Raw genomic sequence first — 54,293 nt, forward strand, 5'->3', positions numbered from 1 at the left:
CAGCGCCGGTGCCGCTTGTACACCGTCTGCCACGGCCCGAAGCGATCCGGCAGGTCACGCCACTGAACTCCCGTCCGGACACGGAACAGGACGCCATCGATCACCTTGCGATGATCGCTCCAGCGGCCACCACGGTTCCCGCCACGAGGCAGGAGCGGCTCCAGCCGCTCCCACTCCGCGTTCGTCAAAGACCCTCGTCCAGCCACTCCCACAGCCTGGACCAGCCCACAAGGCCCTGTCAGCAGATCCGAGAAACAGAACCTAGCCGCCTGCCGTGACCGTCACTTCCTTCGTGAACGGGCCCCACTTCCCGTCCGGGAGCTTCGCCCGTACCTTCACCGCGTACGTCGCCTTACCCTGCTTCTCCAACGGCAGGCTGATCCGCCCCGTGTCCTTCGGCGCCGACTCGCCCAGCACCAGCTTCGAGCCGAACTTCCCGTCCACGTACACCTCGTACTCCGTGATGTCCCCGCCCGCCTGCGGGGCGTTCCACACCAGGTCGAGGTTCCAGGCGCCGGCGTCCTTGCGGGCCGTCGCCTGGAGGTCCGCCGGGACCTCCGCGCCCGTCTTGCCTTCCGGTTCCGGTTCCGTCGTGACGGTGGCGGGCGGGCTGGCCGGGCCGGAGTTGTCGGCGGCGTCGCGGGCCTTGACCGTGAAGGTGTAGTGGGTGCCGGGGCGGAGGGTGGTGACCGAGGCGGTGGTTTCCGTGCCGCCGACGCTGTGGATCCTGGTGCCCTCCTGGTAGATGTCGTAGGACGTGACTTCCTTGTTGTCCTCCGACTCCGTCCAGGTCAGGGTCGCCGAACGGGGGCCGTCCGCACGCGCCTTGAGGCTCGCGGGCCGGGTGGGGGGCTTGCGGTCGTCGGCGTCCGCGGACGGGGTGGTGACCGGGGCGGCCTCGCCGGGGGCGGAGAGTTTGCCGTCGGCGTCCCGGGCGCGTACGGAGAAGGTGTACGAGGACGACGGCTTGAGGCCGGTGATGTCGATCATGTGCTTCGCGGCCGGCACGTTCTGGATCTTCTTGCCGTTGCGGTACACCTCGTACCGCCGGATGTTCTCCGCTTCCGCCGCCCTGTTCCACATGACGTGCACGGACGTCGAGGTGCTGGTGTAGACGGTGACGCCGGTCGGGACGGTGGGGGTGTCCGGCGGTTCGGCCGCGGCATCGCTGTCCGAGCCGCAGGAGGTCGCGGTCAGGGCCACGAGGCAGGCGGCGGTGGTGCTCAGCGCGGCGAGCGTGGGGGTGGGCCTCACTGGACGCCTCTCATCGTGCGAGCAAAGGTCCAGACCTTTTTCGCACACTCACCGCGTACATTTCAAGATGCCGGCAGCGCCCCGCGGTTCAGCCCTTCCCGCCGTCCCGGTCGCCGTCCCGGCCGTCGTCCCGGCCGTCGTCGCGGTCGCCGTCGCCGCCCAGGCGCAGCAGTGCCGTGAGGTGGGCCGCCGCGGTGGACAGGTGGCGGCGGGCCTCGCGGAGCTGGTCCGGCGAGACGCCGTTGTCGCGGGCGGCGTCGCGGACGTCGTCGCGGAACCGGTCGAGCAGGCGCTCCAGTTCGCGGGCCAGCTCGGCGGGGGTGGCGTCCTGCGGGGTGTCCTCCTCGGCCCACTCCGGGGTGTCGGCGGGGTCCGGCTTGATGAACGGTGCCCACGGTGTCGAGACGCCGCCCATGCCGGTGGTCCCGGTGGCGGTGGGCATGCCGCCGGGGGCGGCGGGGCCCGGGGCGGGGGTCGCCGCGTCGGCGATCCGGTCGGCCGGGGTGCCGGGGGGCGCGCCCGTGCCCGTACCGGCGTGCGGGCCCGTCTCCGTACCGGCGCCGGACGGTGCTCCGCGGCCCCCGAAGCCGCCCAGGTTCCCCAGCTCCCGCGTCAGCTCCGCCAGGCCGTCCATCAAGCCGCCCTGCCAGTCGCCCGTACGCACCCTCGACTGCACCTGCTCCTGCACCTGCCGCGCGATCCGCTCCGCCTCGCTGCGCACCCGCTCCTGCGTCTCACGCGCGTGCCTGCGCGCCTGCTCCGCGTCCTGCTTCGCCCGCCGCGTCTCGTCCTTCGCGCGCCTCGCCTGCTCCTTGAACTCCTGCTTCGCCCGCTTGAACTCCTCCTTCGCCTGCCGCCACGACTCCTTCTCGCCCGCCTTCGCGCCGCCCGCCGCGCGGGCCTCCTTCGCGGCCTGGCGCATCTCGCGGCGCAGGTCGCTGGCGGTGCCGCTGACGTCCGCCTGTATCTCGGCGGCCAGCTCGGCGACGGACTCGCGGATCTCCAGCTCCAGTTCGGCCAGCTCCGCCTGGCGGGCGGCCAGCTCCGCGCGGCCGGCGTCGGTGATCGCGTAGACCTTCCGGCCGCCCTCGGAGGTGTGCGTGACCAGGCCCTCGGTCTCCAGCTTGGCGAGCCGGGGGTAGACGGTGCCGGCGGAGGGGGCGTACAGGCCCTGGAAGCGCTCTTCGAGGAGGCGGATCACCTCGTAGCCGTGGCGGGGCGCCTCGTCGAGCAGCTTCAGCAGGTAGAGGCGGAGGCGGCCGTGGGCGAAGACGGGGGGCATGTCACAGCACCTTCTTGTCGGCCGGGCCGGCGGCGTCGGCGGGGCCGGAGTCGTTCGGGCCTGTCGGGTCGTACGGGCCGGGCGGCGCGTCCTCCGGTTCGTCGTCCGCCCCCGTCGGGCGGCGGAGCAGCGCCAGGGAGCCGGAGACGGTGGTCGCCCGCAGTGTGCCCTTGCCCGCCCCCAGGCGGCCGTTGACGGACTTCGCGCCCCACTGGCCGCCGACGTTCAGCGCCGCGAAGGCGTTGGAGACCGCCCCGCTCGCCGTGCTCGCGTGCACCTCGACGTCCGGCTCCTCGGGCAGCCGTATGGCGATCTCGCCGGAGACCGTGTTGACCCGGACGTCCGCGGTGCGGGCGGCGGGGGAGAGGTCGATGACCATGTCGCCGCTGACGGTGTCGGCCTGGACGCTGCCGCCGGCGCCGTCGATGAGGGTGAGGGGGCCGGAGACGGAGTTGTAGCGCAGGTCGCCCTCAAGGGCCTGGGCCTCCAGCTCCCCCGAGACGGTGTCGGCGCGGACCGGGCCGGAGAGCCCGACGAGGGTGGCTCCGCCGCTGACCCCGCGTACGTCCGTACGGCCGGCGATGCCGGAGACGACGGCGTCGGCGCCGACGACGCCGACCTCGACCCGGGCGGCGGCGGGCACGGCGAGGGAGACGACGGCGCGGCGGCGCCAGCCCTTGCGGTCGAGCCACTTGAGGAAGCCGCGCCAGGGCAGGTCCTCGTACGCGACCGTCAGCTCACCGTGCTCCAGGGAGACGCGCAGCGGCGGGCCCTCGATCTCGCTGACCTCGAGGCGCGCCGTGTCGTCAGGGGTTCCCACGACGTGTACGGCTCCGTTGACGATCCGCACCTTGAGCTCCGTGACGGGCTCCTCGAAGGCGAGGGTCTGGGGATCGGCCACCAACTGCACCGACATCGACGGCCTCCTGACTCGGGCTCTGTCGAGCACTCACACCAACGCAACATATCGCGTCTCCGCAAGACACGATATATCGCGGTGCGCGGAAGTCAAGCGCGCCCGCCGCGGACTACCCGTCGTCCTCGTCCTCGAGCCGGGCGAGCCAGGTGGCCAGTCTGCCGGAACTGCCAATAGACGGGACGTGGCAGGCTCAGTATGGTCCAGCAGGTGCCCACCCGCCGCTCTCCCGGCGCCTCCGGCCAAGTTGCGGGGGTCGTTCGCCGGACGGCGCGACCGTCGCTATCGAGGGCCCAGGAGTTGCGGCGCGAGGACAGTGTGTCATCGCCATGTGCCCACAACACCAGCAGGAGATGAACCGGTGTCGGAAAGGCTCGCAGTCTCCGATGGCGAACTCGACCGCTTCATGCGCTCGCTGAAGCGTTCTGTACAAGCCCTTGAAGGCGTGCACAAGGCGCTACGGGATTCCACCGCAAGCGGCTTGGGCACCGCCGCCCTGGACAACGCCTGCGAGGGCTTCCAGTCGGCCCGCCGGTTCGACACTCGGCGGAGCGGTGAACAGGCGCAGCGGCTTGCCGATGTCGTCGGCACCAGCAAGGAGAGCTACGCGCAGGTGGACAAGGCCCTGGAGGACGCCCTCGCCGAGTCCGGTGCCGCCGAGGGCTCGCAGGACGGAGGGAAGGAATGACACCCGCCTTACCTTCGGGATCGCAACAGCCCTCCTTAGGCGGCGGGGTGTACGGCTCGGGCGGTCAGGGCTACCCGAACCTCGGCTTCGACCCCGCCCCGGGATCCAAGGACGCCGTACGCAAGCTTCACGACAAGCTCGTCAAGTGCGCTGATCTCCTGGACGAGACACAGGGCACGGTCACGAAGCTGGCCGTCGGCAGCTACTGGAAGGGTGACGCCGCGATCGCCTTCCGCGATCAGCTTCAGGACGGGCCGCTGCCACGGAATCTCCGCAACGCCGCGCGTTCGTTACGCAAGGCGGCGAGGCAGTTGGATCGATGGGAGGGCGATCTCGACGATTTTCAGCGCCGGGCCAGGCGGCTGGAAGAGAAGGCGCACGACGCGCGGATCGCCTTGCAGCAGGTGCAGCATCGATCGGACAAAGCGGCTGACGACCCGGACCTCGAGAAGAAGGGCGCGCGTGGCCATGATGCTCAACGGGCCCTGGACCGACTCCAGGGCGACGTGCGCGACGCCAACCAAGATCTTCTCGGGATCCTTGAAGAGGCGCGGCGGCTGGCGGTGGAACACGAGGACCAGGCCGAAGTGCGGGCCGGGCTCATCGAAGACGCCCATGAGGACTTCGTCCCCTTCGCCCCCACGGACGAGGACTACCTCGAGAGCCTCGGCTGGATCCACAAGGGTGACGTCACGGCGACCGGGCCCGATGCCGGAGCTGGCGCCACCGGACCCGGTTACGGCAAGGAGGGCATGCTCAAGGCGTATTTCGACCTCTTTCACCTGACGGCGGAGGGGTCGATGACCAAGGGATGGATGAGGCTGGCCGGAATCGCCGATGTCTACGCCGGAGCCAGGGCCACGGCGAGCTTCGGCGTCAGCGACAGCGGAATCGGCGGCAATGCCGAAGCATCCAGAGGTGCAAGGGTATTGCTCGAAGGGCACGCCGGGACCGAGCACTTCGGTATCTACGAGAGGGCGACCGGGTTCGCCGGCGCCGAGGCCGGTATCAACGCCGGCATCGGCACAGAAACAATAGGTGTGGGTGCAAAGGCTTTCGCCGGGGCGAAGGGCGGTGGCGCCCGGGGCGTCGAAATCGGCGGAATCAGCGCTGGTGGGACGGCTGAGGGGTGGGTCGGCCCGGGGGCAGAGGCCAGTGTAGGTTTCACCAAGAATGATGACGGAAAGTTCGAATTCGAGGCCCGTGCAGGTGCGTCCCCGATAATTGGCGGCTCGCTGGGCATCGAGATCACGGTTGATCCAGGAGAGGTGGCCGACACCGCAAAGGGCGCAGCCGGCAAGCTCGGTGAAGGAGTTGGCATGGTCGGCGACGGAGTCGGTTCCGCCAAGGACACGATTACCGGCCTGTTCTGATGAGTGCCCCCGTGGAAGGAGAGCTGGTCTTGCCTGTGATACTGCCGGTGCCGGTCAAGTTTCGACAGCCGGAGGGCTGGCGTCCGGTTCTTCCGGAGCAGGTCAATGCCCCGGGCGTGGCGTTCGTCGCGCTTCATTTTCAGCCAGATGCCGGTTTCACGGCCAACATCACCGTGGACGGGGAGCACCGGCAGGACGCCGGGACGCTGGCCGAGATCGCCGATGAGTCGGTGGAGCGCATGCGTGCGATCGACGAGTCGGTGGTGGTGGCCGGCCGCGACGAGGTCGGGTCCGCCGCCGCGCCCGGCCTGACGCAGGAATTGACCTTCTCGGCAGTCGCCGGTGGTGTGCGCCGTGATTTGGTCCAGTCCCAGGTGTATCTGGCCATGCTGGACATCGACGACCCGCGCAAGCGCGCGGTGATCCGGTGCGCTCTGACCGTCGCCGCGAGACAATACGACACCGTCCTGGGAGACTTCCAGGATTTCGTGCGCACCGTTCGCCCGGACACCGGGGCCAGGGCGGCATCCTAGAGGGGCACACCGCGGGAGACATCGCATCGGCAGCCGGACTTCACAGGGTGGTTTGATGGGCATCTTCGACGGGCTGAGCGGCACGAGGCACCCCGGCGGGGGAGTTCCCCCGCTCTCCGCCGCGGAGGTTTGGGATGCTCTGGTCCGGCTCAACGGGCCGGACGTGCCCTACGTCGTGCGGGATGGCCGCCAGGAGGGTGCGGACCTGGTGGCCGAGTGGCGGATCCTGGATCCGGCGTGGAGGACGTTTTTCGGCCCGACCCAGATAGACCGGACTCTTCAGGTGTACATGCGTTTGGTTCCAGCGCAGCAGGAGGTCCGTGCCCTCGACCGGATGTGGGAGGTCAAGCGGGTCGGAGGCAGGGCCGGACTGGCGCTGGGGGGCACGTACTCCCGCGGGCAGGTGACGGCGGTTACCCGGAGGTGGACGTTCGGGCGAAGGGCCGATGGCAAGCTCGGATTCACCGAGACGTTCCGCTTCGACCCCTTGGAGCTGAAGGCTCCACTGCAGGCCACTGTCCTCAAAGCCGGATGGACCTGGCGCGGGGTCGCCCTCGGCAAGCTGTGACCGGACTCGCCGACCGGTCTCGGCGTGTACGGCTCCGTTGAGGGTCCGGACGCTCAAGGCCGTGATCGGACTACTCGTCGTCCTCGTCGTCGAGGCGGGCGAGCCAGGTGGCCAGCCGCTCCACCGGGATCTCGAACTCCGGGTTCAGGTCGACAAACGTGCGCAACTGCTCGGCAAGCCACTCGAAGGTGACCTCCTCCTCGCCGCGCCGCTTCTCCAGCTCCTCGATGCCGCGGTCGGTGAAGTACATGGTGGGTGCTCCGGAAGGGGGAAAGTGACCGGTTCAGTATTGCTCACCGCGGAAGACGGCCGGCGGACGGCCGTGGGTGCCGTCGCGGGGCGGCGGTCGGCGGACTAATGTCAGTGCATTGGCCACCCAGCGTAGTCGGGGGAATCGGATGAGCAGCAGCCTGCCGCAGCGTGTGACGCTGCCGGACGGCACCGAGGTGTGGGTCCGGGCGACACCGCTCGACGAGCGTGTCGCGGCCGGGGCGCGGGCGGGGGTGCCGGCGCCCGGGGGCGGCCGGGAGGCCGTCCGTCCGGGTGCCGGGGCGGAGGAGTTGGCCGTCCAGCCGGATGTGGACGAGGACCTGGAAGACGTCGCCGACTGGGGCCGGCTGACCTCCCGGCTCGGTGGGCTTACGCCCCTCATCGGCGGGGTGGCCGCTTCTGTACGGGCCGCGACCGCTGCCGCCGCGCCGCACGAGGTGAGCGTGACGTTCGGCGTGGAGATCTCCGCGGGGACGGGGAAGGCGGTCGCGCTGCTGGCCGACGCGAACACGACGGCTCAGTTGTCGGTCACGCTGACCTGGCAGCCCGGTTCGGCGTCGGCCAGCGCGTCCGATACGGCTGCATCTGGTGCATCCGGCGGGTCTTCCACGGCGTCTGCACCGGTATGAGGGTTCCGATCGAGAGCAGCGAGGCCGCGGACTACGCGCGTCACCAGCTCTGCAAGCTGGCCGCCGCGGCGACGGTCGACATCCGGGCGGCGCCCGGGTCGAAGGACGGATCCCTGTGGGGCAGCGGGTTCCTCGTCGCCCCGGAGTGGGTGCTGACCTGCGCGCACGTTTTCGTCCACCCCGACGGCTGGCGGCGCGGTACGGCGCCGGGGGAGCTGATCGGCGTGGTCGTGGGCGGGCGTACGGTGCCGGGGCGGGTGGAGTACAGCATGCCGTCGCCGGACAGCACGGCCGCGCGGATGGGGCGCGATCCGGAGGTGCGGGACGAGACGTTCGCCGAAGCGGTGATGCAGGTAGGGCCGGATCTGGCCCTGGTACGGCTGTTTCCGGCGGGCGCGGATGCGACGGGAGCGGGTGAGGGGCCGCAGGGTGAGGCGCCGTACGGGCACCCGTCCTCGGCTCTGTCCGGCGCCCTGACAGGCGTCTGGTCAGGGGCCCGGATCGGTGCGCAGCCCGGCGCCGAGCGCGGGCGCCCGGCCCGGCCGCCGGCGGGCAGCGAGCCCGTCTGGCTCGGCGACCGCTACGACGACTTCCTCGACCAGGCCGTCCTCCTCAGCGCCCACGGGCGCGCCGGCGCCTCGAACGCCGAAGGCCCCGAGGCGGCGCTGCTGAGCGCCGAGTTCGCCGGGCGCAACGGGCAGCAGATCCTGCTCGGCACCCCCACCCCGATCCGCAAGGGCGCCTCCGGCGGGCCCGTGCTGCACCTCGGCCGCGGCGAGGTCGTCGGCGTCGTCAAGGCCCGCTACCGCGGCGGCACCGGCGGCGGCACCGCCGTCTCCCTCGACGAGTTGCAGGCGCTCTCGCCCGAGCACCTGCTGCCCGGCGCGCAGGGCCTGGGCCCCGAGCCGTACCGCGAGCTGATGCGGCTGCACGACGCCTGGCACTGGCACCGCCACCACGGCATCGACGACGAACGCACCTCCTGGACCGACCTGCAGCGCGCGCTGGTCCCGCCGCGGTTCGGCGCCTGGGGCGCGCTCGACCGGCTGAGCGGGCTGTGGCGGCTCGCCGACCTGCCCGCGCCGCGCGACCCGGAGGTCGTCGAACGGATCGTGCACCAGGTGCTCGACATCCAGGGCCGCCCCCTGGGCGCCCGGCGGCTGCGCGACTGGCGCGACGGCCACGGGCTGCTGCACCGGCATGCCGCGCCGGAGCGCGCGCTGCGCGACATGCTGCTGTACCTGAAGCTCGTGGCCCGCGAGGCCGCCGCGGACCTCGGCGCCGGTGCCGAGGCGGGGGTGGGCGCCGGGGCCCGTAGCGCAGTGGAATCCCTTGAGGCGTGGGTCGCCGAGCGCGCGGGGGAGCTGACGCCGCGCCAGCGGCGGGAGATCCGGGCGGTGCGCCGGGCGCCGGTGAGCGTCCTCGTCACGTTCGACAAGCTGCCGTTCCTCGACCCCGCCGCGCCGACCGTGCCGCGCTACAACTGGACCGTGCGGCGCGGCTACGGCAAGGGGGAGTGGGAGCACGTCGCGCTCGACCAGTCGTACGCAGGCGGGTCGTTCGAGGAGGCGGAGCAGCAGGTGCTGGCGGCGCTGGCGCCGCAGTTGCTCGGGGCCGACGCGGAGGCGCAGACACGGGTGCGGCTGGAGGTGGCGCTGCCGGAGGAGCGGCAGGCGCAGCCCACGTACCGCTGGGAGCTGCCGGCGTCCGGCCGGGCGACCGCGGCCCGCCCGCCGGCGGGCTCGGTGCGGCCGGTGGTGCACCGGGACGTGGCCCGCGCCGGTCCTGAGCCGGAGCCGCTGTGGCGCGACCGGTGGCGGCGGATGAGCCGGGCGCCGCGGCAGCGGCTGGTACGGGCCGCGCCGCCGGACTGGGGGCGCGGGGCGGGCGACGGCGGGGTGCCGGTGTTCTGCCACGCGCTGGGTGACGGCACCGGGCGGGCGGCGGTCGTCGGGCAGTTGCTCGACGAGGGCACGGCGGTGGCGCTGTGGCGCGCGGGGGGCCACGAGGGCGAGGAGTGCGGCGCGGAGTGCGCGGCGTACCACGAGGAGCTGGCGGCGCTGCTCGCGGACGGCGCAGGAACGGTCGTGCGGGACCTGCCGGAGCGGCTGCACGAAGTGCGCCGGGAGGCGCTGGAGTCCGGGCGGGGGTGCGCTGCGGACGTGATCCTGTTCTACGACGACGCCGACGACACGATCGGCGCGGGGGGTTGAGCCGCGGCGGCACGATGCGTGCGCGGGGGCGTGCCGGGGTGAGACGGGCGCCGGTGGTTCCGTCGGTGTGCCCTGCCCGTGGGGGGGCGTGAACGGCGTACGGGTGGTGGTGAATGGGTGAGCCGGCAGGTGAACGGGTGAACGGCGCGCGGGCGTCCGGAGGTGCACGAGACGAACGCCGCGCCCTGGCCGCGCAGTTGGACGAAACCGGCCCGCCACCACGCGGACTGGCCGATTCGGCACCCGATGCCCGCGCACCCGGCTAGCCTCTTATCCCCGTGAGGGTTGCCCTCGTCCGTCGCCGGGCAGACAGTGGGGCAAGCCCGCTGCCCGGTCGGCGACAAGGGGTTACGACGTGAGCGAATGGCTCATCTACCGAGGCACCGGTGCCCCCCACGACGGCATGGAAAGACTGCCGGCACCGCCTCCTTGGCGAGAATTCGACGGCGGCCCGCCGGTGCCGCCGCCGGCCGCGCTGGAGGCCTCCTCCGAGCGCAGACTCGGCCAGCGGCGCCGCGAGGCCAGCCACCACCGGCCCAGCACCCGCGAGTGCGAGATGGTCAACGCCGCGCTCTATCTGCGCCGCCCGCTGCTCGTCACCGGGCAGGCCGGCAGCGGCAAGAGCACCCTGGCGCACTCCGTGGCGTACGAGCTGGGCCTCGGCCGGGTGCTGACCTGGCCGATCGTCAGCCGCAGCACGCTGCGCGACGGCCTGTACGCCTACGACGCCATCGGCCGCCTCCAGGACGCCCAGCTCGAACGCGCCGCGCGGCGGCCCGAAGCCGGGAGCGACGCGGCGGGCGCCGCCGAGGAGCCCGGCGGCGGCATCGGGCGCTACATCCGCCTCGGGCCGCTGGGCACCGCGCTGCTGCCCTCCGCGCGCCCGCGCGTGCTGCTCGTCGACGAGCTGGACAAGAGCGACATCGACCTGCCCAACGACCTCCTCCACGTGCTGGAGGAGGGCGAGTTCACGATCCCCGAGCTGGAGCGGATCGCCGACCGGGCGCCGGTGGTCGAGGTGCTCAGTGACGACGGTACGAAAGTGCCCGTGCGCGGCGGCCGGGTGCGCTGCGGCGCCTTCCCGTTCATCGTGCTGACCAGCAACGGCGAGCGCGAGTTCCCGGCGCCGCTGCGCCGCCGCTGTATCGAGCTGCAACTGCCGGTGCCGGACCGGGCGCGGCTGACGGGGATGGTGCGGTCGCACTTCCCCGAGGGCGACGACGAGCGGTTCGCGGAGCTGATCGACCGCTTCCTGGCCGCCGGGCCAGGCGACGTACGGGCCGTGGATCAACTGCTCAACGCCATCGAGCTGACCCGGCAGGCCGATTGGGACCAGGCGGACGGCTCCGCCCGGCGCGTTACCGAGGAGCTGATGCGGCCCATCAACAGGCCGCGGTGAGCGCCATGGCGGGGCGCGGGGGCGAGGGCGGGCAGGAGAAGGCCGAGGAGCTGGTGGGCCGGCTCCTGGCGGCCGGGCTGCCGCCGGACGCCCGCGGCCTCGCCGACGTCCTGTGGCTCGCGGGGGAGCTGGCGCGCGGCGCCGAGGCGGCGGGCGCGGGTCCGCGGGACGCTGCGCCGGAGCCGGCGACCCGTATGAAATCAGCCACTTTTCCGGACGCTACGGACGCGTCCGACGCCCCCGGTGAGGAGCACACCGAGAGCGCCGACAGCGCCCCGGACGGGTTCGGCGCGGGGGCGCACGCCGCGCCCGAGCGGCGCGTGGGGCTTGCGGCGGGCCCGGGACTGCTCCCGCGTACGCCCCTGCACGACACCGTCGACACCCCCGGGTACCGGGCGGTCGGCCGCGTCGGCGTCCCGGAGCCGGCCGCGCTGCCCGCCCTGGTGCCGCTGCAGCGCGCACTGCGCCCCCTCCGGCGCTACCAGCCGCGCGTCGCGGCCGTGGCCCCCGGCGAGCTGGACGAGGAGGAGACCGCGGAGCTCAGCGCGCGGGCCGACCTGGTCATCCCCGTGCTGCGCACGCCCCGGCGGCGCGCCACGCTCCACCTGCTCATGGACGCCTCGCCCGCCATGGAGGTCTGGGGCCGGCTGCTGGAGGACCTGCGCACGGTCGCCGAGCGCTCCGGCGCGTTCCGCGACGTCACGGTGCACCGCCTGCACCCGCTGCCCGACGGCGGCGTCGGCTGCACCGGCGAGCCGGGGCGGCCGTCGATGCTCCAGGACGCCGGCCAGTTGCACGACCCAGGCGGGCAGCGGCTGACGCTCGTGCTCAGCGACTGCGCGGGCCCGATGTGGCGCGACGGCCGGATGCAGCGGATGCTGCACGGCTGGCTCGGTACCGCCCCCGTCGCCGTCGTCCAGCCGCTGCCGCACCGGCGGTGGCGCGAGATGCCGTTCGCCGCGCTGCCCGGTCTGCTCGTCCGCCACCCCGGCCCGTACCCGACGCTGGACTTCCGCCCCGGCACCCGCGGCGACGTGCCGCCGGCGGGCGCGCGCCCGCTGCCCGTGCTCGCGCCGGAGCCGGCCGCCGTCGGCACCTGGGCCCGGCTGCTGGCCGCCGGCGAAGGGCTGTCGCTGCCCGGCGCCGCCGGCTGGGTGCGCCCAGACCACACCGCCGTCCCGGCCGCGGCGGCCCGCCCCGCCGACGTACGCCCCGACCCGGCCGCCACGCTCGCCGCGTTCGACGCGACCGCCTCGCCGGCGGCCCGGCTGCTGGCCATCCACCTGGCCGCCGTGCCGCTGGTGCTGCCGGTCATCCGGCTGGTGCAGCGCGCGCTGTTCCCCGACACCGGGCCCGCGGAGACCGCCGAGATCCTGCTCAGCGACCTGGTCGTGGCGCGTGAGCCGGCGCGCGGCCAGGGGCGTGAGCCGGCGCGCGAACCCGTCGGCGACGACCCGTGGTTCGACTTCCGCCCGGGCGTGCGCGAGCTGCTGCTGCGCCGGCTCAGCCACGGCGAGGCGGCGCTCGTGCTCAAGCACTGCTCGCTGTACATCGAGCGGACCTTCGGGCAGGGCGCGCGCAACTTCCCGGCGGTCGCGGTCGCGTACCTCTCCGGCGAGGACCGCGAGCCGGAGCTCGGCGGGGTCCGGGTCCCCGACCAGTTCGCGCGCGTCTCCGAGCAGGTGCTGCGCGCCTTCCAGCCCGCCTACCGCCCGGCCGAACCGGGCGGCGCGGAGCTGCTGCGGCAGTACGAGGACACCCGCAGCGTCCGCGACCTGCTGGATGCCGTACGGGCCCTGCGCCGCGCCGTCGTCGAGGAGCGGGACGCCGCGCAGCAGGGGCTGCTGGCGCGGGCGCTGCTGCTGCACTGGCAGCGGCTGCGCGAGCCGGACGCGCTGGCGGAGGCCGAGGAGTGGGCCCGCCGCGCCCTGGCCGCCGAGGGCCCCGGGGCGCCCGCGGGCGGCGGCGTGCCGCCGGCGGGCGTGCCGCCGGCGGGCGTGCCGCCGGCGGGCGAAACACAGCCGCTGCGCGAACGGCTCACGTACGCCGAGGTGATGTGGGAGGTGGCCCGCGAGCGGGTGGCCGACGGCGAGCACGAGCAGGCCGTCGCGGCGCTCCGGGTGTCCGCCGCCCGGCTGCGCGAGTCCCGCGCCCTGGCCACCACGCACGCCACCCGGCGCGAGCGCGGCGGCCTGCTCGCCGAGGTGCTGCGCCGGCTGCACGCCCTGACCGGCGACGGCGCGGCGCTGCACGAGGCCGAGGAGACGATAGACGAGCTGCTGGCCGGCTGGCCGGACGAGGAGCTGGTGCCCGCGCGGCTGTTCCTCGCCCGCGGCCGGGTCACCCTGGGCCGGGCCCACGCGGAGCACACGGTGGACGAGACCCGGGCGTACGGGCTGCGCGCCGCGGCCGACCTGCGTACGGGCGTCGACCTGCTGCGTATGGAGGGCGGTCCGGAGCTGCGGCGGCTGGAGTGCGAGGCGCTGCTCGACCTGGCCGAGGCGAACACCACCGCCGCCGGCGACGACGGCGCGGGCCGCGCGCTGGCCGCGCTCGACCGGGCCGGGCGGCTGGCCGCCGACCTCGGCGACTACCGGCTCCAGGGCGAGAGCCTGCGCCGCAAGGCGCAGGTGCGCGTCGCGGAGTTCACCCGCGGCGGGGCCGGTGAGCTGCTGGCCGAGGCCGACGGGTGGCTGGCGGACGCGCTGCGGCTGCTGCCGCCGGGCGCGGCGCTGTACGGCGAGGTGCTGACCGAGCACGGCGAGCTGCTGCTGCGCCGCGCGCGGCTGGCCGCGGGCGACGCCGCGCTGCGCGGCCGGGCGGTGCCGGTGCTGCGCGAGGTGCTGGCGGAGACGCCGCAGCGCCATCCGGACCTGCCGCGGCGGCAGTTGCTCTTCGGCAGGGCCTTGCGACTGCGCTTCGAGACGTCCGGCACCCGCACCGACCTGTACGAGGCGGAGTGGGTGCTCGAAGGGGCCGCCCGCGAGGACGATGCGCCCGCGCGCGTGCGTGCGCAGGCGTGGCTGGAGCTGGGGGACGTGCAGCTCCTCCTGGACATACGGACCGAGTTCCGGCAGCGGCAGGAGCGGGCGGCGGACTGCTACCGGCGCGCGGCGCTCCTGGCGGAGGAGGCCGGCGACCCGGCGGACGCCGCGCGCGCCCACCACCGGCGGGGGCAGATGCTGGAGCCGACGGCGGGCCGCGCGGTGGCGCTCAGGGCGTACCGGGACGCCTGGGAGCAGTGGAGCCGGGCGGAGCAGACGGACAGCGCGGGGGCGGTGCAGACCCGCGAGCAGATCCGGACCCTGGAAGCCGGCGACTGACCCGGGTCCGTTTTGCTGCACGACTGTTCGGGGAAGGACTCTCACACCCTTCCGGAGGAGTACAGCGTGGAGAACCCCCTGTCGGCGGTGCCGGACGGGAGACCGCCAGCCGTTCCCTCGTCCGCGCGCCTTCCCGACTTCAGCGACGTGGACGTGCACGCGGTTGCGGCCCGCGGCGACCACCCGGTGCTCGCCGGGGTCGTCGCCCACCTGCTGCGCAACTGGCCGTCCGAGGAAGAGGCGGGCGCGTACTTCACGAACGACACCCCCGCCGACTAGCGTCGTATGCACTGCCGCATCCGTGTCGACCACCGCCGCCCGCACCGCCGACGCCAGCGCCGCCGTCGACGAACGTCGATGAACGTCGATGAACGTCGATGAACACAGCCCTAGATGAACAGAAGGGATCGGATCGCGGCAGATTGCGCACAGAAATGGTCAGGTAGGCATCCCGTGGGTTTCGTCCGCGTGACATGTGCGCCATGCATCCAAAGGCGGCGGTCCGTCACCGTCCACAATCGGGGGACCGGGGAGCGGCATGGGCTACGGAAGCACGGGCGCGGACGAGGAAGCTCCGTGGCCGGGGCGGCTGCTGGACGTCGGCAGGCTCCGCGCCTCGGGGGTGCGAGGCGTACCGTTTCGGCAGTTCATTCTCAAGACGCACAGCCGCTGCAACCTGGCCTGTACGTACTGCTACGTGTACCACGGCGCCGACAGCGGCTGGCGCCGCCGCCCGCCGCGCATGCCGGAGGCCACCACCCGCCGCGCCGCCGAGCGCATCGCCGAGCACGTACGCGCCCACGGGCTGCGCCGGATCCGCGTCGAACTGCACGGCGGCGAGCCGCTGCTCGCCGGCGCCGCGTCGCTGGTCAGGCAGACCGCGCAGGTGCGCGCCGCGCTGCCGGCCGACTGCACCGTCGTCACCGGCGTACAGACCAACGGCACGCTGCTCACCGAGTCCGCGCTGGAGACACTCGCCGCCGGCGGCATCCGCGTGGGCCTCAGCGCGGACGGCGGCACGCCCGAGCTGAACACCCGCCGCGTCGACCACGCCGGGCGGCCGTCCTGGCCCGCCCTGTCCCGGGCGGCGCGGCTGCTGCAGCGGTACCCCGACAGCTACGGCGGCATCCTGTGCACCGTGGACGTGACGGCCCCGCCGGCCGCCGTGCTGGACTCGCTGTGCTCCCTCGGGCCGCCCGTGCTCGACTTCCTGCTGCCGCACGCCAACTGGTCCGCCCCGCCCGCCGCCCCGGTGCCGGGCCGCGGCCCCACCCCGTACGGCGACTGGCTCTGCCAGGTCTTCGACCTGTGGTGGGACCTGCCCCGGCCGTCGCCGCGGGTGCGGCTGTTCACCGAGATCCTCGGGCTGCTGCTGGGCCGGCCGAGCGGCACCGAGGCCGTGGGCCTGTCGCCGGTCACGGCCCTGGTGGTGGAGACCGACGGCGCCATCGAGCAGGTCGACTCGCTCAAGTGGGTCTACGAGGGCGCCTCCGGCACCGGCCTCGACGTCTTCCGCAACTCCTTCGACGAGGCGCTGGACCACCCCGGCGTCGCGGCCCGGCAACTCGGCCTGCGGGCGCTGGCCGAGCAGTGCCGGCGCTGCCCGGTGGTCCGGGTGTGCGGCGGCGGCAACTACGCGCACCGCTTCCGGGCCGGCGAGGGGTTCCGCAACCCGTCCGTGTACTGCGCCGATCTGGAACGGCTCATCCGGCACGTGGCCCACCGGCTGGACGCCGCCGTGACCCGGGAGCGAAGAGTGCCTGCGGGACCGCCGTGCGTGAGCTGACGGCCAGCCAGATGGGATACTGTGCGAGAGATACGGCCTGCCCGGACTGCGGAGGGAGACGGTCGCATGGCCGAGCCCATCAGCATCAGTTACGCGGGGTTCAACCGCCCGTGGGCGGCCTGGATCGCCCATCAGCTCGAACTGCTCGGACACCCCACCGCGATGCTGCGCTGGAACCCGGCGCGCGACCGGCCGCTGGTCGACGAGCTGACGGGGTTATTGGAGGCGCCCGACCGCGTCCTGCTCGTCCTCGACGACTGGTACTTCGGTCTGGGCCCCCGCAGCGAGGACGAGTGGAACGACGCGCTGCGCACGGTCATCCCGCAGCACGCGCACCGGTTCGCCGCCGCCACCGTGGCCACCGCGATGCCGGCCGCGGCGGCGGCCCTGGCGCCCGTCGACCTGCGTGACCTGGGCACCGGCGAGGCCCGGCGCCGTATCCTCACCCGGCTGGGCATCAACCCGGACGCCCCGGTGCGCCCGGACCGCGAGCCCGAGCGCGCACCGCGCTTCCCCAACGACCCGCCGGTCGTCTTCAACACCCCCCGCCGCAATTACCGCTTCACCGGCCGCGACGCCATCCTGGAGCGCCTGCACGGCGCCCTGGCCAGCGGCTCCGCCGGCGACGGCCAGGGCGCCCGGATCGCGCTCTCGGGGATCTCCGGCGTCGGCAAGAGCCAGATTGCCATCGAGTACACCCACAGGTTCGGCAGCGACTACGACGTCGTCTGGTTCGTCAACGCCAGCTACCGGATGACGGCCCGCGAGCAGCTCGCCGACCTGTCCGTACGGCTCAACCTCCCGGTCGGCAACAACATCGGCGACCGGGTCCGCCGGGTCCGCGAGGCCCTGCGCACCGGCCGCCCGTACCGCCGCTGGCTGCTGGTCTTCGACAGCGCCGACGAGATGGAGCTGCTCGACGACCTCGTCCCCGAGGGCGACGGGCACGTGCTCATCACCACCCGCACCCGTGACTGGGCCATCAGCGGTGGCGCCGACGAGATCGAGGTCCCGCACTTCACCCGGGCGGAGTCCACCGCCTTCGCGCTCCGCCGCGCGCCCCGGCTGACCGAGGCCGAGGCGGACGGGCTCGCCGAGGCGGTGCAGGACCTGCCGCTGGTGCTGAGCCAGACCGCGGCGTGGCTCGACTCCAGCACGATGGCGCCGGCGGACTACATCGAGCTGCTGCACGAGAAGGAGCCCGGCAAGGTCGGCATCAGCATCGGCTCCGACTATCCGATGGGCTTCCTGACGAGCTGGTCGATAACGCTGAACGGGATGCGCGAGAAGACCCCGGCGGCAGCCGCGATGCTCAACCTTTTCTCGCTCTTCTCCCCGGACAGCATTCCCGTGTCCCGCATCGTCGAGCGCAGCGACGAGCTGCCGCCGCACCTGGCGGAACTGGCGAACGATCCCATCAGCTGGCACTCCGCGCTGCGCCGGCTGTCGGAGTCCACCGCAGTCACGATCGACTACCCGTCGGATCAGTCGTCGGAGACCGAGGTCGAAAAGGTCCAAATGCACCGTCTGTACCATCGCTTTCTGCGGAGCGACCTCCCCGAGGACGAGCGCGAAGTGCTCTCGGCGACCGCATGCCGCATCCTCGCCGCGGCGGACCCCCGCCGCCCCCTGGACACCCGGGAGTGGGGGCGGTACGCCGAGCTGCTGCCGCACCTGGAGCCGGCCGGGGCGATGGAGAGCTCCGACCCGGCCGTGCAGGAGCTGGTGCTGAACTGCATCAACTACCTGATCACGCGCGGCGAGTACCGCACCGCGCTGCGGATGTCCGAGCTGGCCCTGTCCCACTGGACGGTCCGGATGGAGCCCACCCACCGGTCCAGGATCGCGCTGCTGCACCGGCACGCCGAGGCCCTGCGCAGCCTGGGCCGCTTCCGCGAGTCCGAGGCCGCGGGGCGCCAACTGGTCGACGTCCTCGTCCCCGTCCGCGACCCGGAGGACCCGGATCTGCTGGCCGCCCGGAACGGCCTGGGCGGCGCGCTGATGGGCCTCGGCGAGTTCGAGGCGGCCAGGGACCTCTTCGACGACGTCCGCGGCAAGTACGCCGGCCTCCTCGGCGTCGAGCATCCCCACACCATGTCGCCGCTCGGCAACTACGCCAGCACCCTGGGCCTGCTGGGGCAGTACGGCGAGGCGCTGGACATCCACCGCCGCCTGCTGGTCCTGCGCGAGAAGCGGCTGGGCGCCAAGCATTACCACACGATGCTGTCCGGCATCCAGTACGCCTGGATGCTCCGCCTCCTCGGCCGGTACGAGGAGGCGTACTCCGGGCAGAGCCTCAACGCCGAGCTGCACCGGCAGGTCCGGGGCAGGCACAATCCGCAGACGCTGCGCGCCGAGCACAATCTCGCGCTCTGCCTTCGCCGGCTGGGCCGGCTCAACGAGGCCGACACCCTGATGGAGTCGGTCGTCCAGCGCTTCACCCAGGTCCAGGGCCCCCGGCACCCCGAGACCCTGATGGTCGAGGCCGACTACTCCACCTTCCTGCGCGAGCACCGCGACCTGCACCGGGCCCGGGAGCTCGCCGAGTCGGTCAACCGGCGGTACGAGGCGATGCTCGGCGAGCAGCACCCGTACACCGCCGGCACCCTCGGCAACGTCGGGCTCGCCCTGTGGCCCACCGGCGACTGGCAGGAGGCGTCGGAGATCGCGGAGCTGGCGCTCACCCGGATGACCGCCGCCGTCGGTCCCGCACACCCGTGGACGCTGGGCTGCGCGCTGAACGCGGCTGCCACCCGCAACCGGCTGGACGCCCCCGACCACGCCGAGGAGCTGAGCCGGCAGACCGCCGACTCCGTCAAGGAAGTCCTGGGCGCGAAGCACCCCATGGCGCTGTCGGCGATGATGGCGCTCGCGGACGACCTGCGGTCGCTGCGCCGCTCGCAGGAGGCGAAGAAGGTGGAGCGGGAGGCGATGCAGAACCTCAGCGAGACACTGGGCGCCGACCACCCGCACACCCTGGCGTCGCGCCGCCGGGAGCGCCCGTACTGGGACTTCGAGCCGCAGCCCACCTAGACCCGGCTGGAGAAGTCCGCGCACCACGAGAAGGGGCCCCGCGCGCGGGGCCCCTTCTGTGTTTCCGTTCCGTGTTTCTGTTCCGTGTTTCCGTGCGTGGTACGGACCGGGCGGGCCGGCCCGTACCACGCGGGGACTCAGAGGTCGAAGACCTCGGCCGTCAACTGGGCGTGCTCGGCCTGGTGGCGCTTGGCCGAGCCGACCGCCGGGGACGACGACGACGGGCGCGAGACCCGGCGCAGCCGGTCGGCGTTCGGCACCGGCCCGGAGCCGATGATCAGGTCCAGGTGGTCGACCAGGTTGAGCGCGATGAACGGCCACGCCCCCTGGTTGGCCGGCTCCTCCTGGGCCCAGACGAACGTCGAGGCACCGCTGTAGCGCGCCAGCTCCGCCTGGATCTCCGCGCCGGGCAGCGGGTACAGCCGCTCCAGCCGGACGATCGCCGTGTCCTTCGCGCCGCGCTTCTGCCGCTCGGCGTCGAGGTCGTAGTAGACCTTGCCGGAGCAGAAGACGACCTTGCGGACCGCCGCCGGGTCGACGGAGTCGTCGCCGATGACCGGCCGGAAGCCGCCCGAGGTGAACTCCTCCGTCCGCGACGCCGCCGCCTTCATCCGCAGCATGGACTTCGGGGTGAAGACCACCAGCGGCTTGTGGTGCGGGTTGTGGACCTGCCAGCGCAGCAGGTGGAAGTAGTTCGACGGCAGGGTGGGCATCGCGACGGTCATGTTGTTCTGCGCGGAGAGCTGCAGGAACCGCTCGATACGGGCCGAGGAGTGGTCCGGGCCCTGGCCCTCGTAGCCGTGCGGCAGCAGCAGCACGACGCCGGAGGACTGGCCCCACTTCTGCTCGGCGGAGGAGATGAACTCGTCGACGACGGTCTGCGCGCCGTTGACGAAGTCGCCGAACTGCGCCTCCCACAGCACCAGGGAGTCCGGGCGGGCCAGCGAGTAGCCGTACTCGAAGCCCATGGCCGCGTACTCGCTGAGCAGCGAGTCGTAGACGTTGTAGCGGGCCTGGTCCGGGGCGAGGTAGTTCAGCGGGGTGTAGTCCTCGCCGGTCTTCTGGTCGACGAGCACCGCGTGCCGCTGGCCGAACGTGCCGCGGCGGGAGTCCTGGCCGGCGAGCCGGACCGGGGTGCCCTCCATCAGCAGCGAGCCGAACGCCAGCGTCTCGCCCATGCCCCAGTCGATCGTGCCGTCCTCGACCATGGACACCCGGCGCTGCAACTGCGGCAGCAGCCGCGGGTGCACCGAGACCTGGTCGGGCAGGCTGACCTGGGAGTCGGCGATCCGCTTGACGACCTCCTCGGAGACGGCCGTGTCCAGGCCCACCGGGAAGCCGGGCAGCGCGTGCGGCGGCACCTCGGCCGGCGCCGGCGTCTCGGTGGCGTCCCGCACCTCGGTGAAGACCTTCTCCAACTGCCCCTGGAAGTCCTGCAGGGCCTGCTCGGCCTCTTCCATGGTGATGTCGCCGCGGCCGATCAGCGACTCGGTGTAGAGCTTGCGCACCGAGCGCTTCTTGTCGATCAGCTCGACCATCTGCGGGTTGGTGAACTGCGGGTTGTCGCCCTCGTTGTGCCCGCGGCGGCGGTAGCAGATGAGGTCGATGACCACGTCCTTGTTGAACGCCTGGCGGTACTCGAAGGCCAGCCGCGCGACGCGCACGACGGCCTCGGGGTCGTCGCCGTTGACGTGGAAGATCGGCGCCTCGATCATGCGGGCCACGTCCGTGGCGTACATCGAGGAGCGCGCGGACTCCGGCGGGGCGGTGAAGCCGACCTGGTTGTTGATGACGACGTGCACCGTGCCGCCGCAGCGGTAGCCGCGCAACTGCGACATGTTGAGCGTCTCGGCCACCACGCCCTGGCCGGCGAACGCGGCGTCGCCGTGCAGCGCCAGCGGCAGCACGGTGAAGTCCGTACCGCCCTTGCCGATGATGTCCTGCTTGGCGCGGACCACGCCCGCCAGCACCGGGTCGACGGCCTCCAGATGGGAGGGGTTGGCGGTGAGCGAGACCTTGATCTGCTCGCCGTCCAGGCCGGTGAACGTGCCCTCCGTGCCCAGGTGGTACTTCACGTCGCCGGAGCCGTGCATCGACTTCGGGTCGAGGTTGCCCTCGAACTCGCGGAAGATCTGCGCGTACGACTTGCCGACGATGTTCGCCAGCACGTTGAGCCGGCCGCGGTGGGCCATGCCGATGACGACCTCGTCGAGGCGGGACTCGGCCGCGGCGTCGATGACCGCGTCCAGCAGCGGGATGACGGACTCGCCGCCCTCCAGCGAGAAGCGCTTCTGGCCGACGTACTTCGTCTGCAGGAACGTCTCGAACGCCTCCGCGGCGTTCAGCCGGCGCAGGATGCGCAGTTGCTCCTCGCGCTCCGGGGTGTCATGCGGGCGCTCCACGCGCTCCTGGATCCACTTGCGCTCCTTCGGATCCTGGATGTGCATGTACTCGATGCCGGTGGTGCGGCAGTACGAGTCGCGCAGGACGCCGAGGATGTCGCGCAGCTTCATCATCGCCTTGCCGGCGAAGCCGCCGACGGCGAACTCCCGCTCCAGGTCCCAGAGCGTCAGACCGTGCTCGTTGACGTCGAGGTCGGGGTGCTTGCGCTGCTTGTACTCCAGCGGGTCGGTGTCGGCCATCACGTGGCCGCGGACCCGGTAGGAGTGGATCAGGTCGAAGACCCGGGCCGCCTTGGTGACGTCGTCGTCGTGGCTGGCATCGATGTCGCGGAGCCAGCGGACCGGCTCGTAGGGGATGCGCAGGGACTTGAAGACCTCGTCGAAGAAGTCGTTCTCGCCCAGCAGCAACTGGTGCATGATCCGCAGGAACTCGCCGGAGGCGGCGCCCTGGATGACGCGGTGGTCGTACGTCGACGTGAGCGTCATGACCTTGGAGACGCCCAGCTTGTTCAGGGTGTCCTGGGAGGTGCCCTGGAACTCGGCGGGGTAGTCCATCGCGCCGACGCCGAGGATCATGGACTGGCCGGGCATCAGCCGCGGCACGGAGTGGACGGTGCCGATGCCGCCGGGGTTGGTGAGCGAGCACGTCACCCCGGTGAAGTCGTCCATCGTGAGCTTGTTGGCCCGGGCGCGGCGGACGATGTCCTCGTACGCCTGCCAGAACTCGAAGAAGTTGAGCGTCTCGGCCTTCCTGATGGCCGCGACGACGAGCTGGCGGTCGCCGTTCGGCTTGACCAGGTCGATGGCCAGGCCGAGGTTGACGTGCTCGGGCTTGACCAGGGTGGGCTTGCCGTCCTTCTGGGCGAAGGAGTGGTTCATCGACGGCATCAGCTTCATCGCCTGCACCATCGCGTACCCGATGAGGTGCGTGAAGGAGACCTTCCCGCCGCGGGCGCGCTTGAGGTGGTTGTTGATGACGATGCGGTTGTCGAAGAGCAGCTTCACCGGGACCGCGCGGACGGACGTGGCCGTCGGCAGCTCCAGCGAGGCGTTCATGTTCTTGGCGACGGCGGCGGCCGGCCCCCGGAGGGTGACCAGCTCGGGGCCCCCGGGCGCGGCGGCCGGCGCCTCGGCGGCCGGCTTCGCCGCTGCCAGCTTCGCGGCGGGCGGTGCCGGCGGGGCCGCGGGCGGGGCGGGCGCCGCTGCCGCCGGCCTGGCCGGCGGCGGGGCCACCGGCCTGCCGTCGACGGCGGGCGGGGTGGCGGGCGCCGCGGGCTGCTGCGGCGCGGCCGGGGCCTGCGGAGCCGGCGGTGCGGCGGGAGCGGGCTGGGCCGCCTGCGTCGCCGCCCCCTGCTTCCCGCCGGCGGTGCCCGGCTTGTAGTCGGCGAAGAAGTCCCACCAGGCCCGGTCTACCGAGTTGGGGTCCTGGAGGTACTGCTGGTAGATCTCGTCGACGAGCCACTCGTTGGGACCGAAGGCGGCAGCAGGGTCCCGGCCCTGGCTGGGCTCTTCGGTCCGGACGCTCGACGAGCTGCTCTTAGGGGACTGTGACGACACGGCGGCAACCGCCCTCTTCCGCTTCACAAGGTGATGGACAGCGGAACACAAGGCTACGCCCCCGGTGCTGGTACGTGCAGGCCGCATCGGCCGGAGGTCGCGTAAGTCACAGTGCGCAGATGGTTTGCGCTCCGGATGTGGCGGGAAAACGAGAAAGTTTGCCTGTGTGCGGCATGGGAGAGTCGGAGCGGTGGCGCCGCGCCCCGTCCTCGTACCGGGCCGTTCACCGGCTGCTCTGCCGCCGTTGCGGGACCGTTCCCGCGCTCGACCATGGTCAAGTCTAGGTCAAGTCCCGAACGAGCGTTAACCCGGAAGGGTGAGCTTGATCCGGCAGCCGCGGGGGGATTCAGCCACCCCGATCCGGCCGCCGTGCAGATCCACCGCCCAGCGCGCGATGGCCAGCCCCAGCCCGGTGCCGCCGCCGTCCGCCCCGTAGTCGCCGAGCACCGCGCCCTCCCGGCCGCGGTTGAAGCGCTCGAAGACCCGGTGCCGCTCGGCGGCGGGGATGCCGGGGCCCTCGTCGAGCACCTCCACCTCCAGCGCGTCCGGCTGCGGGCCGGCGCGGGCGCGCACCATGACCCGGCCGCCGGGCGGGCTGTGCTTCACGGCGTTGTCGATCAGGTTCGCCATCACCTGGTGCAGCCGCTCGGGGTCGGCCTGTGCGACCAGCTCGGGCGGCCAGACGTCCAGGTGCAGCCGGACGTCGCCGCGGCCCCGGGGGCCGGGGGCGTCGCCGGCTGCCTCCGGGGCGCCGGCGACGCCGTGGGCGCCGCTGCCGAAGTGCGCCTCCTTCAGTACGCCCGCGAGGTACGCCTCCACCGAGAACCGCCGCAGCCGCAGCGGCACCACCCCGCTGTCGATCCGCGACAGGTCCAGCAACTGCTCCACCAGCCGGCCCAGGCGCTCCGTCTGGCGCAGCGCCGTACGCATCGTGTCCGGGTCGGCCTCCGAGACCCCGTCCACCACGTTCTCCAGCACGGCGCGCAGGGCGGCGATCGGGGTGCGCAGCTCGTGCGAGACGTTGGCGACCAGCTCCTTGCGGTGCCGGTCGACGGACTGCAGGTCCGCCGCCATGCGGTTGAAGGTCTGCGCCAGCTCGCCGAACTCGTCCCGGCGCCGGGTGGCCAGCCGGGCGGTGTAGTCGCCGTGGGCCATGGCGCGGGTGACCGCGGTCATCTGCACCAGCGGCGACGTCAGCCGCTGGCCCACGAACTGGGTGATCAGCAGCGACGCGATGAGCGAGAAGACCGTGATCAGCCGGACCTCGGTGGACGAGCGGATCGCCACCCACACCAGGCCGGTGGCGATCACCACCGAGCCGATGACCAGCGCACCCAGCGCGGCGTTGACCGACCGCACCGGATCCAGCGGGCGCAGCGCGTCCCACACCCGGCGCCAGAACCCGGTTCCCGCGCCGCCGTCCGGCACCGTCATGTGACGGGGGTCTCCAGCGCGTATCCCACGCCGTGGACCGTACGGATCCGCTCTGCGCCTATCTTGCGGCGCAGCGCCTTGATGTGGCTGTCGACGGTGCGCGTCCCCGAGGCGTCCTCCCACTCCCAGACCTCCACCAGGAGCTGCTCGCGGGAGAGCACCGCCCGCGGCTGGTTGGCCAGGCACGCCAGCAGCTCGAACTCCGTCGGCGTCAGATGGACGTCGTCCCCGCCGACCCGCACCCGCCGCTCGGTGTGGTCGATCTCCAGCTCACCCAGGCGCAGCGTGTCGTCCCGGGCGGCGCCCGCCGCCAGCGTGGCTCTCTCCACGCGGCGCAGCAGGACGTGCACCCGCGCGGCCAGCTCCCGCATGGAGAAGGGTTTGGTCATGTAGTCGTCGGCGCCGACGCCGAGGCCGACGAGCATGTCCGTCTCGTCGTCCCGCGCGGTCAGCATCAGCACCGGTACGAGCCGCTCGGCCTGCACCCGGCGGCACACCTCCAGCCCGTCGAAGCCGGGCAGCATCACGTCGAGCACGAGCAGGTCAGGCCCCCATTCCGCCGCGGTCGCCACCGCGGCGGGGCCGTCGCCCGCCGTCCGTACCTGGAAGCCCTCGGCGCGCAGCCGCGCCGATATCGCCTGCCCGATCGTGGGGTCGTCCTCGACGACCAGCACTCTTCGCTGGGCGCCGGGAGTCACTGCGGCCGCGTGGTCAGCGCGGCCGTTCAGGGCTTGTCTGTCTGCCATGTGTTCGTGGCCCTCGCCGTCTCTTCCCCGTAGGCCGTAGGCCCTCCGCTTCAGCTAGCAGCGTATGGGGAGGTGACGCGCCTCGGCTACGGGGAACGAAGAGCCCCCGGCCGCGTTGTGGGCCGCGCCGTGGACGCGGGCCGGCGCGGGCGGACGGCGAGGTGGACGGCGTCGGGTACGCCGCGGCGTACCGGGATCTCCTCCGTGCGTACGTCCGTGAAGCCGGCGGTGCGCAGCGCGGCCTCGAAGGCGGGGGAGGGGCGGGCGGACCAGACGGCGAGGACGCCGCCGGGGGCGAGGCGGTCGCGGCAGGCGGCGAGGCCGGCGGGGGCGTAGAGGCCGGAGTTGCCGTCGGTGACGGTCCAGTCGGGGCCGTTGTCGATGTCGAGGCAGACGGCGTCGTACGGGCCGGAGGCGGTGGCGAGGTGGTCCAGGAGATCGGCCTCGACGAGCTCGACGCGGGGGTCGGCGAGGGCCGCGCCGCTGAGGCGGGCGAGGGGCGGGCTGTCAGCCGGGCCGCCCGCAGAGCCGTCAGCCGGGCCCGCCGCGGGGCCGTCAGCCGGGGCGCCCGCAGAGCCGTCAGCCGGGGCCTCTGCCGCGCCGCCTGGCGAGCCGTCTGCCGGGCTGGTGGCGGGGCCGTCGGCCGAGCCGGGCTTCGTGCCCTCCGCCGGGCCGGGCTGGCCGGCCGCCGGGCGCGTGTGCCACTCGATGACCGCCGGTTCACGCTCGACGACCGTGATCCGCCCCCAGCGCGCGTCCGCCGCCGCCTCGGCGAGCGAGAAGCCCACGCCGAGCCCGCCGATCAGCACCGCCGGTGCCGCCGTGGTCCCGTCCAGCGCCTGCGCCGCGGCCCGGATCAGCAGCCGCTCGGAGCGGCCGTCGGAGGTGTCCATGAGGAAGACGCCGTTCGCGATGATCTCGTGGTGGGCGCCGCGCCGGCGCAGCACGACCTCTCCGTACGGGCCGGACCTGCGGTCGACCGTCACGGCGCGCGCCGTCTCGTCGTCGCTGCTCATGGCCCCCATCCTGCCCGATCCTGCCCGATCGCTCACAGCGAACAGACGGCCGGGAACATCGCGGCACCCTCCCGGGTTGAGCCCACGTAACTCAACTTGCATGCCGAAGGGGAGATCAATGGCTACTGAGTCCCGCTCGAATACGCCGCTGGCCCTGCCCGTCCTGCCGCTCGACTCCTCGGACTCCTCCGACTACGCAGTCGTGCTCCCCGGCATGGTCGTGCCGCTCGACCTCTCGGACCGCGAGGTGCGGGCCGCGGTCGAGGCCGCGCAGGCCGCGGCGCGCGGCAGCGGACACAAGCCCAGGGTGCTGCTCGTCCCACGGGTTGACGGCACGTACGTGGGCACCGGTGTCCTCGGCCGTGTCGAGCAGGTCGGCAGGCTTGCCGACGGCGACCCCGGTGCGCTGATCCGCGGCGTCGCCCGGATCCGTATCGGTGCCGGCACGACCGGCCCCGGGGCCGCGCTGTGGGTGGAGGGCACGGAGATCGAGGAGTCCGTACCGGACCCTGTTCCCGGCGCCGTCACCGAGCTGATGAAGGAGTACAAGGCGGTCGCCACCGACTGGCTGCGCAAGCGTGGCGCCTGGCAGGTCGTGGACCGCGTGCAGCAGATCGACGACGTCGGCCAGCTCGCCGACAACTCGGGCTACTCGCCGTTCCTCAGCACCGAGCAGCGCGTGGAGCTGCTGGAGACCGCCGACCCGGTGGCCCGGCTCAAGCTGGCCACGCAGTGGCTGAAGGAGCACCTGGCGGAGCAGGACGTCGCCGAGTCCATCGCGAAGGACGTCCAGGAGGGCGTCGACAAGCAGCAGCGCGAGTTCCTGCTGCGGCGCCAACTGGAGGCCGTACGCAAGGAGCTGCGCGAGCTGAACGGCGAGCCCGACGGCGAGGAGTCCGACGACTACCGCGCCCGGGTCGAGGGCGCCGACCTGCCCGAGAAGGTCCGCGAGGCGGCCCTGAAGGAGGTCGACAAGCTGGAGCGCGCCTCCGACGCCTCGCCGGAGAACGGCTGGATCAGGACGTGGCTCGACACCGTCCTGGAGATGCCGTGGAACGAGCGCACCGAGGACGCGTACGACATCACCGGCGCCAAGGAGATCCTGGACGCCGACCACGCGGGCCTGGAGGACGTCAAGGAGCGCATCACCGAGTACCTGGCCGTGCGCAAGCGCCGCGCGGAGCGGGGCCTGGGCCTCGTCGGCGGCCGGCGCGGCGGCGCGGTGCTCGCGCTCGTCGGCCCGCCCGGCGTCGGCAAGACGTCGCTGGGCGAGTCCGTGGCGCGGGCCATGGGCCGGAAGTTCGTACGGGTCGCGCTCGGCGGCGTCCGCGACGAGGCGGAGATCCGCGGCCACCGGCGCACGTACGTCGGCGCGCTGCCCGGCCGGGTCGTACGGGCCGTCAAGGAAGCCGGTTCGATGAACCCGGTCGTGCTGCTGGACGAGATCGACAAGGTCGGCTCCGACTTCCGCGGCGACCCCGCCGCGGCCCTGCTGGAGGTCCTGGACCCGGCGCAGAACCACACGTTCCGCGACCACTACCTCGAAGTCGAGCTGGACCTGTCCGACGTGGTCTTCCTGGCCACCGCCAACGTCCTCGAAGCCATCCCCGAGGCGCTGCTGGACCGGATGGAACTGGTCCGCCTCGACGGCTACACCGAGGACGAGAAGGTCACCATCGCCCGCGACCACCTGCTGCCGCGGCAGTTGGAGCGCGCGGGCCTGGAGCCCGGCGAGGTCGCCGTCGAGGACGAGGCGCTGCGCAAGCTGGCCGGCGAGTACACCCGCGAGGCGGGCGTACGGAACCTGGAGCGCGCGCTCGCCAGGCTGCTCCGCAAGATCGCGGCGCAGCACGAACTGGGCGACGCGAAGCTGCCGTACCCGGTCGGCGTCGACCAGCTCCGCCCGCTGATCGGCCGTCCGCACCACACCCCGGAGTCCGCCACCGACCCCGCGGAGCGCCGCACGGCGGTCCCCGGCGTGGCGACGGGCCTGGCGGTGACGGGCGCCGGCGGCGACGTGCTGTACATCGAGGCGTCGCTGGCCGACCCCGAGTCGGGCGCCTCCGGGCTGACCCTCACGGGGCAGCTCGGCGACGTGATGAAGGAGTCGGCGCACATCGCGCTGTCCTTCCTGCGCTCGCGCGGCGCGGAGCTGGAGCTGCCGGTGGGCGACCTGAAGGACCGGGGCATCCACCTGCACGTACCGGCGGGCGCGGTCCCGAAGGACGGGCCGAGCGCGGGCGTCACGATGACGACGGCGCTGGCGTCGCTGCTCAGCGGGCGGCAGGTGCGCACGGACGTGGCGATGACCGGTGAGGTGTCGCTGACGGGCCGGGTGCTGCCGATCGGCGGCGTGAAGCAGAAGCTGCTGGCGGCGCACCGGGCGGGGGTCACCACGGTGATCATCCCGAAGCGCAACGAGCCCGACCTGGACGACGTGCCGGCGGAGGTCCTTCAGAAGCTGGAGGTCCACCCGGTCTCCGACGTCCGCCAGGTCCTGTCCCTGGCCCTGACCCCGGCCGGCGCCGCGGCCCCGGCCGGCGGCCAGGAGCTTCCCGTGGCCGCCTGACCCCGTACCGCCGCCTCCGTCCCCGAAGGCACGGCCCCTCCCGACCACCCACCCGGGAGGGGCCGTTCGGCGTGCCGGGGATCGCGTGTGCAGGAACCGCTCGTGCGTTGGTAGCGTCGTCTTACTCAAGGTCCCCGAGCCGTTGCTGGAGTCGACGTGGTCAGCCGCTTCCGTTCAGCCACCCTGGCGGCGCTGGCCGCCGCGACCCTGCTGGTCTCCGCGTGCGGGGGCGACGACTCGTCGTCGTCGGACGACAAGATCGAGGGCGCGGAGAGCAGCCCGGCGGCGTCGCCGTCGGGCGGGGGGCCAAAGGAGGCCGGGCCGGAGATCGAGTTGCCGTCGAGCGTGGAACTGGTCTTCGAGGACTGGGAGTCGGACGACCCGGAGGAGCAGGCGGTCCTGGACTCCGGTGCGCAGCGCCAGCGGGCGACGTACGAGGCCATCACGCAGAACCCGCCGAACCCGGACACGGAGTTCATCGCGCTCTACAACATGAAGGGCACGGGAGCCTGGACGTCCCTGCAGGACTGGATCGGCGAGTTCAGGGACGCCGGGGCCACCGTGGCGGGCACCTTCCGCTTCTTCGACCCGGAGGTCCGGGTCAACGGCAACGGCCTGACGGCCACGCTGCGCTTCTGCTCCGACGAACGCGAGGCGGACCAGAAGGACCGCGAGAGCGGGGAGGTGCTGGAGCAGCCGGATCCGTACGAGTTCGTCGAGTACAGCACCACGCTCCAGAAGAACGACGACGGCGACTGGCAGACGGCTGATGTCTCCAACAGCCGGGACGCGTGCGACGCAGGGGGTCTATCGAAATGAGCACCCGCAGGCTGACCACCTTCGGGCTGACGGCGGCACTGTTGCTCTTCCCTTGCGCCCAGGTCGCGCTCGCCGATCCGGAACCGGGCGGCATCGGTCTGGAAGGCGACTCGAACCCCGACGACGGCACCATCAGCGCCACCGCCACCCAGGTCGTCGTCCGGCAGACCGGCGGCGGCGGGCAGGGGGGCCAGCCCCTCAGCGCGGTGGACACGAACTGGACGCCGCCGGCCTGCTGGCACGAGCCGGTGGCCAGTCCGCGGGAGTTGCGGGACGCGGTCGAGGCCATCGAGCCCCAGTCCAACCTCGTGCCGGTGAGCAGCAGCCTCTACTGGGGCGAAGACCTCATGCTTGAGTACTACCGCGACGGCGGCGACGGAAATCCCGAGAACTACAACCTCGACAAGCAGGGCGAGGGCATGTGGTGGCGCGCTGTGCGCAACCCCAACCGGGAGGACGACGCCGCGGCGCGCGACTGCGACGACCAGCTCATGTTCTGGGCCGACAACGGCACGGAGCCCGACGTGCCCACCGCCATCACTCCCGAGATGCTCGCCGAGTACGCCTACGACTCGGTCAAGGTGCCCGACACCGAGATCGAGATGCAGCCCGGCGACGACCGGCTCAAGGTGAACCTCCCCACCTGGATCTGGCAGGAGGCCGCGTCGTTCGACGAGGTTTCGGTGCGGGCGGAGTTGCCCGGCACGGATCTGTGGGCCGAGACCACCGCCACGCCCACGAGCCTGCGGCTCGACCCGGGGACGGAGGACGCGGTCGTCCACCCGGAGGGCGGGGAGTGTGCGATCGACGACGACGGCAGCGTGGGCAGCAAGTACCGCAGAGGCGACGCCGATTCGGTGCCGGCGTGCGGGATCACGTACCACCGCTCCAGCGAGGCCGCCGGCGGCACGTACGGGCTGAAAGCGTCGATCACGTGGGAGGTCGACTGGACCGGCTCGGGCGGTACGGGCGGTGACCTGCCGGACGGCGTCTTCGAGACGACGTACGACGTGACGGTGCAGGAGATCCAGACCGTGGTGCGCTGACCGGGAGGATTCCGGCGCGGCTCATTCCTCGGTGAAGACGAAGGCGCGGCCCAGCGCCTGGTCGGTGATGCAGGTCTGCATCTCGCTCATGGTCAGCCTGTCGGCGAGGTCGGCGACGGCCAGTTCCCTGCCCTCGACGATGGTGGACCCCAGCATCATCAGCCGCGCCAGCAGGTCGGAAGCCTCCTCGCCGCCGACGGCGTCCGACTCGGGCTCGGGCGGCCGGGAGGCGTCGCGCGGCCTCGTGCGGCGCAGTGCGGTGCGGACCTCGGCCAACTCCTCCGAGCTGATCGTCAACTTGTCACTCACGGCGGCTCCTTGCCCTGATTTCTACTCGATCGGATGCCGTACCCCACCTAGTGTTCGGTCGCGGACGGGCTTTCGGCAACACGGCGGGGGGAGCGGAGGACGCACGTGGGAGACAGGCCGACCGACTGGTCCTTGGTGGGCCTGATGGGAGACCCGGTACCGGTTGAGTTAGAGGTCCTGCGGAAGTTCAGGAAGTTCTGCGAGGAACGGTACGACGACGCGGAGCGCGCTCACCTCCGCACCTACCGTCTGACCGAGCGGGTGGAATCGGCCGGTCTGGCCGGTGACTGGAAGACGGCACTCCTCGGCCGGCTGTCCTTCATGGGAGGCCAGCTGGAAGAGGAACGGCTCGCCTACTTGTATGCCGGCGAGGCGCTCGACGTCTTCGTGAGGACTGTCCGGCCGATCCAGGAGCGGGCGGACGCCGCGCTTGAGAAGGCCCGGATGGGCATGCGGCGGATGTCGACGGCGATGGAGCAGGTCGCCGCGTACGACGAGCAGAAGAAGACGCTGGAGCGGCGCGGCGGGCGCGTGGATCCGTGGGACTTACGGGAGCGCGGCCGGCAGCAGGAGTCGGCGGAGCAGGCCGCGGACGAACTCTCCCAGCACTACAAGGACGCCCACGAGGCGAAGGCCGACTTCGACAAGGTACTGGCGAGGTTCCTTGAGGAACTGCGCGATGCCCTGAGGCTCCACATGATCCGGGCCGTTCGCGGGGACGTCGAACCGGCATGGATTCCCGACGGGCCAGAGCCGAACTGGTTGGACAAGGCCCTGTACTGGCGCGACAGGGTCAAGGGGGTGGTGGAGGGCACGCTGGAGACCGGTGCGGCGATCACGGCGCAGACCCTTGACGGCGCCACCGACATCGGGGCGGAAGTCACCTTGATGATGATGGGTGCGCGGACGCCCGGCGGCCCGGGCGCGGCGTGGGCGCTGGCGGGTGACCGCACGGCGGTCTCGGCGTACTCGGGAAGCTACGCCTTCGGCGCCTACGGGGCGAAGTCCCTGGACGAGGGCCGGCTGTATGCCAACAGGCGCAACCTGATCCAGGACAGCCCTCAGGGCCAGCGCCCGCACCGCCCGCCGCCGCCCGACCGCGGACCGGGGAAGTGGACGGACGATACCCGGGAGTCGATGACGGTCGAGACCGCGGAGGCGCAGGAGCGGGCGACGGGGGTGAACTGGCCGTGGACGTACGAGTACAGGGGCAAGCGGTGGGACAACTACGAGGACGGGCACCTCGTCGACGCGAAGGCCAGCTATTCGAGCCTGATCAACAAGGAAGGAAAGTTCTACCATTTCTTGGAGAAGAAGGGGATCGACAAGGCGGAGAAGGCGATTGAAGCGGCCGGTGGCGAGCCGGTCCGCTACGTTGTCACGGACCGGGCGACCTCCCAGGTGTACCGAGAACTGTTCGATGAGAACAGCCTCCCGATCGACGTTGTCTACAGACCCTGAGAAGGACGTGCCTTCATGACACCAGAAGCCACCCCTCTGCACTTCGGCGCTTATTGGGGTGCACGGGAGGAGAGCGTGGAGCAGGTGGCCGCGCGCATCGGTGAGACGATGCGGGCGTTGGGAGACGTCCATCAAGCGCTCGGATCGTGGTGGTGGGAAGACCGCGAGGAGCCCGTCGAGCCTGGTTCGCCATGGTTCATGGACACGGTGGCAGAGGCCCGGCGGGGACATTCCGATGACGCCCCTATGGAGGGCGTCGGATACTCCATCGGCTTTCACAGCGAGCAGTTCCCGGACTACCACAGCGGGCCTGGTGCGGATGGCATGTCAAGCCTGAGGTTCCGGGCCGGTGAGAGTGCGATCCCGCGTCTGGGGAACGCGGTGTCCTTCTCCCTCCCGTTGCCAGAGGATGCACCGAGTGGACTCTACGACCTCAGCGGCATGCGCAACGCAGTGCACTGGCTCGCCGAGATCTGGCTGCCGGAACATGCGTTGTGTGCAACGCGCGCTCAGCGCGACGCTCAGGGGAACTGGATGAAGGTCAGCCCGAAAGTCGGCTGGATCACCTACCTCGGGCCCACGTACATCGACGGCATCGAGCGCGCCGAACTCCCCCACGGCGTCAAGGCCGCCCCCCGCGCCGACGGCGCCCTGCTCTGGTTCCCCCAGCCCGTCGAGGACGTCACCCCCGCCATGGTCGTCGACCTCCGCCAGGCCCTCGTCGAGGCCGGGTGTCTGCCGCCCGGTGACCAGGGCTGAGTGATACCGCCGGTCTCTCCGGAGGAGCAGCTCCGGAGAGACCGGCGGAAGTCGGGTGGCTCGTCAGCCGTTGGCCAGGGCCTGGAGGCGGTCCATGGCGCCGTTGAACTTGTTGTGGTCGCCGACCGTCGGGCCCGTCGAGGTGTACTGCCAGAAGGTGTAGAAGCTCCAGCCGGCCGGCAGCGTGCCCGGGGAGGAGGCGTAGCGGGCGATCCACAGCGGGTGGTTGCCCGCGTAGCCGCTGTAGTTGCCGGTGCACTGGGTCCACCAGTTGGTGTTCGTGTAGATCACCGCGTAGCGGCCGGTGCGCTCGCGGTAGCGGTTGAGGAAGGAGCTGATCCAGCTCCGCATCGACGCCTGGCTGAGGCCGTAGCACGTGGCGCCGTAGGGGTTGTACTCGATGTCCAGCACGCCCGGCAGCGTCTTGCCGTCGCGGGACCAGCCGCCGCCGTTGCTGGCGAAGTAGTCGGCCTGGGCGGCGCCGCTGGCGCCGTTCGGGAGGGCGAAGTGGTACGCGCCGCGGATCATCCCGATGTTGTACGAGCCGTTGTACTGCTGCGTGAAGTACGGGTTCTTGTAGCTCGTGCCCTCGGTGGCCTTGACGTACGCGAAGCGGTTGCCCGCGTTCCAGAGCGTGGACCAGTTGACGTTGCCCTGGTGGCTGGAGACGTCGACGCCCTCGACGGTCGCGAGCGGGCCGACCTCCTGGCCGGCCGCGCCGGCCGAGCCCGCGGGGGCGCCCGTGCCCTCGTGGAGGCGGACGCCGGCGCCCATGTACGCCTCGCCGGGCTCCAGGGTGCGGGGGTCCGGGTTGAGCCGGTTGCCGGCCGCGGCGGCGGGGCTGGTCAGGCCGGCGACGAGGGAGAGCGAGGTGGCCGCGGTGGCGACGGCGACGGCGAGGGAGCGGCGCCAGATGCGTGGGCGGGTGCGGACTCGGGATGACATGCGTTCCTCCGGATGTGGGGGTCCTCGGTGGTGCCGGTGCAGCCGGTGGTACCGGTGCTGCCGTGGTTCCGCTGGGCCGTGATTCCAGTGGTGCCGGTGGGCGGAGGGTGCGGAGCGTGCGGAGGTGCCGGGCGGGCGGTGCCGCCGGCTCTGGAGTGCGGCGGGAGCGACGGGGCGGCAGTGGCCCGTCCTCGTACGCCTGCGGGCCCTCGGCTCGGGCCTTGGTGTGGTCATGTCACTACGTGCTGTGCCGAAGGTAAGCGCAGGGCGCACAGGAGCGAAAGAGGGTCCGGCAGGTGCCTTTGGTCTACTCCTGCGAAATACTGGGGGAGCTGCGACTTCTGTCGCTTCTGAAGAAAACTTTCAGCCCCTGGAAAGCCGGAAGGGCCCCTGACGTGCACAAGGCCGAAACCCCCGGAGGCGGGCAGGAGAACGAGGAAAATGGTGTGGACCACGTTTTCCTCGATCTGGAGCGGGAACTCGCGGTTTTCTACCGCCGGGCCCGCGGTGTCGCGGCGGAAATGGCCCGCCAGCTCGACCCCGGACTCGAACCCGGCGCGTACGCGATGCTGGCCCAGTTGGAGGACGGCGGGCGGCGCGCCAGCGAACTCGCCGCCTACTTCCACATCGGCAAGGCGACGGTCAGCCGGCAACTGCACGCCCTGGAGGAGGTGGGCCTCGTCGACCGCGAGCCCGACCCCGCCGACGGCCGGGCGGCGCTCGTGCGGCTGACGGAGGAGGGGCGGCGGCGGGTGCTGCGCGTACGGCGGGCGCGGCACGCGGAGTACGTGCAGCGGCTCGCCCGGTGGGACCGCGGCGAGGTCGCCGAACTGGCCCGGCTGCTGCGGCGGTTCAACGAGCTGAACGAGGGCGGGGGCGGGCGGCGGTAGGGGGCGGGCCCCCGCCCCCGCCCGGCGGGCCGCCTACAGCTCCACCAGCACCGCCGACGCGTCGTCGTGCACCTTCCCCCTGCGGTACCGGCTGCGGTCCGCGTCCGCCGCCTCCGCCGCCCGTACCTCCGCCACCACGCCCTGCGGCCCCGCCTTCCGCACCCGCTGCAGCAGCGCCGTCCAGTCACCGAAGCCGAAGACCTCCGTCCAGCGCGTCACCCCGTCCGTCAGCGCCGTCAGCGCCGCCACCTCCGTACGCGGCGTGCTGCCCGCCACCGCACGCGCGGCGACCTCCGGGTCGGCGGCGGCGGTGAAGAAGCCGCCCTCGCGGTTGCGCATCTCCTCCGCGGGGCGGCTGCGCGGCAGTTGCGACAGCCGGAGGTCGAGCACCGGCCGTACCGTGCCGTCCGGCTGCTCCAGCAGCAGCGCCGCGTCGCACAGCACCAGGTGCTCCACCGTCCCGCCGTCCCAGCGCGCCGCCGCCACCGTGGCCTGCGGCGTCCGCCGGTGGGTCAGGTCGCAGCGCGGGCCGTGGGCCGCGGCGGTGCGGCGGATGGCCTCCGCCAGGCAGTCCGCGAGCGTGGCCGCGCGGGCGCCCGCCAGCTCCAGGAACGCGCCGCCGAGCCGCGCCACGAACCACGGCACCCCGTGGACGCAGCCGGTGTCCCCGTCCCGCGGCGGCGTCACGCCGTCCAGCACCACCACGGCCCCGCCGCTGCCGGAGGCGGGCAGGGCCACGGCGGCGTAGTCCTCGTTCGGGGCGGGGGGTGCGGCGGGCTCGCTGGCCAGTTCGATGCGCATGATCCCAGTCTGCCCCTACGGGCCGCGCGGCCCCCGGCGCCGGGCGGACGGCCCGGCGGCCCGCTGGCAACACGTCTTCGCTCGTTCGAGTGAGCGCGGGGGCAAAGTCCGCGTGCGTACGAGCCCTGCTGCCAAGGTCAACCAGCAGGACCACGGCGCAACATGACTCAGTCATAAAGAGTCTGAAATAAAAGGACATAGCGTCGCGGGACAAAGAGCTGAAGGAGGGCGATTGCGGACCCCCGTGCAGCCGGATCGGCAGGAGGGCAGGGGCGCGTGGCGGCGTCGCGGCGCGCGCCCCGCGCGGCGCACGTTGCCGCGCGCCAGGGCGGCGTACCTCGTCGTGGGCGCCGCGGTGCTCGCGGCGGGCGCGCCCGGCCTGGCCGGCGCGGTCCGCGCCGTCCGCGCCGCGGACCCCGAGCGGCGGGCGCAGGAGACGAGCGCGCTGTACCAGCACGGCGCGCTGCTGGTGCTGTGCGCGGCGCTGGCCGTGGCCGTCGTCGTGTACGGGACACGTAGCAGGCGCGGCGGTGCGGGCGGGCGCGGCGGGGCCGGTGCGCACAGCGGTGCCGGTGCGCACAGCGGTGCCGGTGGGGCCGGCGCGCAGGACGGCGGCGCGGAGTGCGCGGCGGCCGTGGCGGCGGAACTCGCCGCCGTACAGGCGGAGCTGGCCGAGGCGAAGGAGCGCCACGTCGCCGAGCGCGACTCGCTGCTGCGCGAGCGGGCGGCGCTCGCCGAGCGCATCGGCGGGCTCCAGGACAGCGTCCAGGGCACGTTCGTCGGTCTGTCGCGCCGCACGCTGGGCCTGGTCGAGCGCCAACTCGCGTTCATCGACGAGCTGGAGGCGCACGAGCAGGAGCCCGGCACGCTGGAGACCCTGTTCCGGCTCGACCACCTCGCGGCCTGCATGCGCCGGCACAGCGAGAACCTGCTCGTGCTCGCCGGCGCCGACCACCGCGGCACGCGCCGCGCGCACGTCCCGCTGATCGACGTGCTGCGCGCGGCGGCCGGTGAGATCGAGTGGTACCAGCGAGTGGAGTTCTCCCCGGACGTGCCGCGGGTACACGTCACGGGCTTCGCCTCGGGCGACGTGAGCCATCTGCTGGCGGAGCTGCTGGAGAACGCCACCGCGTGCTCGCCGCCGGAGTCCGACGTGCTGCTGACCGGGCGGCTGCTGGGCACGGGCGACCTGCTGCTCGTCGTACGGGACGACGGCATCGGCATCAGCCCGGCGGGCCGGGTCGACGACCTCAACGCGCGCCTCGCCGACGCCGACCCGGGGCCGGCGCCGGGGGAGGCGCTGGGGCTGGGGCTGTACGTGGTGGCGCGGCTGGCGGCGCGGCACGGGGTGGCCGTGGAGCTGCGGCAGCGCGACCGGGGGCTGGACGCGGAGGTCCGGCTGCCGGCACGGCTGCTGGGGGAGAGGGAGGGGGGCGGCGGCCCGGTCGCCGGTGCGGCTGGGGCGGTGGGTGCTGCGGAGGGTGCTTTCGCGGCGGGCGGCGGTGCGGCCGGGGCGGTGGGTGCCGTGGGCGGGGGCGCTGCGGAGGGTGGTGCCGCGGCGGTCGGTGGTGCGGTCGGTGGTGCGGCTGGGGCGGTGGGTGCCGTCAGTGGGGTTGTCGCGGAGGGTGGTGCCGCGGCGGCCGGTGGTGCGGCCGGAGCGGTGGGGGCTGCGGGTGGGGTTGCTGCGTCCGGTGGTGCCGCTGCGGACAGTGGTGCCGCGACGGGCGGTGGTGCTGTTGAGGCGGTGGGGGGCCGTGGGGGTGCAGGGCACGCCGTGCCGTTGCCCGGGGCGGGGGGAGCGGGCGGCGGTGGGCGGTGGCGGCGTGTAGCCGCGGAGCCGGGCGCGGGGGGCGTACGGCGCGGGGGTGCGGCGCCCGTACGGCTCGGGCCGCAGCGCTCCGCGCCGCCGGCTGAGGGAGGCGGCGTACGGCCGGTGCCACCGCCGTTCGCGTCGGCGCGGCCCGCGGCCACACCGCGCACCGGCGGATGGGTGCGCGCCGAGGCGGGGATGCTGCCGCGCCGTGAGCCCGGCGCAACGGTGTACGGCGGGCCGGTGGTGACCTGTCACGCCGCGCCTGATCACGCCGCTCCCGATCCCGCCGTGCTCGATGACCCCGTGCCCGGTCACCCCGAGCCCGACCACCCCGCCTCCGGCCGCGCGCCGGCCCTCCACCCCGCACCCGGACACCCCGCACCCGGACACCCCGCACCCGGACACCCCGCACCCGGACACCCCGCGCCCGGGCCTTCGGTGCTCAGCCCCGCCCCGGCCGGCGCCGCCGGCAGCGGTCCGCCCGTGGTGACCGTGCCCGCGCAGGCTGAGCGGCGGGGTGCCGACGCGCGCGAGGTGCGGCGGTTGCTCGGCGGGTTGCAGCAGGGGTCCCGCGACGGGCGGCGGGCCGCCGCCGCGGAGGCCGCGACCAGGGGAGCGAGGGAGCACAAGGAACAGGGAGCCAGGACGTGAACAGCACCCAGGACCACCGGGACACCGTCGGCAGCCTGCGGTGGATGCTCGACAACTTCACCGCGGAGGTGCCCGGCGTCCGGTCCGTGGTCGTCGTCTCCGCCGACGGGCTCCCCCTCCTCGCCGCCCCGCCGCAGTCCGCGTCGGCCGGCGAGCAACTGGCCACCGTCGTCTCCGGCATCGGCGGGCTCACCAGCGGGGCCGCGGACGTCATGGACGGCGGCAGGGTGAAGCAGACGATGGTGGCCATGGAGGACGGCTGTCTGGTGGTGATGCAGGCCGGCGACGGTTCGCTGCTCGGCGTGCTGACCGAGCCGGACTGCGACCTGAGCGTCGCCGCATACCACATGGAGCTGTTCGTCGGCCGCGTCGGGCACGTCCTCACGCCGGGCCTGCGCGGCGAGCTGACGAGCTGACCGGCTGAGCCGCTGCCGTCGTCGGCTCAGCCGGGGCGTACGGCGCCGCGCAGGGGGCGGATGGTGACGGGGACGACCCGTACCCGCTGGCCCGTGCGCGGGGCCTCCACCACCCGGCCCCGGCCCAGGTACAGCGCGACGTGCGAGGCGTCGCGGTGGTACACGACGATGTCCCCCGGCCGCATCCCGTCCGGCCGCACCCGGCGCAGCTCCCGCCACTGCCCCCGCGCCGTACGCGGGATCCGGATGCCCGCGTGCCGCCACGCCCGCTGCGTGAGCCCGGAGGAGTCGAAGGCGTCCGGCCCGCCGGCGCCCGCGCGGTACGGCTTGCCGACCTGGTCGAGCGCGTACGAGACGGCCCGCCGCCCGGCCCGCGACGGCTCCCGGTCCGCCGTCCCCCACGCACCCGGCTCCCGGGCCCGTTCCGTACCGCCAAGGCCGCCGCCGCCCGAAGACGGGCGCGCCCCGCCGGGCTTTGCGTCGTCCGCCGCCCCCGGGCCGCCGTCGCCGGCCTGCCCGCCCTGGCCGCCGTCGCCGCCCGGCGCCAGCAGCTCGCGCCGCTCCTCCTCCGCACCCTGCATCTCCAGTTGCTCCAGGGCCGCCAGTTGCGCCGGCGTCAGCTTCGCCAGCGCGTCGGACACCTCGGCCAGCCGGTCGTCCACCCGGTCCCGGCGCCGCTTCCGCTCGCCCGTCAGCTCCCGCTGCCGCGCCAGCGCCTGCCGCGACGAGGCGATCAGCGCGTCGAGCCGCTCGGCGCCCGACTCCAGCCTGGCCACGACGGCGGCCTGGTTGCCGATGGCGCGGCTGATGATCTGCTTGCGGTCGAGCGCGGTCTCCGTGTCGCGTGCGACGAGCAGTTGCAGGTACGGGGCGATCCCGGGACCCCGGTACTGCGCGCGGGCGAGCAGGCCGGCCCGGCGGCGCGCGGCGGCCAGCGCGGCGCGGGTGTCGGCGAGGTCCCCGGCGAGTTCGGCGGTTTCGGCCCGTACGTCCTTCAGGCCGTCCGCGGTCGCGTGGTACGCCTCGGTGGCGCGCTCGGCCTGGCCGTGGAGGGTCTGGAGCCGGGTGAGCAGCTCGCCGAGCGGGGCGTCGGCCGCGTCCGGTCCTTCGGGTGCGGGGGCCGCGTCGGCGGGCAGGACCAGGACGGTGGCGAGGAGGGCGGCACCGGCGGCGGTAAAGGCGGAGCGGGGGGTGCGAGGGGTGCGGAGGGTGCGAGGGGTGCGGAGGGTGCGGGGGGTGTACGACATGTGCGCAAGGCTGCCCCCGTCACCGTCGCATTCCGGTCAGCACTGGGCGAAACCGAGTAATACCATCACCCGTGAGGATTGACGGCCCGTCAGCGCGACCACGGCCACCGGCGCCGCTCCGGCACCCCTTCCGGGTCGTACGTGTACACCCACCCCCGCGGGAGCTTCAGCCGCGGGCTGAGGTTCGCCGGCTCCAGCCGGTAGACGTGCACCGTCGGCGGGCCGCCGGCCGGGTCGGGCACCGGCACCTCGTACACCTTCGGCGGCCGGCCCGTCGCGCCGACGTGCACGGCGAGCGTGCGGCCGTCCAGCGGGCCGCCGACGAACGCGGTGTCCTCCGTGCGCACGGCGGTCAGCCCTCGCCCAGCAGGTGGCCGGCGTCGGACAGGAACGGCACGACGCGGCGGACGAGGTCGCCCGCCGGCCCGTCCGCCGTCTCCAGCTCCATCGCCCGCCGCAGCACCCGGCCGCACTCCGCGTCGCTCGCGGCCGTGGCGACCAGCAGCGCCATGAAGTGGTCCACGAGCCAGCCGCGCAGCTCGGGCAGCGGCGGCTGCTTGCCCTCGTCCAGCCAGATCAGCGACGCCCCTTCGACCGCCGTGATCCAGGTGCGGATCATCGTCAGCAGCCGGTGGCCGGGCTCGGGCACCTCGACGTGCAGCAGGACCTGCTCGGCGGCGGAGCGGCGGACCTCGTCGACGATCGCGGTGGTGCGTCTGGTCTGGACGACGCTGCCGCCCTGGAGCAGCGCCTTGAAGCCGGCGTCGTGCTCGTCGACGAAGCCGAGGTAGCTGTCCAGGGCGCGGGTGAGGCGCTGGGTGAGCGGGCCCTGCTGGGGCTGCCGGAAGCACAGCTCCAGCTCGTCGGCGGCGCTGCGCAGGGCGGATTCGTAGAGCTGCTGCTTGCCGCCGGGGAAGTAGCGGTAGACGAGCGGGCGGGAGACCTGAGCGGCGGCGGCGACGTCGTCCAGCGAGACGTCCTCCGGGGCGCGGTGGGCGAAGAGGCCGAGCGCGGCGGCGAGGAGCTGGCTGCGGCGCTGCGCGACGCTCAGCCTGCGGTACGCGACCGGCGGCTGGGGCGCGGCGGGCCGGCCTTCCTGGTCGGACGACGCGGTGCTCATGTCCGGCAGCGTAGCCGCCCGCGCGGGCAGGGGGGCGGCCGTGGCCCGACCGGGTCGGGTACGGCCCGCCCGTACCGCCCCGTCGGCGCCCGTACCGCCTGTGCCGCCTGCGCTTGTGCCGCCTGCGCCCGTGCCGCCTGCGCTTGTGCCGTCCGCGCCTGGCCCGCCCGCGCCGTCCGTACCCCCACTCAGGCCAGCAGGCCCGAGCTGCGCCACATCCTGCGCCCGACCCCCCGCAGCACCCCGATCTCGTCGAGGAAGTCCGTCAGCCGCTTCGCGCCCGTCTGCATCACCTCGCGCCGGTGCGGGCTGGCCTTCACCTGCGCCACCGCCTCCTCCCGGTTCAGGCCCGCGTCCGTGTAGACCTGCGGGTTGACGAAGGAGAGGGAGAACACCCGCGCCGCCTCACCGGAGGCGAGCCGGGTGAAGTTCCGCTCCCAGCGCGGCGCGGTGAGCATCTGCCGGCGCAACTCCTCGCGCGCGTACCGGACGTGCCGCGCCTCCTCCACGACGTGGATCCGGGTGACGCCGCGCACCAGCGTCTGGATCCGCTCGTCGGGGAAGGTCAGCCGCTGCATCCAGTCGAGGATCTCCTCGCCGAGCAGGGTCGCGGTGAAGGAACCGGGGGTGGTGGAGACGGCCTTGAACACGCGCGCGATGTTGTGGTGGAACCGGGTGACCGGGTACGGCTCCGCGCCGGCCTTGGTGATCATCCGGGCGAACATCATCGAGTGGCGGCACTCGTCGGCTATCTCGGTGAGCGCGTAGCGCACGTGGTTGCTGGTGACCGGCTTGTCGTAGACGTGCCGGACGAGCAACTGCATGAGGATGATCTCGAACCAGATGCCCAGCGAGGCCAGCGACGCCGCCTCCAGCCGGGCCAGCTCCATCTGCTGCTCCTCCGGCATCCGCCGCCACATCGGGGTGTCGTAGAGGGAGACCAGCTCGGGCGGCCAGAACCACTTGCCCTCTTCTGCGGGGGAGTCCCAGTCCAGTTCCCTGTCCGGGTCGAAGGAGTGCTTCTCCGACGCCGCGAGGAGTCGTTCGGCGACCTGCTCGCGGTCCTTGAGCGGGCCGAGCGCGTCCGTCAGCGCGAGGTGCCCCGTCGTCGTGGTCATCGCGTCTCCTGAGAGAGTTACCGGCGGTCCCTCTTATAAGACAGCTTGTCAGCAAGCCCGTCAATGCCCGGGAGGCGTCGGCTTGACGCGTGGATAAGTTGAGCAACTGCCGGGAAGCGGGCCCGCCGCGTACGGACCGGAACGCCGCGCCGCGCCGCGGACTTCAGCGCAGCGCCGCCCGCATCACCCCGCGCGCGACCGGGGCCGCGCTGCCGCCGCCGCTGATGTCCGCGCGGTCCGCCTCCGCGTCCTCCACGACCACCGCCACCGCCACCCCCGGCACCGCCGTGCCCGGCTCCTGCGCCCAGGAGATGAACCAGGCGTACGGGCTCTCGGAGTTGTCCACCCCGTGCTGCGCCGTGCCCGTCTTGCCGCCGACCGTCAGCCCGTCGACCGCCGCGAGGCCGCCGGTGCCGCCGCTGACCGCGTCGATCATCAACTGCCGCATGAGCGCCGCCGTCCCCGGGCTCATCACCGCCCCCTCGTACGCCGGCCGGGTCCGGGCCACCGTCTCGCCGTCGGCGTCCGCGAGCCGGTCCACCAGATACGGGCGCATCGACCGGCCGCCGTTGGCGATCGTCGCCGCGACCCGCGCCATCTGCAGCGGCGTCGCCCTCGTGTCGTACTGCCCGATGGCCGACAAGGCGGCCTGCGCCGGGTCCATCCGCGTGTTGACATGGCTCGGCAGCACCGGGGAGGGGATCGACAGGCCGTCGTCGTTGAAGCCGAACGCCTCCGCGGTCGCCACGATCCGCCCGGTGCCGACCGTCGCGCCGAGCTTCGCGAACACGGTGTTGCAGGACTCGGCGAACGCCTCCCGCAGCGGCGCGTCGGCGCAGCCGCTCGACTCGTTGCGCAGCAGGGTGGTGCTGCCGATGAGGCGGTACGGGCTCGGGGTGCGGGTCGGCGCGTCGACGTCGGTGACGGCGCCGGACTCCAGCGCCGCCACCGCCGTGATCACCTTGAACGTGGAGCCGGGCGGATACGTCTGCCGGATCGCGCGGTTGAGGAGCGGCTGGGCGGGGTCGGCGGTGAGGCGGTCCCAGGCGAGTGTGGTGGCGGGGGAGTTGCCGGAGAGCAGCGCCGGGTCGTAGCCCGGGCTGCTGACGAGGGCGAGGACGCGGCCGGTGGCGGGTTCGAGGGCGACGACGGCGCCCTTGCGGCCGCGCAGCGCGCGGAACGCGGCCTTCTGCACGGCCGGCGCGACGGTCGTGTGCACCTGGCCGCCGGGCTGGCGGCTGCGGGTGAGGTCGCCCCAGAGCGGCAGGGGCGCGAGCCGGTCGTCGGTGCCGGCGAGGACGCGGTCCTCGGTGTCCTCAAGGAGGGTGGCGCCGTAGAGCTGGGAGGCGAAGCCGGTGACGGGGGCGTAGAGGCGGCCGTTGGCGTAGGAGCGCTCGTAGCGCAGGCCCTGGCGGGTGTCGGCGGAGCCGGTCAGGCGGCGGCCGGCGGCGTAGATGTCGCCGCGGGGCTGGGCGTAGCGCTCCAGGGCGTGGCGGCGGTTGGCGGGGTTGGCGTCGTACCCGGGGGCGCCCAGGACCTGGACGCGGGCGGCGCCGAGGAGGAGGGCGAGGAAGAGCAGGAGGCTGGTGGCGGCGGCGATGCGGGTGTTGCGGATCACGGGGCGCCGTCCGCGGGGTGCGCCTCGTCGGCTACGGGGGCGGGTGCGGGTGCTCCGGCAGGTGTGGGGGTGCCGGTCGGTGTGGGTGTGCGGGCGGGTGCGGGTGCGTCGGGCGGTGCGGGTGCGTGCTCCGGTCGCGCCGGCGCGGGGTCCGTGGCGGCCGGGCGGGGCTCCTCCCGCGGTGTACGGGCCTCGTCGCTCAGCCGTACGAGCAGCGCGACGATCACCCAGTTCGTCACCACCGAAGAACCGCCCTGCGCCAGGAACGGCGTCACCATCCCGGTCAGCGGGATCAGCCCCAGCACCCCGCCCGCGATCACCACCACCTGCAGCGTGATGATCGCCGCCAGGCCGGCGGCCAGCAGCGCGCCGAACGGCTCGCCGACGGCGATCGCCGTGCGGTAGCCGCGGGAGACGAAGATCGCGTAGAGCAGGAACAGCGCGGTCAGCCCCGCGATCCCCAGCTCCTCGCCCGCGGTGGCCAGGATGAAGTCCGACTTGCCGGCGAAGCCGATCAGCAGCGAGTGCCCCTGCCCGAGCCCCGCGCCCAGCGCCCCGCCCGCCGCGAACGCGAACAGCGACTGCGCCAACTGCCCCGGCCCGTGGCCCTCCTCGATGGCGCGGAACGGCGCCAGCCAGTCCTCCACCCGCGTGTGCACGTGCGGCTCCAGCGCCCCGACCGCCGCCGCCCCCGCCGCGGCCAGCAGCAGCCCGACGGCCAGCCAGCCGGCCCGCCCCGTGGCCACGTACAGCATCGCCGTGAACAGGCTGAAGAACAGCAGCGAGGCGCCGATGTCCCGCTCCAGGATCAGCAGCACCAGGCTGATGCCCCAGACCGCGACGATCGGGCCGAGCACGCGCCACGGCGGCAGCAGCAGGCGGCGGATGCGCGGGCCGCTGGTGAAGGTCAGCGCGTGGCGGTTGGCGGCGAGGTAGGAGGCGAAGAAGACCGCCAGCAGCACCTTGGCGAACTCGCTGGGCTGGAGGGAGAGACCGCCGATCCGGATCCAGATCCTGGCGCCGTTGACCGCGGGGAAGAGGATCGGCGCGGCCATCAGGCACAGGGCGGTGAACGCGTACTTCCCGGCGCGGGGGCGCAGGTCGCGGTGGTCGCGCAGGAAGACGAGGACGGCGGCGAAGAGGACGACGCCCAGCGTGGACCACAGGAGTTGGGCGGGGGCGGCGCGGTCGCCGGGGGTGCCCTGGTCGAGGCGGTGGATGAGGACCAGGCCGAGGCCGTTGAGCAGCAGCGCCACGGGGAGCAGGACGGGGTCCGCGCACGGGGCGCGGAAGCGGACGACGAGGTGGGCGGCGAGGGCGAGCCCGGCGAGGCCGCCGAGGTGGGTGGCCAGGCCGGCGGGCGGCGCGCCGGAGGTGGCGTAGCCGACGGCGGCGTAGCCGTAGGCGATGACGCCGACGGCGCAGGCGAGGAGCGCGAGTTCGGCGCCGCGGCGGCGGGGGCGGGGCACGGGGGGCGGCGGCGTGGCCAGCCGCCGGGCCCGGCCCGGGGGGCGCAGGGCCTGGGCCGGGTCGGTGGCGGTGGTCATCGGGTTTCCTTCGTGGAAACCCCCAGCTTCAGCCGAGGGAGGAAGCGAAGCTCCCGCGAGAGCGGGGCAGGGAGAGCCGAATCGCCGTCAGGGGGCTTCGGCGTCCGCCAAAACTGCTGGTGAGGGACACCGCAAAGATCATTCGGGGTCAATTGTCAGTCCTGCCGGGTAGGTTCTGGTGCATGACGACAGAGGTGGCGGCGGAGGCGGCCGGGCATGCCCGGTACACGTTTCGTCTTCGCGTGTCGTCCACGGCCTGTGTGGCTCTTGAGACCGAGTGGGGTCGGGTGCGCTGGGTGTGGAATGAGTGCGTCGCGAAGTCCCGGCAGGTGCACCGGCACAACCGGGTGACGGGCAAGCAGGTGACGTGTGGGCCGGCATCTGGTGCACCCGGCGCACACCACCATGGATTGCGCAGACTGCGGAGCGAGAACCAAGCACGCGCTGCCTCTCTCGGAACGAACGTATACGTGCACCGCGTGCGGAGTGTCCCGGCCCCGGGACAAGAACTCCGCCCGCGTGATGCTCGTCCGGGCTGGTCTTCAACCCGGCTGGCGCTGACCGTGTAAGACCTGCACCCCCGCCGGGCGCAGGCGACGCGAGCCAGGAATCCCCCTCGGTCATGAGGAGGAGGAGTCAATCGGGAAACGTAGCAAGCGGCGGCCGTTTTGTCGGGTATGCCGGGTGGGGGCGAGTCGCGGGGGCTGGGTCAGGCGGCGGGTCCGCGGGGGTGGGCCGCGCGGGCGGCGGTGAGCGGGGGCGGGGTGTTGCCGGGGGCGGGTCAGCCTTCGGTGCGTACCGTGTGGGCGAAGCGCTGGGCGACCTGGCGCCAGACCGCCGCCGAGTCCTGCTCGTCGCGGTCCGCCTCGGTACGCAGCCGGGCGGGGTCGAAGCCGCGGGCGCGGATGGACTCGTCGCTCCACGTGCGTACGTTCTCGGCGCCGGCCTCCGGGTGGAACTGCACGCCCCACGCCCGCTCCCCGTAGCGGAACGCCTGGTGCGGGCAGCGCTCGCTCTCCGCCAGCCACACCGCGCCCGGCGGCAGCTCCGTGATGGCGTCCACGTGCCGCTGAACGGCGGTCACGCGCCGCGGGAGCCCGGTGAAGAGCGGGTCGCCGGCCGCCTGGGGGCGCAGCGTGACCGGGGTGCTGCCCATCTCCGGCTCGCCGTGCGAGGCGGTGACCCGGCCGCCGGCGACGTGGGCGAGGAGTTGGCCGCCCTGGCAGACGCCGAAGACGGGGATCTCCCGCTCCAGCGCCTCGGCGACCAGCTCGCGCACGGCCGCCAGCCACGGCATCGCCACGTCGTCGTCGGGCATGGGGCCGCCGCCGAGCGGCAGGATTGCGGCGTGGTCGAGGCGGCGGGGGAGGGGTGCGCCGGCGTAGGCGTGGACGACGTCGAGGGCGATGCCCTCCTGCTGCAGCCACTCGCCGAAGCGGCGGGGGCCGCCGTCGGAGCCGTTCTGCACCACGAGAACCTTGGTCATGGGTGCGATTGTCGGTCAGCTACGGGCGCGCGCCGTCGGCGGGGGTGGCCTGCGCCGGTACGGCGTCGGACGGCGCGGTGCCGGCTGGCGGGACCGCATCCGCGGGTACGGCGTGGGACGGCTCGGTGTCCGCGGGTGCCGCGTCGGTGCGTACGGCATCGGACGGGACCGCGTCCTCCGGTTCTTCCGGCTCCCCGGCCGGCTTCGCCGCCTCTCCGAGCGCGATGACGACCTTGCCGGACGTGAGGTCTATCGGCCCGCGGTGCGGGTCGCCCGTCCCGACGTTGTCCACGACGAGCTCCATCCGCTCCCGCGCGCGCCGCGCGTGGGCGGCGCCGGGTGCGAACAGCTCCGCAACGATGTTCATCCCGCGCCTCCCGCGACTCGCCTGCCTACCTCAACGCCGCGCCCCGCGGAACCGTTCCCGCCGCCCGCGGCCTCAGGCCGTCAGCCAGCCGCCCGAGACGTCCACGTCCGTGCCCACGACCGGCGCCGCGGCGGCCGAACCCAGCCACATCATCACCCCGGCCATCTCCTCGGCCCGCACGATGCGCCGGATCGGGTAGTCCTGCGCGATCTCCTCGTACGTCAGCCCGAACGCCTCGGCCGCCCGCCGCAGCATCGGGGTGTCCACCGCCCCGGGTGCGAACGCGGTGACCCGTACGCCCTCCGGTGCGTACTCCAGCGCCGCCACCTTGGTCAGCGACGCCACCGCGTGCTTGCTTGCGTTGTACGGGGAGATGGTCGCGAAGCCGACCTCCGCGGAGATCGACGCGGTGTTGACGACCACCCCGCCGCCCTGCGCGAGCATCTGCGGGATCTCGTACTTCATGCAGAGGAACGTCCCGGCGGCGTTGGTGCGCCAGACGTCCTCCATGTCCGCGAGCGTCTGCTCGTGCAGCCGCACGGCCCGCGGGCTCTCGATGCCCGCGTTGTTGTACGCGATGTCGATGCGCCCGTACCGCCGCACACAGCCGTGCACGAAGTCCCGTACCTGGTCCTCGTGGCGCACGTCGGCGCGCATGTACGTGGCCTCCCCGCCGCGGCGGCGGATGTCCGCCTGGATCTCGCTGCCGAGGCGGGCCCGCCGCCCGCAGAAGAAGACCCTGGCGCCGCGGTCGGCCAGCGCGCGGGCGGCGGCCTCGCCCATGCCGGAGGTGGCGCCGCTGACGAGCACCACCTTGCCGTCGAACTCGTCGTCCCCCGCTCTCTTCCCGCCCGCGGCGGCCGGGGCCGCGGCGCGTGCGGTCCCGGTCCCGGCGGCTCCGGCGGCGAGCCCCGCGGCCAGTCCTGCGGTCCCGGTCCGGAGCAGGGCGCGTCTGGACGCGGGGCGGCGGGAGGCGGGGCGGCCGTCGGCGCCGGCCGGCCCGGACGGGGCGGCTGCGGTGCCGGGCGCGGTGCCGGTTGCGGTGCCGGTTGCGGACATGAGTGGCTCCTCTCCGCGGTGCGGGCGGGGCCGCGCGGCCCCGCCCGCACCGACTGGCGTTCCGGTCCGAACCATCGGAACACCGGACTTCGGGGCGGGTCCAATGCCTGCACCCATACGCTTCGGGCATGGACGGGCGGCGGATGACCGGACGCGCGGCGCCGGATGCGGACACGCGGGTGCTGCGCTACTTCCTCGCCGTCGCCGAGCAGTTGAGCTTCACGGCCGCTGCCCGCGACCTGTACGTCACCCAGCCCTCGCTGAGCCGCCAGATCCGCCGCCTGGAGGAGGAGCTGGGCGCCGACCTCTTCGAACGCACCGGGCGCGAGGTGCGGTTGACCGCTGCCGGCGAGGCGCTGGTGCCGGCGGCACGCCGGATCGCCGGCGACTGGGCGCGGGCGGTACGCGAGGTCCGTACGGCCGCGGCGGCGGCCCGCAACGTGCTGCGCCTCGGCTTCGTCGCCACCGGCGCGGGGCCGCTGGGCCTGCGGGCGCGGGCGGCCTTCGCCGCGCGGCGGCCCGAGGTGGCGCTGGAACTGAAGCGGTTCGACTGGGGCGGCGAGGCCGACGGTCTGCGCCGGGGCCTGGCGGACGTGGCGTTCCTGTGGCTGCCCGCCGACCTGACGGGGCTGCGCGCGCACACGGTCGCCACCGAGCGCCGCTGGGTCGCGCTCCCGCGCGCGCACCGGCTGGCCGCGCAGCCGGACGTGGGCATCGCAGACCTGGCCGACCAGCAACTGATGTGGACGCGCAGGGCTCCGAAGGCGTGGGTCGACTGGTGGGCGGTCAACCCGCGGCCCGACGGCTCGGAACCGGTGTGGGGGCCGGAGAACGACAACGTCGAAGAGATGCTGGAGCACGTCGCGGCAGGTGAGGCGGTGTGTCTGGCGGCTGAGTCGATGGCCGCCTACTACACGCACCCGGAGCTGCTCTGGCGGCCGGTGCGCGACATCGAGCCGCTGCGGATCGCGGTGGCCTGGCCGCGGGAGCGGATGAGCCCGCAGGTGGCGGACTTCCTGGCGGCGGTACGGGAGTGCGTGCGCGACCCGGAGGCGTTCGCGTGAGCCCTCAGCTCTCCGGGGCCGGGGCCTCCCGCGCCTCGTAGTGCTCGCGTGCCGCGTGCACCTCTTCGATGTGCTCCTCCGCCCAGTCCTTCACCGCGGTGAGGAGCCCGGCGAGGCTGCGGCCGAGCGGTGTCAGGTCGTAGTCGACGCGGACCGGGACGGAGGGGGTGACGGCGCGGGTGAGGATGCCGTCGCGCTCCAGGGTGCGCAGGGTCTGGGTGAGCATCTTCGGGCTGACGCCGGCGATCTTCCGGCGCAGGTCGCTGTAGCGCTGCGGGCCGCCGGACAGGGCGGCGACGACGAGGCTGACCCACTTGTCGCTGAGGCGGCCGAGGAGCTGGTTGGTGGGGCAGTCCCGCAGGAACGCGTCGTACGCGTAGCGCGCCTGCTCGCGCCGTTGGGCCGCCGTCGTGGTCGCCATGGCTCTCCTCCGGGTGGCATAGGCACTCTCAGGTAACTACTTACCACGAGATACCAACTCTTCCTAGGGTCGCAGCAGCGGAGCAGATACCGCTACTAACACCGATCAGGGAGGGATTGGCCATGCGTGCTGCGGTGGTGACGGAGTTCGGCGGCCCCGAGGCAGTGACGATCGCCGAGGTACCGGTGCCCGAGCCGGGGCCGGGGCAGGTGCGGATCAAGGTGGCCGCGGCGGCGCTCAACCCCGTGGACGGCGGGACGCGCGCGGGCGTCTTCGGCGCCGCGGCGGGCGGGACGTACACGGGGCTCGGCTGGGACGTCGCGGGCACGGTGGACGCGGTGGGCGCGGGCGCGGGACGGGCCGCGGGCGACGCGGTCGTGGCGCTCGTCTACGGGCCGGCGAAGCCGCTCGGCACCCACGCCGAGTACGTGGTCGTGGACGGCGGTGCGGTCGCCCCGGCGCCGACGACGGCGGACGCCGTGCACGCCGCGACGCTGCCGCTCAACGCGCTCTCCGCCGACCAGGCGCTGGACCTGCTGGACCCGGCGCCCGGTGCCTCGCTGCTGGTCACGGGCGCGGCGGGGGCGCTGGGCGGGTACGCCGTCCAACTCGCCGCCCGCCGGGGGCTCACCGTGACGGGGCTGGCCCGGAAGTCCGACGGGGAGCTGATCCGCTCCCTCGGCGGGACGCTCACGACGGACCCCGCCGACGGCGGCTACGACGCCGTGCTGGACGCGGCGCTGCTCGGCGGGGCGGCCCTGCGCTGGGTCCGCGACGGCGGCGCGTTCGTCGCCTGCCTGCCGAACACGGCCCCGGCGCCGGTGCGCGGCCTGCGTACGGCGGCGCTCGAAGTGCGCGCCGACGGGGCGCGGCTGGGCGACCTGGCGCGGCTCGTCGACGAGGGCGCGCTGACGCTCCGGGTCGCCGAGACCTATGACCTGGCCGACGCGGCGAAGGCGCACGCCCGGCTGGCGGAGGGCGGGATCCGGGGGCGGCTGGTGCTGGTGCCGTAGCGCGGGGCGCGAGCCGCGGGCTGCGGTAAGGGGCGGGTGCCCCTTCATGTGAGCCCCTTACATGGGCCCGTTGTACGAGAACGGCTTGTCGTCTGCGGCGTGTGGGGCCCGCTCTGCCCGCGGCCCCGATCGCGTCTCCGAACCACCGCGGAAAGGCCGGCGGGGGTGCGGGCCTCGAGCCGGGAGCCGCCGAGCCCGGGAAAGCGGGCCGCGGCCCCGGCCGAACGCGACGGCCTCGGCACCACGTTCGCGCGCCCGACCGGTCGCGGGGGCCGTCCCCGCGGCGACGTGGCCGGCGTCAGGGCAGGGCCAGGACGCAGAACTCGTGGCCCTCCGGGTCGGTCAGGCAGGTCCACGGGACGTCGCCCTGGCCGAGGTCGAGGTCGGCGGCGCCCAGGGCCCTCAGCCGGTCGGCCTCCGCCTCCTTGTCGTCGCCGGGGTACGGCAGCAGGTCGAGGTGGACGCGGTCCGGGACGGTCTTCCCGCCGGGGACGCGGAGGAGTTCGAGGTACGGGCCCGTGTCCGCGGCCGAGCGCAGCACCGCCTGGTCGTCGGTCACCTCCCGGAGCGTCCAGTCCGTCGCTTCGGCCCAGAAGCGGCCCATGGCCCGCGGGTCCGTGCAGTCGACGACCACTGCGGCGATCGGCCCGGTGTCCCGGTAGACGTCCCGCGGCTCCAGCACGCAGAACTCGTTGCCCTCCGGGTCGGCGAGGACGGTCCACGGCACCTCGCCCTGGCCCACGTCGGCGGGGGTCGCGCCGAGCGCCCGGAGGCGGGCGACCAGCTCCGCCTGGTGGGCCGCCGAGGTGGTGGCGAGGTCGAGGTGCACGCGGTTCTTCACCGCCGTCTTGGGTTCGGGGACGGGGACGACGTCGATGCCGACGGCGGCCGGGTGCGGCCAGATGAGGCCGCCGGGAGGTCCGACGTAGGTGGTGGCGCCGGCGGCGTGGACGTGCCAGCCGAGCGCTTCCGCCCAGAACCGGCCGACCGCCCGGTGGTCGAGGGCCTTGATGTTCACCTGGACGGGTCGCAGAGGCATGCCGGCGATCCTATGCACCCGCGTCCCGCGTGGCGCTCGCTTCTTAAAATCGAACACACGTATGATAGCGAGTCGTGAGCGACTACGAGTTTCCGGAGGAGTTGCTGCGGGCGAAGCGGGAGTGGTTCGCCGTCGCGCAGCGGTTGGAGGAGTTCCCGCTGCGCCCGTACACGGACAGCGCGGGCGTTGAGCACCGGGCCGGCAGTGGGTGGACGCCCGAGCTGGACCGGCAGGAGACGGTGCTGCGGAAGAGGTTCCGCGCGCTGTCCATCGAGATATCGATCCACCCGTTCTGGGAGACGCTGAACGGGGGGACGGTCGCGGCGCGGATGGCGCTGCGCGAGGCGGCCCGGCCGGGTGACTGACGGGGCCTGAGGGGCAAGGTGGTTGGGGGGCAAGGGAGTCGGGGGCTGAGGGCCGGGTGCGTACCGGCTGAGGGGGTACGGGCCGTGGACAGCCGTCCGGGGTGGGCGGAGGACCGCCCACCCCGGGGGTGGTTCTGCGGGTGCCCGGCGCCGGCCGGGTCAGCCGCGTATCGGCTGCGGCGCGGGCGGCTCGGGGACGCCGGTGTCGTCGGCGTCGCCGGTGTCGCCGGTGTCGCCGGTGTCGGGCACGGTGCCGTCCTGGGCGCCGTCCGCGGCGCCCGGCCCGTCCGCCGGCCCCGCGGGGGCCGTGCCCGTGGGCGGGACGTGGTTCAGGAGGCGTACCGCCAGGACCGCCACCCCCGCCAGCAGCACCGCCGCGATCGCCGCCGCCACGTGCATCCCGCTCACGTACGCCTCCCGCGCCGGCGCCAGCAGCGCCTCCGCAGAGCGTGCCGGCAGGTCAGCCGCCGCGGTCGCGGCGCCGGTGATGCCCTCCAGCGCGGTGTCCGCCGCCGGGCCCGGGACGCCGGCCGGGGCCGAGTCCTCCATCTGCCCGCGGTAGACGATCGTGCCGATGCTGCCCAGCGTCGCGATGCCCAGCGCGTAGCCGAACTCGCCGCTGGTCTCGTTCATCGCCGCCGCCGAGCCCGCCTTCTCCGGCGGCGCGGAGCTGACGACCAGGTCGGTGCCGAGCGTGACCAGCGGCCCCGCCCCCAGGTTGATCAGCGCGAACCCCGTGACGACGTACGGCAGTCCGCCGGAGACGTCGGCGAGGACGAGCAGCAGCAGGCCGGCGACCGAGACGCAGAGCCCGCCGCCGATCAGCCGGGCCGGGCGGACGAAGCGGGCCGCCATGGGGGCGAGGCCGAAGCTGAGCCCCGAGGCCGCGACCGCGGGCAGCATCCACAGGCCCGCCTTCAGCGGCGTCAGTCCCTGCACCAACTGCAGGTACTGCGTGATGAACAGCATCAGCGCGCCCATCAGGAACGTGCCGGCGAACATCCCGCCGAGCGCGGTGCAGAAGGCCCGGTTGCGGAACAGCCGCAGGTCCATCAGCGGGTGCTCCAGCCGCTGCTGCCGCCGTACGAAGACCGTCCCGAACGCACCGCCCGCCGCGAGCGCCGCCAGCGGCACCGGCGCCCAGCCGTCCTTCGCCAGCTCCTTCACCCCGTACACCAGCGGCAGGACCGCAGCAAGCGACAGCGCCACGCTCGCCAGGTCCAGCCGCCCCGCCTTGGCGTCGCGGTACTCGGGCAGCACGACCGGGCCCAGGATCAGCAGCAGCACCATCGCGGGCACTCCGAGCAGGAACGCCGAGCCCCACCAGAAGTGCTCCAGCATCGCCCCGCCGACCAGCGGGCCGATCGCCGCGCCGCCCATGAAGCACATGAACCAGACGCCGATGGCCGCCGACCGCTGCCGGGGGTCCCGGAACATGGTGGTGATCAGCGCCAGCGTCGACGGCGCCAGCGTCGCCCCGGCGATGCCGAGCAGGGCGCGGGCGGCGATCAGCATCTCCGGGCTGGTGGAGTACGCGGCGGCCACGGAGGCGACGCTGAACGCCGCCGCGCCGGTGAGCAGCAGGCGGCGGCGCCCGATGCGGTCGCCGAGCGTGCCCATCGTGACGAGGAAGCCCGAGAGCAGGAAGCCGTAGACGTCCATGATCCAGAGCTGCTCTGAGCTGTTCGCGCCCAGGTCGGCGCTGATGTGGGGCAGGGCGAGCAGCAGCACGAAGACGTCGATGGAGATGAGCAGGACGGGCAGCGCGAGCACCGCGAGCCCGATCCACTCCCGCCGCCCGGCCCGTGTCGCGATGTCGGTAGCCATGGGGTGTGCCCTACCTTTCAAGTCGTGGGTTCGAACTGGTCATTCGTAAGATCGGTGGGCCCAGGGGCTCTGGGTATGGCTGCATGGGTTGCCCTACCTTT

The 54,293-nt window shown here is 73.5% G+C and carries 46 protein-coding genes and 1 pseudogene; 23 read left to right on the forward strand and 24 right to left on the reverse strand.

Going from position 1 to position 54,293, the window contains the following annotated elements:
* The 4 genes from B124_RS29045 to B124_RS29060 form a co-directional block, all read right to left on the reverse strand.
* Positions 1–206 (reverse strand): transposase (locus B124_RS29045; protein WP_496505135.1); only part of this gene is annotated, 206 nt, incomplete at its 3' end.
* Between the two features lie 55 nt (positions 207–261).
* Positions 262–1,254: a fibronectin type III domain-containing protein gene (locus tag B124_RS29050; protein ID WP_496505958.1), complete on the reverse strand. Its 993-nt coding sequence runs from the start codon at positions 1,252–1,254 to the stop codon at positions 262–264.
* Between the two features lie 88 nt (positions 1,255–1,342).
* The gene (locus B124_RS29055; protein WP_496505959.1) at positions 1,343–2,536 is read right to left on the reverse strand and encodes a PadR family transcriptional regulator; all 1,194 of its coding nucleotides are present in this window, start codon (positions 2,534–2,536) and stop codon (positions 1,343–1,345) included.
* A 1-nt stretch (position 2,537) separates the two neighbouring features.
* Positions 2,538–3,452 (reverse strand): DUF4097 family beta strand repeat-containing protein, encoded by a 915-nt coding sequence (locus B124_RS29060; protein WP_496505960.1) that lies wholly within the window; start codon positions 3,450–3,452, stop codon positions 2,538–2,540.
* Positions 3,453–3,813: 361 nt separating this feature from the next.
* Here B124_RS29060 and B124_RS29065 point away from each other — a divergent pair, with 361 nt between their 5' ends.
* Genes B124_RS29065 through B124_RS29080 form a run of 4 tightly spaced genes read left to right on the forward strand, consistent with a single transcriptional unit; the run spans position 3,814 to position 6,614 of the window.
* Positions 3,814–4,140 (forward strand): type VII secretion target, encoded by a 327-nt coding sequence (locus B124_RS29065; RefSeq protein WP_496505961.1) that lies wholly within the window; start codon positions 3,814–3,816, stop codon positions 4,138–4,140.
* A 47-nt stretch (positions 4,141–4,187) separates the two neighbouring features.
* On the forward strand, positions 4,188–5,513 hold the full coding sequence (locus B124_RS29070; RefSeq protein WP_496505962.1) for a hypothetical protein: 1,326 nt from the start codon (positions 4,188–4,190) through the stop codon (positions 5,511–5,513).
* An 11-nt stretch (positions 5,514–5,524) separates the two neighbouring features.
* Complete coding sequence (locus B124_RS29075) at positions 5,525–6,046, forward strand: hypothetical protein (protein WP_496505963.1); 522 nt, start codon at positions 5,525–5,527, stop codon at positions 6,044–6,046.
* A 55-nt stretch (positions 6,047–6,101) separates the two neighbouring features.
* The gene (locus B124_RS29080; protein ID WP_496505964.1) at positions 6,102–6,614 is read left to right on the forward strand and encodes a hypothetical protein; all 513 of its coding nucleotides are present in this window, start codon (positions 6,102–6,104) and stop codon (positions 6,612–6,614) included.
* 70 nt (positions 6,615–6,684) lie between these two features.
* Here B124_RS29080 and B124_RS29085 read toward each other — a convergent pair whose 3' ends face one another.
* Positions 6,685–6,864, reverse strand: a complete 180-nt coding sequence (locus B124_RS29085) for a DUF6104 family protein (protein WP_496505965.1) — start codon at positions 6,862–6,864, stop codon at positions 6,685–6,687.
* Positions 6,865–7,012: 148 nt separating this feature from the next.
* Between B124_RS29085 and B124_RS29090 the strand changes: the two genes are divergently transcribed.
* The 7 genes from B124_RS29090 (at position 7,013) to fxsT (ending at position 19,267) form a co-directional block, all read left to right on the forward strand.
* Positions 7,013–7,513, forward strand: a complete 501-nt coding sequence (locus tag B124_RS29090) for a CU044_2847 family protein (protein WP_496505966.1) — start codon at positions 7,013–7,015, stop codon at positions 7,511–7,513.
* On the forward strand, positions 7,510–9,726 hold the full coding sequence (locus tag B124_RS29095; protein WP_496505967.1) for a VMAP-C domain-containing protein: 2,217 nt from the start codon (positions 7,510–7,512) through the stop codon (positions 9,724–9,726). The genes B124_RS29090 and B124_RS29095 overlap by 4 nt, the downstream gene beginning before the upstream one ends.
* Before the next feature lie 355 nt (positions 9,727–10,081).
* Entirely contained in the window at positions 10,082–11,125 is a 1,044-nt protein-coding gene (locus B124_RS29100; RefSeq protein WP_496505968.1) for an AAA family ATPase, read from the forward strand.
* Between the two features lie 5 nt (positions 11,126–11,130).
* Positions 11,131–14,448 carry an SAV_2336 N-terminal domain-related protein gene (locus B124_RS29105; protein WP_496505969.1) on the forward strand — a complete coding sequence of 1,106 codons (3,318 nt, stop codon included), beginning with the start codon at positions 11,131–11,133 and terminating at the stop codon, positions 14,446–14,448.
* Between the two features lie 66 nt (positions 14,449–14,514).
* Complete coding sequence (locus B124_RS29110; protein WP_496505970.1) at positions 14,515–14,727, forward strand: YxD-tail cyclophane-containing RiPP peptide; 213 nt, start codon at positions 14,515–14,517, stop codon at positions 14,725–14,727.
* Between the two features lie 259 nt (positions 14,728–14,986).
* On the forward strand, positions 14,987–16,234 hold the full coding sequence (locus tag B124_RS29115; RefSeq protein WP_496505971.1) for an FxsB family cyclophane-forming radical SAM/SPASM peptide maturase: 1,248 nt from the start codon (positions 14,987–14,989) through the stop codon (positions 16,232–16,234).
* 66 nt (positions 16,235–16,300) lie between these two features.
* Entirely contained in the window at positions 16,301–19,267 is a 2,967-nt protein-coding gene (gene fxsT / locus B124_RS29120) for an FxSxx-COOH system tetratricopeptide repeat protein (RefSeq protein ID WP_496505972.1), read from the forward strand.
* A 137-nt stretch (positions 19,268–19,404) separates the two neighbouring features.
* On the opposite strand, the gene B124_RS29125 is transcribed toward fxsT, so the two are convergent.
* From B124_RS29125 to B124_RS29140, 4 genes are all read right to left on the reverse strand, one after another.
* A complete protein-coding gene (locus tag B124_RS29125; protein ID WP_496505973.1) occupies positions 19,405–23,226 on the reverse strand; it encodes a multifunctional oxoglutarate decarboxylase/oxoglutarate dehydrogenase thiamine pyrophosphate-binding subunit/dihydrolipoyllysine-residue succinyltransferase subunit in 3,822 nt (1,273 codons plus the stop codon).
* 303 nt (positions 23,227–23,529) lie between these two features.
* Positions 23,530–24,660, reverse strand: coding sequence for a sensor histidine kinase (locus B124_RS29130; RefSeq protein WP_496505974.1), 1,131 nt, complete (start codon positions 24,658–24,660; stop codon positions 23,530–23,532).
* The gene (locus B124_RS29135; protein WP_496505975.1) at positions 24,657–25,406 is read right to left on the reverse strand and encodes a response regulator transcription factor; all 750 of its coding nucleotides are present in this window, start codon (positions 25,404–25,406) and stop codon (positions 24,657–24,659) included. The genes B124_RS29130 and B124_RS29135 overlap by 4 nt, the downstream gene beginning before the upstream one ends.
* Before the next feature lie 86 nt (positions 25,407–25,492).
* Entirely contained in the window at positions 25,493–26,422 is a 930-nt protein-coding gene (locus B124_RS29140; RefSeq protein WP_496505976.1) for a spermidine synthase family protein, read from the reverse strand.
* Positions 26,423–26,540: 118 nt separating this feature from the next.
* Here B124_RS29140 and lon point away from each other — a divergent pair, with 118 nt between their 5' ends.
* From lon to B124_RS29155, 3 genes are all read left to right on the forward strand, one after another.
* On the forward strand, positions 26,541–28,991 hold the full coding sequence (gene lon, locus B124_RS29145) for an endopeptidase La (RefSeq protein ID WP_496505977.1): 2,451 nt from the start codon (positions 26,541–26,543) through the stop codon (positions 28,989–28,991).
* Between the two features lie 156 nt (positions 28,992–29,147).
* Positions 29,148–29,810 (forward strand): hypothetical protein, encoded by a 663-nt coding sequence (locus tag B124_RS29150; RefSeq protein ID WP_496505978.1) that lies wholly within the window; start codon positions 29,148–29,150, stop codon positions 29,808–29,810.
* Positions 29,807–30,856 (forward strand): hypothetical protein, encoded by a 1,050-nt coding sequence (locus tag B124_RS29155; protein ID WP_496505979.1) that lies wholly within the window; start codon positions 29,807–29,809, stop codon positions 30,854–30,856. The genes B124_RS29150 and B124_RS29155 overlap by 4 nt, the downstream gene beginning before the upstream one ends.
* A 21-nt stretch (positions 30,857–30,877) precedes the next feature.
* Here B124_RS29155 and B124_RS29160 read toward each other — a convergent pair whose 3' ends face one another.
* Positions 30,878–31,165 carry a hypothetical protein gene (locus tag B124_RS29160; protein ID WP_496505980.1) on the reverse strand — a complete coding sequence of 96 codons (288 nt, stop codon included), beginning with the start codon at positions 31,163–31,165 and terminating at the stop codon, positions 30,878–30,880.
* Between the two features lie 105 nt (positions 31,166–31,270).
* Here B124_RS29160 and B124_RS29165 point away from each other — a divergent pair, with 105 nt between their 5' ends.
* Positions 31,271–32,626, forward strand: a complete 1,356-nt coding sequence (locus B124_RS29165; protein WP_496505981.1) for a hypothetical protein — start codon at positions 31,271–31,273, stop codon at positions 32,624–32,626.
* A 534-nt stretch (positions 32,627–33,160) separates the two neighbouring features.
* Positions 33,161–33,385 (forward strand): hypothetical protein, encoded by a 225-nt coding sequence (locus B124_RS29170; protein WP_496505982.1) that lies wholly within the window; start codon positions 33,161–33,163, stop codon positions 33,383–33,385.
* Positions 33,386–33,448: 63 nt separating this feature from the next.
* Here the strand turns inward: B124_RS29170 and B124_RS29175 are convergent, their stop codons facing one another.
* A complete protein-coding gene (locus B124_RS29175; protein ID WP_496505983.1) occupies positions 33,449–34,330 on the reverse strand; it encodes a lysozyme in 882 nt (293 codons plus the stop codon).
* Positions 34,331–34,776: 446 nt separating this feature from the next.
* Here B124_RS29175 and B124_RS29180 point away from each other — a divergent pair, with 446 nt between their 5' ends.
* Positions 34,777–35,220, forward strand: coding sequence for a MarR family winged helix-turn-helix transcriptional regulator (locus B124_RS29180; protein WP_496505984.1), 444 nt, complete (start codon positions 34,777–34,779; stop codon positions 35,218–35,220).
* Between the two features lie 33 nt (positions 35,221–35,253).
* Here the strand turns inward: B124_RS29180 and B124_RS29185 are convergent, their stop codons facing one another.
* Positions 35,254–36,021, reverse strand: a complete 768-nt coding sequence (locus B124_RS29185) for a protein phosphatase 2C domain-containing protein (protein ID WP_496505985.1) — start codon at positions 36,019–36,021, stop codon at positions 35,254–35,256.
* A gap of 232 nt (positions 36,022–36,253) precedes the next feature.
* On the opposite strand from B124_RS29185, the gene B124_RS29190 reads away from it, so the two are divergent.
* Positions 36,254–38,485 (forward strand): sensor histidine kinase, encoded by a 2,232-nt coding sequence (locus B124_RS29190; protein WP_496505986.1) that lies wholly within the window; start codon positions 36,254–36,256, stop codon positions 38,483–38,485.
* Positions 38,482–38,901, forward strand: coding sequence for a roadblock/LC7 domain-containing protein (locus tag B124_RS29195; protein ID WP_496505987.1), 420 nt, complete (start codon positions 38,482–38,484; stop codon positions 38,899–38,901). Before B124_RS29190 ends, B124_RS29195 begins: the two co-directional genes overlap by 4 nt.
* Positions 38,902–38,927: 26 nt before the next feature.
* Here the strand turns inward: B124_RS29195 and B124_RS29200 are convergent, their stop codons facing one another.
* The 6 genes from B124_RS29200 to B124_RS29225 all read right to left on the reverse strand — a co-directional run bounded on the left by B124_RS29200 (position 38,928) and on the right by B124_RS29225 (position 45,551).
* Positions 38,928–40,148: a C40 family peptidase gene (locus B124_RS29200; protein ID WP_496505988.1), complete on the reverse strand. Its 1,221-nt coding sequence runs from the start codon at positions 40,146–40,148 to the stop codon at positions 38,928–38,930.
* Positions 40,149–40,237: 89 nt separating this feature from the next.
* Entirely contained in the window at positions 40,238–40,495 is a 258-nt protein-coding gene (locus B124_RS29205; protein ID WP_496505989.1) for a DUF8847 domain-containing protein, read from the reverse strand.
* Between the two features lie 5 nt (positions 40,496–40,500).
* A complete protein-coding gene (locus tag B124_RS29210) occupies positions 40,501–41,268 on the reverse strand; it encodes a TetR/AcrR family transcriptional regulator (RefSeq protein WP_496505990.1) in 768 nt (255 codons plus the stop codon).
* A gap of 188 nt (positions 41,269–41,456) precedes the next feature.
* A complete protein-coding gene (locus B124_RS29215; RefSeq protein ID WP_496505991.1) occupies positions 41,457–42,386 on the reverse strand; it encodes an AurF N-oxygenase family protein in 930 nt (309 codons plus the stop codon).
* A gap of 163 nt (positions 42,387–42,549) precedes the next feature.
* Positions 42,550–44,004: a penicillin-binding transpeptidase domain-containing protein gene (locus tag B124_RS29220; RefSeq protein ID WP_496505992.1), complete on the reverse strand. Its 1,455-nt coding sequence runs from the start codon at positions 44,002–44,004 to the stop codon at positions 42,550–42,552.
* A complete protein-coding gene (locus B124_RS29225; RefSeq protein WP_496505993.1) occupies positions 44,001–45,551 on the reverse strand; it encodes an FtsW/RodA/SpoVE family cell cycle protein in 1,551 nt (516 codons plus the stop codon). The genes B124_RS29220 and B124_RS29225 overlap by 4 nt, the downstream gene beginning before the upstream one ends.
* Positions 45,552–45,932: 381 nt before the next feature.
* On the opposite strand from B124_RS29225, the pseudogene B124_RS29230 reads away from it, so the two are divergent.
* Positions 45,933–46,143 (forward strand): annotated as a pseudogene (locus tag B124_RS29230) (zinc ribbon domain-containing protein); the annotation flags it as partial.
* A gap of 189 nt (positions 46,144–46,332) precedes the next feature.
* Here the strand turns inward: B124_RS29230 and B124_RS29235 are convergent.
* The 3 genes from B124_RS29235 to B124_RS29245 form a co-directional block, all read right to left on the reverse strand.
* Complete coding sequence (locus B124_RS29235) at positions 46,333–47,037, reverse strand: type 1 glutamine amidotransferase (protein ID WP_496505994.1); 705 nt, start codon at positions 47,035–47,037, stop codon at positions 46,333–46,335.
* Between the two features lie 19 nt (positions 47,038–47,056).
* Positions 47,057–47,404 (reverse strand): DUF6191 domain-containing protein, encoded by a 348-nt coding sequence (locus tag B124_RS29240; protein ID WP_496505995.1) that lies wholly within the window; start codon positions 47,402–47,404, stop codon positions 47,057–47,059.
* Between the two features lie 72 nt (positions 47,405–47,476).
* A complete protein-coding gene (locus B124_RS29245; RefSeq protein WP_496505996.1) occupies positions 47,477–48,463 on the reverse strand; it encodes an SDR family NAD(P)-dependent oxidoreductase in 987 nt (328 codons plus the stop codon).
* Positions 48,464–48,591: 128 nt separating this feature from the next.
* Between B124_RS29245 and B124_RS29250 the strand changes: the two genes are divergently transcribed.
* Positions 48,592–49,527, forward strand: coding sequence for a LysR family transcriptional regulator (locus B124_RS29250; RefSeq protein WP_496505997.1), 936 nt, complete (start codon positions 48,592–48,594; stop codon positions 49,525–49,527).
* A gap of 4 nt (positions 49,528–49,531) precedes the next feature.
* Here the strand turns inward: B124_RS29250 and B124_RS29255 are convergent, their stop codons facing one another.
* Positions 49,532–49,948 carry a winged helix-turn-helix transcriptional regulator gene (locus tag B124_RS29255; protein WP_496505998.1) on the reverse strand — a complete coding sequence of 139 codons (417 nt, stop codon included), beginning with the start codon at positions 49,946–49,948 and terminating at the stop codon, positions 49,532–49,534.
* Between the two features lie 122 nt (positions 49,949–50,070).
* Here B124_RS29255 and B124_RS29260 point away from each other — a divergent pair, with 122 nt between their 5' ends.
* On the forward strand, positions 50,071–50,961 hold the full coding sequence (locus B124_RS29260) for an NADP-dependent oxidoreductase (RefSeq protein WP_496505999.1): 891 nt from the start codon (positions 50,071–50,073) through the stop codon (positions 50,959–50,961).
* A 298-nt stretch (positions 50,962–51,259) separates the two neighbouring features.
* Here B124_RS29260 and B124_RS29265 read toward each other — a convergent pair whose 3' ends face one another.
* Positions 51,260–52,000 (reverse strand): VOC family protein, encoded by a 741-nt coding sequence (locus tag B124_RS29265; protein WP_496506000.1) that lies wholly within the window; start codon positions 51,998–52,000, stop codon positions 51,260–51,262.
* Between the two features lie 74 nt (positions 52,001–52,074).
* Between B124_RS29265 and B124_RS29270 the strand changes: the two genes are divergently transcribed.
* Positions 52,075–52,365, forward strand: a complete 291-nt coding sequence (locus tag B124_RS29270) for a DUF8825 domain-containing protein (RefSeq protein WP_496506001.1) — start codon at positions 52,075–52,077, stop codon at positions 52,363–52,365.
* Between the two features lie 159 nt (positions 52,366–52,524).
* On the opposite strand, the gene B124_RS29275 is transcribed toward B124_RS29270, so the two are convergent.
* Complete coding sequence (locus B124_RS29275; RefSeq protein ID WP_496506002.1) at positions 52,525–54,192, reverse strand: MFS transporter; 1,668 nt, start codon at positions 54,190–54,192, stop codon at positions 52,525–52,527.
* Positions 54,193–54,293: the final 101 nt, after the last annotated feature.

It is taken from the genome of Streptomyces sp. CNP082 (assembly GCF_059570535.1).

Coding starts and splice junctions, on each gene's coding strand:
- B124_RS29060 (WP_496505960.1), bottom strand. CDS start 3,452: ATGTCGGTGCAGTTGGTGGCCGATCCCCAGACCCTCGCCTTCGAGGAG.
- B124_RS29170 (WP_496505982.1), top strand. CDS start 33,161: ATGAAGGTCAGCCCGAAAGTCGGCTGGATCACCTACCTCGGGCCCACG.
- fxsT (WP_496505972.1), top strand. CDS start 16,301: ATGGCCGAGCCCATCAGCATCAGTTACGCGGGGTTCAACCGCCCGTGG.
- B124_RS29210 (WP_496505990.1), bottom strand. CDS start 41,268: ATGAGCACCGCGTCGTCCGACCAGGAAGGCCGGCCCGCCGCGCCCCAG.
- B124_RS29135 (WP_496505975.1), bottom strand. CDS start 25,406: ATGGCAGACAGACAAGCCCTGAACGGCCGCGCTGACCACGCGGCCGCA.
- B124_RS29115 (WP_496505971.1), top strand. CDS start 14,987: ATGGGCTACGGAAGCACGGGCGCGGACGAGGAAGCTCCGTGGCCGGGG.
- B124_RS29240 (WP_496505995.1), bottom strand. CDS start 47,404: ATGAACATCGTTGCGGAGCTGTTCGCACCCGGCGCCGCCCACGCGCGG.
- B124_RS29175 (WP_496505983.1), bottom strand. CDS start 34,330: ATGTCATCCCGAGTCCGCACCCGCCCACGCATCTGGCGCCGCTCCCTC.
- B124_RS29185 (WP_496505985.1), bottom strand. CDS start 36,021: ATGCGCATCGAACTGGCCAGCGAGCCCGCCGCACCCCCCGCCCCGAAC.
- B124_RS29235 (WP_496505994.1), bottom strand. CDS start 47,037: ATGACCAAGGTTCTCGTGGTGCAGAACGGCTCCGACGGCGGCCCCCGC.
- B124_RS29260 (WP_496505999.1), top strand. CDS start 50,071: ATGCGTGCTGCGGTGGTGACGGAGTTCGGCGGCCCCGAGGCAGTGACG.
- B124_RS29275 (WP_496506002.1), bottom strand. CDS start 54,192: ATGGCTACCGACATCGCGACACGGGCCGGGCGGCGGGAGTGGATCGGG.
- B124_RS29090 (WP_496505966.1), top strand. CDS start 7,013: ATGAGCAGCAGCCTGCCGCAGCGTGTGACGCTGCCGGACGGCACCGAG.
- B124_RS29155 (WP_496505979.1), top strand. CDS start 29,807: ATGAGCACCCGCAGGCTGACCACCTTCGGGCTGACGGCGGCACTGTTG.
- B124_RS29055 (WP_496505959.1), bottom strand. CDS start 2,536: ATGCCCCCCGTCTTCGCCCACGGCCGCCTCCGCCTCTACCTGCTGAAG.
- B124_RS29250 (WP_496505997.1), top strand. CDS start 48,592: ATGGACGGGCGGCGGATGACCGGACGCGCGGCGCCGGATGCGGACACG.
- B124_RS29105 (WP_496505969.1), top strand. CDS start 11,131: ATGGCGGGGCGCGGGGGCGAGGGCGGGCAGGAGAAGGCCGAGGAGCTG.
- B124_RS29200 (WP_496505988.1), bottom strand. CDS start 40,148: ATGTCGTACACCCCCCGCACCCTCCGCACCCCTCGCACCCTCCGCACC.
- B124_RS29215 (WP_496505991.1), bottom strand. CDS start 42,386: ATGACCACGACGACGGGGCACCTCGCGCTGACGGACGCGCTCGGCCCG.
- B124_RS29080 (WP_496505964.1), top strand. CDS start 6,102: ATGGGCATCTTCGACGGGCTGAGCGGCACGAGGCACCCCGGCGGGGGA.
- B124_RS29140 (WP_496505976.1), bottom strand. CDS start 26,422: ATGAGCAGCGACGACGAGACGGCGCGCGCCGTGACGGTCGACCGCAGG.
- B124_RS29130 (WP_496505974.1), bottom strand. CDS start 24,660: ATGACGGTGCCGGACGGCGGCGCGGGAACCGGGTTCTGGCGCCGGGTG.
- B124_RS29085 (WP_496505965.1), bottom strand. CDS start 6,864: ATGTACTTCACCGACCGCGGCATCGAGGAGCTGGAGAAGCGGCGCGGC.
- B124_RS29095 (WP_496505967.1), top strand. CDS start 7,510: ATGAGGGTTCCGATCGAGAGCAGCGAGGCCGCGGACTACGCGCGTCAC.
- B124_RS29225 (WP_496505993.1), bottom strand. CDS start 45,551: ATGACCACCGCCACCGACCCGGCCCAGGCCCTGCGCCCCCCGGGCCGG.
- B124_RS29245 (WP_496505996.1), bottom strand. CDS start 48,463: ATGTCCGCAACCGGCACCGCAACCGGCACCGCGCCCGGCACCGCAGCC.
- lon (WP_496505977.1), top strand. CDS start 26,541: ATGGCTACTGAGTCCCGCTCGAATACGCCGCTGGCCCTGCCCGTCCTG.
- B124_RS29265 (WP_496506000.1), bottom strand. CDS start 52,000: ATGCCTCTGCGACCCGTCCAGGTGAACATCAAGGCCCTCGACCACCGG.
- B124_RS29255 (WP_496505998.1), bottom strand. CDS start 49,948: ATGGCGACCACGACGGCGGCCCAACGGCGCGAGCAGGCGCGCTACGCG.